The sequence below is a fragment of the Aeromonas sp. ASNIH4 genome, assembly GCF_002934425.1.
GTDB classification, from domain to species: domain Bacteria; phylum Pseudomonadota; class Gammaproteobacteria; order Enterobacterales; family Aeromonadaceae; genus Aeromonas; species Aeromonas hydrophila.
Map to the genome: position 1 here is coordinate 999,150 of NZ_CP026217.1, position 57,111 is coordinate 1,056,260.

At 62.5% G+C, this 57,111-nt stretch carries 49 protein-coding genes and 1 tRNA gene (2 of these 50 running past the window's edge); 19 read left to right on the forward strand and 31 right to left on the reverse strand.

Annotation, left to right across the window (positions count from 1 at the left end; all coding sequences use genetic code 11):
- The 7 genes from ychF to lolB all read right to left on the reverse strand — a co-directional run.
- A protein-coding gene (ychF, locus tag C2U40_RS04755; protein ID WP_016351608.1) for a redox-regulated ATPase YchF crosses the window boundary here: on the reverse strand, positions 1–309 show its beginning. 783 nt of this gene lie to the left of the window's left edge; 309 of the gene's 1,092 nt are visible here — the first part of the coding sequence; it begins with the start codon at positions 307–309; its stop codon lies beyond the left edge, outside the window.
- Positions 310–543: 234 nt separating this feature from the next.
- Complete coding sequence (gene pth, locus C2U40_RS04760) at positions 544–1,140, reverse strand: aminoacyl-tRNA hydrolase (protein WP_103826992.1); 597 nt, start codon at positions 1,138–1,140, stop codon at positions 544–546.
- A gap of 197 nt (positions 1,141–1,337) precedes the next feature.
- The gene (locus C2U40_RS04765; protein WP_103826993.1) at positions 1,338–3,335 is read right to left on the reverse strand and encodes a bifunctional metallophosphatase/5'-nucleotidase; all 1,998 of its coding nucleotides are present in this window, start codon (positions 3,333–3,335) and stop codon (positions 1,338–1,340) included.
- A gap of 102 nt (positions 3,336–3,437) precedes the next feature.
- Positions 3,438–4,385, reverse strand: coding sequence for a ribose-phosphate pyrophosphokinase (locus tag C2U40_RS04770; protein ID WP_005298464.1), 948 nt, complete (start codon positions 4,383–4,385; stop codon positions 3,438–3,440).
- A 309-nt stretch (positions 4,386–4,694) separates the two neighbouring features.
- Positions 4,695–4,769, reverse strand: a tRNA-Gln gene (locus tag C2U40_RS04775).
- Positions 4,749–5,618: a 4-(cytidine 5'-diphospho)-2-C-methyl-D-erythritol kinase gene (gene ispE / locus C2U40_RS04780; RefSeq protein ID WP_077096094.1), complete on the reverse strand. Its 870-nt coding sequence runs from the start codon at positions 5,616–5,618 to the stop codon at positions 4,749–4,751. The genes C2U40_RS04775 and ispE overlap by 21 nt, the downstream gene beginning before the upstream one ends.
- A gap of 26 nt (positions 5,619–5,644) precedes the next feature.
- Positions 5,645–6,229, reverse strand: a complete 585-nt coding sequence (lolB, locus tag C2U40_RS04785; RefSeq protein WP_103826994.1) for a lipoprotein insertase outer membrane protein LolB — start codon at positions 6,227–6,229, stop codon at positions 5,645–5,647.
- 121 nt (positions 6,230–6,350) lie between these two features.
- On the opposite strand from lolB, the gene hemA reads away from it, so the two are divergent.
- From hemA to C2U40_RS04820, 7 genes are all read left to right on the forward strand, one after another.
- Complete coding sequence (hemA, locus tag C2U40_RS04790; RefSeq protein ID WP_016351604.1) at positions 6,351–7,610, forward strand: glutamyl-tRNA reductase; 1,260 nt, start codon at positions 6,351–6,353, stop codon at positions 7,608–7,610.
- Positions 7,611–7,661: 51 nt separating this feature from the next.
- Positions 7,662–8,750 (forward strand): peptide chain release factor 1, encoded by a 1,089-nt coding sequence (prfA, locus tag C2U40_RS04795; RefSeq protein ID WP_103826995.1) that lies wholly within the window; start codon positions 7,662–7,664, stop codon positions 8,748–8,750.
- Complete coding sequence (prmC, locus tag C2U40_RS04800; RefSeq protein WP_103826996.1) at positions 8,750–9,598, forward strand: peptide chain release factor N(5)-glutamine methyltransferase; 849 nt, start codon at positions 8,750–8,752, stop codon at positions 9,596–9,598. Before prfA ends, prmC begins: the two co-directional genes overlap by 1 nt.
- A gap of 43 nt (positions 9,599–9,641) precedes the next feature.
- A complete protein-coding gene (locus C2U40_RS04805; protein WP_102988201.1) occupies positions 9,642–10,025 on the forward strand; it encodes a SirB2 family protein in 384 nt (127 codons plus the stop codon).
- Between the two features lie 11 nt (positions 10,026–10,036).
- Positions 10,037–10,837 carry a SirB1 family protein gene (locus tag C2U40_RS04810; RefSeq protein WP_010633228.1) on the forward strand — a complete coding sequence of 267 codons (801 nt, stop codon included), beginning with the start codon at positions 10,037–10,039 and terminating at the stop codon, positions 10,835–10,837.
- Positions 10,838–11,012: 175 nt separating this feature from the next.
- Positions 11,013–11,867 (forward strand): 3-deoxy-8-phosphooctulonate synthase, encoded by an 855-nt coding sequence (gene kdsA, locus C2U40_RS04815; RefSeq protein ID WP_011706931.1) that lies wholly within the window; start codon positions 11,013–11,015, stop codon positions 11,865–11,867.
- A 306-nt stretch (positions 11,868–12,173) separates the two neighbouring features.
- Complete coding sequence (locus tag C2U40_RS04820; RefSeq protein ID WP_076360330.1) at positions 12,174–13,454, forward strand: dicarboxylate/amino acid:cation symporter; 1,281 nt, start codon at positions 12,174–12,176, stop codon at positions 13,452–13,454.
- Positions 13,455–13,584: 130 nt separating this feature from the next.
- Here C2U40_RS04820 and grcA read toward each other — a convergent pair whose 3' ends face one another.
- Positions 13,585–13,965 carry an autonomous glycyl radical cofactor GrcA gene (gene grcA, locus C2U40_RS04825; RefSeq protein WP_011706929.1) on the reverse strand — a complete coding sequence of 127 codons (381 nt, stop codon included), beginning with the start codon at positions 13,963–13,965 and terminating at the stop codon, positions 13,585–13,587.
- 846 nt (positions 13,966–14,811) lie between these two features.
- Here grcA and ung point away from each other — a divergent pair.
- Both ung and C2U40_RS04835 read left to right on the forward strand, forming a co-directional pair.
- Positions 14,812–15,480 (forward strand): uracil-DNA glycosylase, encoded by a 669-nt coding sequence (ung, locus tag C2U40_RS04830; RefSeq protein WP_103826997.1) that lies wholly within the window; start codon positions 14,812–14,814, stop codon positions 15,478–15,480.
- A gap of 156 nt (positions 15,481–15,636) precedes the next feature.
- Positions 15,637–16,185 (forward strand): hemerythrin domain-containing protein, encoded by a 549-nt coding sequence (locus tag C2U40_RS04835; protein ID WP_103826998.1) that lies wholly within the window; start codon positions 15,637–15,639, stop codon positions 16,183–16,185.
- Positions 16,186–16,236: 51 nt separating this feature from the next.
- Here the strand turns inward: C2U40_RS04835 and C2U40_RS04840 are convergent, their stop codons facing one another.
- Positions 16,237–16,419, reverse strand: a complete 183-nt coding sequence (locus tag C2U40_RS04840) for a DUF3545 family protein (RefSeq protein ID WP_016351599.1) — start codon at positions 16,417–16,419, stop codon at positions 16,237–16,239.
- Positions 16,420–16,579: 160 nt separating this feature from the next.
- Positions 16,580–17,530 (reverse strand): transaldolase, encoded by a 951-nt coding sequence (tal, locus tag C2U40_RS04845; protein ID WP_016351598.1) that lies wholly within the window; start codon positions 17,528–17,530, stop codon positions 16,580–16,582.
- A gap of 743 nt (positions 17,531–18,273) precedes the next feature.
- On the opposite strand from tal, the gene C2U40_RS04850 reads away from it, so the two are divergent.
- The gene (locus tag C2U40_RS04850) at positions 18,274–19,716 is read left to right on the forward strand and encodes an alanine/glycine:cation symporter family protein (RefSeq protein ID WP_011706925.1); all 1,443 of its coding nucleotides are present in this window, start codon (positions 18,274–18,276) and stop codon (positions 19,714–19,716) included.
- Between the two features lie 241 nt (positions 19,717–19,957).
- On the opposite strand, the gene C2U40_RS04855 is transcribed toward C2U40_RS04850, so the two are convergent.
- The 3 genes from C2U40_RS04855 to C2U40_RS04865 are packed head-to-tail and all read right to left on the reverse strand — an operon-like array spanning position 19,958 to position 23,824.
- Positions 19,958–21,931: a transglutaminase TgpA family protein gene (locus C2U40_RS04855; RefSeq protein ID WP_103826999.1), complete on the reverse strand. Its 1,974-nt coding sequence runs from the start codon at positions 21,929–21,931 to the stop codon at positions 19,958–19,960.
- Positions 21,918–22,904 carry a DUF58 domain-containing protein gene (locus C2U40_RS04860; protein WP_103827000.1) on the reverse strand — a complete coding sequence of 329 codons (987 nt, stop codon included), beginning with the start codon at positions 22,902–22,904 and terminating at the stop codon, positions 21,918–21,920. Before C2U40_RS04860 ends, C2U40_RS04855 begins: the two co-directional genes overlap by 14 nt.
- On the reverse strand, positions 22,904–23,824 hold the full coding sequence (locus C2U40_RS04865; RefSeq protein WP_103827001.1) for an AAA family ATPase: 921 nt from the start codon (positions 23,822–23,824) through the stop codon (positions 22,904–22,906). The genes C2U40_RS04860 and C2U40_RS04865 overlap by 1 nt, the downstream gene beginning before the upstream one ends.
- A gap of 190 nt (positions 23,825–24,014) precedes the next feature.
- Between C2U40_RS04865 and ampC the strand changes: the two genes are divergently transcribed.
- Positions 24,015–25,163 carry an FOX/MOX family class C beta-lactamase gene (ampC, locus tag C2U40_RS04870; RefSeq protein ID WP_103827002.1) on the forward strand — a complete coding sequence of 383 codons (1,149 nt, stop codon included), beginning with the start codon at positions 24,015–24,017 and terminating at the stop codon, positions 25,161–25,163.
- Between the two features lie 514 nt (positions 25,164–25,677).
- Positions 25,678–27,183: a dipeptide/tripeptide permease DtpB gene (dtpB, locus tag C2U40_RS04875; RefSeq protein WP_016351593.1), complete on the forward strand. Its 1,506-nt coding sequence runs from the start codon at positions 25,678–25,680 to the stop codon at positions 27,181–27,183.
- A 47-nt stretch (positions 27,184–27,230) separates the two neighbouring features.
- On the opposite strand, the gene ruvX is transcribed toward dtpB, so the two are convergent.
- Together ruvX and C2U40_RS04885 are read right to left on the reverse strand one after the other, a co-directional pair.
- The gene (gene ruvX, locus C2U40_RS04880) at positions 27,231–27,653 is read right to left on the reverse strand and encodes a Holliday junction resolvase RuvX (RefSeq protein ID WP_011706917.1); all 423 of its coding nucleotides are present in this window, start codon (positions 27,651–27,653) and stop codon (positions 27,231–27,233) included.
- Between the two features lie 46 nt (positions 27,654–27,699).
- The gene (locus C2U40_RS04885) at positions 27,700–28,254 is read right to left on the reverse strand and encodes a YqgE/AlgH family protein (protein ID WP_016351591.1); all 555 of its coding nucleotides are present in this window, start codon (positions 28,252–28,254) and stop codon (positions 27,700–27,702) included.
- Between the two features lie 118 nt (positions 28,255–28,372).
- On the opposite strand from C2U40_RS04885, the gene C2U40_RS04890 reads away from it, so the two are divergent.
- Positions 28,373–29,998 (forward strand): methyl-accepting chemotaxis protein, encoded by a 1,626-nt coding sequence (locus tag C2U40_RS04890; protein ID WP_103827003.1) that lies wholly within the window; start codon positions 28,373–28,375, stop codon positions 29,996–29,998.
- Between the two features lie 94 nt (positions 29,999–30,092).
- On the opposite strand, the gene gshB is transcribed toward C2U40_RS04890, so the two are convergent.
- The 5 genes from gshB to metK form a co-directional block, all read right to left on the reverse strand.
- Complete coding sequence (gshB, locus tag C2U40_RS04895) at positions 30,093–31,046, reverse strand: glutathione synthase (protein ID WP_103827004.1); 954 nt, start codon at positions 31,044–31,046, stop codon at positions 30,093–30,095.
- 46 nt (positions 31,047–31,092) lie between these two features.
- Positions 31,093–31,824: a 16S rRNA (uracil(1498)-N(3))-methyltransferase gene (gene rsmE / locus C2U40_RS04900; protein WP_103827005.1), complete on the reverse strand. Its 732-nt coding sequence runs from the start codon at positions 31,822–31,824 to the stop codon at positions 31,093–31,095.
- A gap of 62 nt (positions 31,825–31,886) precedes the next feature.
- Positions 31,887–32,570 carry an endonuclease gene (locus tag C2U40_RS04905; RefSeq protein ID WP_181014708.1) on the reverse strand — a complete coding sequence of 228 codons (684 nt, stop codon included), beginning with the start codon at positions 32,568–32,570 and terminating at the stop codon, positions 31,887–31,889.
- A gap of 77 nt (positions 32,571–32,647) precedes the next feature.
- Entirely contained in the window at positions 32,648–33,181 is a 534-nt protein-coding gene (locus C2U40_RS04910) for a SprT family zinc-dependent metalloprotease (RefSeq protein WP_103827007.1), read from the reverse strand.
- Positions 33,182–33,250: 69 nt separating this feature from the next.
- Positions 33,251–34,402 carry a methionine adenosyltransferase gene (gene metK / locus C2U40_RS04915; protein ID WP_011706910.1) on the reverse strand — a complete coding sequence of 384 codons (1,152 nt, stop codon included), beginning with the start codon at positions 34,400–34,402 and terminating at the stop codon, positions 33,251–33,253.
- A gap of 342 nt (positions 34,403–34,744) precedes the next feature.
- Here metK and tkt point away from each other — a divergent pair, with 342 nt between their 5' ends.
- Positions 34,745–36,736 carry a transketolase gene (gene tkt / locus C2U40_RS04920; RefSeq protein WP_103827008.1) on the forward strand — a complete coding sequence of 664 codons (1,992 nt, stop codon included), beginning with the start codon at positions 34,745–34,747 and terminating at the stop codon, positions 36,734–36,736.
- Between the two features lie 205 nt (positions 36,737–36,941).
- Positions 36,942–37,526 (forward strand): hypothetical protein, encoded by a 585-nt coding sequence (locus tag C2U40_RS25995; protein ID WP_146054346.1) that lies wholly within the window; start codon positions 36,942–36,944, stop codon positions 37,524–37,526.
- A 116-nt stretch (positions 37,527–37,642) separates the two neighbouring features.
- Here C2U40_RS25995 and C2U40_RS04925 read toward each other — a convergent pair whose 3' ends face one another.
- Positions 37,643–38,908, reverse strand: a complete 1,266-nt coding sequence (locus tag C2U40_RS04925; RefSeq protein ID WP_103827009.1) for a RidA family protein — start codon at positions 38,906–38,908, stop codon at positions 37,643–37,645.
- 826 nt (positions 38,909–39,734) lie between these two features.
- Here C2U40_RS04925 and hchA point away from each other — a divergent pair.
- Positions 39,735–40,598, forward strand: a complete 864-nt coding sequence (gene hchA, locus C2U40_RS04935) for a glyoxalase III HchA (protein WP_103827011.1) — start codon at positions 39,735–39,737, stop codon at positions 40,596–40,598.
- Positions 40,599–40,717: 119 nt separating this feature from the next.
- On the opposite strand, the gene C2U40_RS04940 is transcribed toward hchA, so the two are convergent.
- Together C2U40_RS04940 and C2U40_RS04945 are read right to left on the reverse strand one after the other, a co-directional pair.
- Complete coding sequence (locus C2U40_RS04940; RefSeq protein WP_103827012.1) at positions 40,718–41,827, reverse strand: anhydro-N-acetylmuramic acid kinase; 1,110 nt, start codon at positions 41,825–41,827, stop codon at positions 40,718–40,720.
- Positions 41,828–41,859: 32 nt separating this feature from the next.
- On the reverse strand, positions 41,860–43,170 hold the full coding sequence (locus C2U40_RS04945; protein WP_043119306.1) for a peptidoglycan DD-metalloendopeptidase family protein: 1,311 nt from the start codon (positions 43,168–43,170) through the stop codon (positions 41,860–41,862).
- Between the two features lie 114 nt (positions 43,171–43,284).
- On the opposite strand from C2U40_RS04945, the gene tyrS reads away from it, so the two are divergent.
- Entirely contained in the window at positions 43,285–44,484 is a 1,200-nt protein-coding gene (tyrS, locus tag C2U40_RS04950) for a tyrosine--tRNA ligase (RefSeq protein WP_103827013.1), read from the forward strand.
- 78 nt (positions 44,485–44,562) lie between these two features.
- Here tyrS and ygjK read toward each other — a convergent pair whose 3' ends face one another.
- From ygjK to C2U40_RS04970, 4 genes are all read right to left on the reverse strand, one after another.
- Positions 44,563–47,043, reverse strand: a complete 2,481-nt coding sequence (gene ygjK / locus C2U40_RS04955; protein ID WP_103827014.1) for an alpha-glucosidase — start codon at positions 47,041–47,043, stop codon at positions 44,563–44,565.
- Between the two features lie 199 nt (positions 47,044–47,242).
- On the reverse strand, positions 47,243–48,040 hold the full coding sequence (locus C2U40_RS04960) for a helix-turn-helix transcriptional regulator (RefSeq protein WP_103827015.1): 798 nt from the start codon (positions 48,038–48,040) through the stop codon (positions 47,243–47,245).
- Between the two features lie 11 nt (positions 48,041–48,051).
- Positions 48,052–48,588 (reverse strand): YbhB/YbcL family Raf kinase inhibitor-like protein, encoded by a 537-nt coding sequence (locus C2U40_RS04965; protein WP_103827016.1) that lies wholly within the window; start codon positions 48,586–48,588, stop codon positions 48,052–48,054.
- A 214-nt stretch (positions 48,589–48,802) separates the two neighbouring features.
- Positions 48,803–50,059, reverse strand: a complete 1,257-nt coding sequence (locus C2U40_RS04970) for an adenylosuccinate synthetase (protein WP_029304166.1) — start codon at positions 50,057–50,059, stop codon at positions 48,803–48,805.
- Positions 50,060–50,246: 187 nt separating this feature from the next.
- Here C2U40_RS04970 and C2U40_RS04975 point away from each other — a divergent pair, with 187 nt between their 5' ends.
- Positions 50,247–51,155 (forward strand): LysR family transcriptional regulator, encoded by a 909-nt coding sequence (locus C2U40_RS04975; protein ID WP_011706900.1) that lies wholly within the window; start codon positions 50,247–50,249, stop codon positions 51,153–51,155.
- A 70-nt stretch (positions 51,156–51,225) separates the two neighbouring features.
- On the opposite strand, the gene C2U40_RS04980 is transcribed toward C2U40_RS04975, so the two are convergent.
- Together C2U40_RS04980 and C2U40_RS04985 are read right to left on the reverse strand one after the other, a co-directional pair.
- Positions 51,226–52,614: a TAXI family TRAP transporter solute-binding subunit gene (locus C2U40_RS04980; RefSeq protein WP_181014709.1), complete on the reverse strand. Its 1,389-nt coding sequence runs from the start codon at positions 52,612–52,614 to the stop codon at positions 51,226–51,228.
- A 262-nt stretch (positions 52,615–52,876) separates the two neighbouring features.
- Entirely contained in the window at positions 52,877–54,013 is a 1,137-nt protein-coding gene (locus C2U40_RS04985) for a MalY/PatB family protein (RefSeq protein WP_049047436.1), read from the reverse strand.
- A gap of 161 nt (positions 54,014–54,174) precedes the next feature.
- Between C2U40_RS04985 and C2U40_RS04990 the strand changes: the two genes are divergently transcribed.
- Entirely contained in the window at positions 54,175–55,347 is a 1,173-nt protein-coding gene (locus C2U40_RS04990) for an MFS transporter (protein WP_005303290.1), read from the forward strand.
- Between the two features lie 63 nt (positions 55,348–55,410).
- Here C2U40_RS04990 and C2U40_RS04995 read toward each other — a convergent pair whose 3' ends face one another.
- Together C2U40_RS04995 and C2U40_RS05000 are read right to left on the reverse strand one after the other, a co-directional pair.
- Complete coding sequence (locus C2U40_RS04995) at positions 55,411–56,295, reverse strand: LysR family transcriptional regulator (RefSeq protein ID WP_103827018.1); 885 nt, start codon at positions 56,293–56,295, stop codon at positions 55,411–55,413.
- 99 nt (positions 56,296–56,394) lie between these two features.
- On the reverse strand, positions 56,395–57,111 hold the 3' portion of the coding sequence (locus C2U40_RS05000; RefSeq protein WP_016351568.1) for a YciK family oxidoreductase. It continues 39 nt past the right edge of the window; only the last 717 of its 756 coding nucleotides appear in the window; the start codon falls outside the window, past its right edge; the stop codon is at positions 56,395–56,397.

Genomic DNA, 57,111 nt, shown 5'->3' on the forward strand with positions numbered 1-57,111 from the left:
CACGTGACCGATGGCTTCGGTTTCACGGATGTTGGCCAGGAACTGGTTGCCCAGGCCTTCGCCCTTGGAGGCACCGGCCACCAGGCCGGCGATGTCCACGAATTCCATGGTGGTCGGCACAACGCGCTGCGGATTGATGATGGCCGCCAGCTGATCGAGGCGGGGATCCGGCATCGGTACCACGCCGGTGTTCGGCTCGATGGTGCAGAACGGGAAGTTGGCGGCTTCGATGCCGGCCTTGGTCAGCGCGTTGAACAGGGTGGATTTGCCTACATTGGGCAGGCCCACGATACCGCATTTAAAACCCATGGATTGTTACCTTACGTGATGGATGCTGTGTGAGGGCCGCAGAACCTGTCCACGCTCTTGCTGCGAGGCTGTGATCAAGGCTCATGTGCTGCTCGGAATCCTCACGTATGACTATACGCTCCGGTTCCTGCGCTGCGCTTTACCTTGCTGACAACCTCTCGTTACAGAGCATGAACAGGTTCTTGGGCGACCCCGTCATATTGTTCGACCCTGACGCGTGTCAGGCATCTGTATTCAGACTTTCTCGGCCTTGAAGCTGTGCAGCCGATTCATGGCCTTGGTCATATCCTGCTTGAACAGAATGTCGGTGGCGCGCAGGGACTCGTCCAGTGCGGCGTCGATCAGGTTCTGTTCGCTGCTGGGGGCCTTGGTCAGCACGAAACCGGCGACCAGCTCCTTGGCGCCCGGGTGACCTATCCCCAGCCGCAGCCGGAAGAAATTATTGTTGTTGCCCATCCTGGCAATGATGTCCTTGAGGCCGTTGTGGCCACCGTGGCCGCCGCCCTGCTTGAATTTGGCGATGCCGGGGGGCAGGTCCAGCTCATCGTGGGCCACCAGCATGGCTTCCGGCTCGATCTGGTAGAAGCGGGCCAGCGCGGCCACCGCCTTGCCGGAGAGGTTCATGTAGGTGTTCGGGATGAGCAGGCGCACATCCTGGCCATCCACCTGGATGCGGGCGGTGTGGCCGAAGAACTTGGGCTCTTCGCGCAGGCTGACGTTGTGCCAGCGTGCCAGTTGCTCCACATACCAGGCCCCGGCGTTGTGGCGGGTCTTGGCATATTCCGGGCCGGGATTGCCCAGACCCACGATCAGTTTGATTTGGCTTGTCACGCTTGATTTCTTCACTCGCTGCTTGCAATGGGTCGACTGCCCAGGGCAATGGGACGCAATATTCTAGCCGCCGACTGGCGATCACTCAACCAAAGCTCGGCCAGTGCCGGGGAAAAGCGGGAGAACCGGTGGCCAACGGCAGCAAAACGGGCCCCTGCGTGGGGCCCGTGGTGTGGCTTGCCGGTAGCAGAGCCGACTTACTGGGCGGCCCGCACCAGGGTGACCGTCTCTTCCGTCAGCGCTGTCAGGGTCGGGCGCTGCTCGCGCACATACTGCACGAAGGAGGCGGCGTCGGTGCCGCAATCCATGCCACTCGCCTTGCAGTCAAGCTGATGACCGGCGGCATAGCGGGCGCTCAGCTGATCGCCGCTCTGCTCCACCCGCTCGACCGGGAACGCCGTCAATTTGCCATCCTGCCAGGCGAGATCCTGACGCTCGGCGTGCTGGGCCTGGGCCTGGGCGCGGGCCAGCGCCTGCCAGCCGTCGTTGCCGTTGGCGCTGTAGGCGTTCATCACCACCCGGTAGCGCGTCGCATCCACCAGATCCTGCCACTGTCCGTCAGCGTCCTGCCACTGCAGCTGGGTCAGAGTGCCGCGCTTGCCCGGCGTGGTCTCGGTGAAGGTGTAGCGCAGGTGACCACCGTAGGGGAACTTGCCGGCGTGGGCGCTGGCGGGCAGGGTGGCGGTGATGGTCTCGGTCAAGAGGGCGCGCACATCGGCGCCGGTCAGGGTGAGCACCGAGAGCTGGTTCTTGAACGGCAGCAGGGTGAGCGCCGCATCCCCTTCACGCAGCTCGCCGGCCGGCAGATCGGCGCGCACGCCGCCCACCGCCAGCAGGGCGAAGTGGACCGGGCCGCCGGTCAGCGCCTGCACCGCCGGGGTATTGGCCCAGTAGTACTGACCCTCGGCCACCAGCGGGGCGACGTCGGAGCCATGGCTGTCACTGTCGTTGTCGCCGGGGCGACGGGCATTTTGCAGGGCGGCCGGCAGGGTGGCGATGACGGGGCCGAAGGCCTGCTCGAGGGCGGGCTTGTAGTGGCTGTCGATGATGCCGCGCAGGCGGGGATCCTCATCCACGGTCACCAGATTGGGCTGGGCGTCGATGAACTTGGCTGCCTGCTTGCTGCGGGCCTCGTCCAGTGCCTGCTTGCGGGCGGGATCGGCGAAGAAGTCGCGGCTGGCCAGCAGCTGGTTCTGGCCCTTGCAGGCGATGACCCGGCCCTGGGCATCGAAGCTCACCTGAGCCAGTCCGATGGCCTGGGCATAGGAGCCGGCCTGCACCACGCAGGTCATGCCGACCCCGTCCGGGTTGGTGACCAGCTGGGCGTACTCGCCGGTGTTGCCCCAGCCGATGTTGCGAAAATCGCCGAGCAGGCTGTGGGAGTGGCCGCCGACGATGGCGTCAATGCCGTTCACCTTGGCCGCCAGCGCCAGATCCCGCTGGTTGCCGATGTGGGTGAGCGCCACGATCTGGTTGATGCCGTGCTGGCGCAGCAGGTCCACCGTCGCCTGGGCCGAGGTGATTTCGTTGCCAAAGCGTAGCTTGCCGACGTTGGGGGAGATGTTGGCCATGTCCTCCAGCACCAGCCCCATCACGGCGACCAGCTGTTTGCCCTGGGGCAGGTTGTTGAGATCGCTGACCGGGCTCTTCTGGTTGCCGTCGAAGGCGTAGATGACGAACGGCTTGAGATTGGCGGCATGGCGCAGATCCGGATCGTCGCGGGTATCCAGGTTGGCGGCCAGCACCGGGAAGTTGACCCCCTGGATGAAGCGGGCGAGCTTCTGGTTGTCGAGATCGAATTCGTGGTTGCCGAGAGCCATGGCGTCGAGGCCGAACTGGCTCAGCAGCTCGGCGTTGGCCATCCCCTCGTTGAGCTTGAAGTAGCCGCTGCCCTGCCAGGCATCGCCGCCGTGCAGCAGCAGGATCGGCTGGTTCTTGGCCAGCGCATCGGCCTGGAAGGATTTCGCCATGGTGAGCAGACGCGGATAGCCGCCAAAGCGAGTGTAGAGGGTGTCGGTCTCCCCCTGCTTGCCAAAGATGGGCCCCTTCAGCTCGGCGTTGACCGGGTCAAACTGGGAGTGAGTGTCGTTCATGTGAGCCAGGGTCAGCACGAAGGGCTGGCCTTCATTGCCGGGCTGACAGGCGAACAGGAAGCTGCAGAAGGCAAGGAGCAGCAGCGGGCGCAAGCGATTCATGGAACAATCCTTAACCTGCGACGGGGCAGGGCAGTACCGGGTGTAACTGGGACTAAAAAGACAAAAACCGCCAGCTGGCGGTTTTTGTCACAACAGGGTCTATCAATGCTCAAACATGGCAGAGATGGACTCTTCGTTGCTGATGCGGCGAATGGCTTCGGCTAGCACGGAAGAGAGCGTCAGCTGCTTGACCTTGTCGACTGCCTTCATCTCCGCGGTGAGCGGGATGGAGTCGGTGATGATCAGTTCGTCGATCACGGAGTTCTTGATGTTCTCCACGGCGGAACCGGAGAAGACCGGGTGAGTGGCGTAGGCGAATACACGCTTGGCGCCGCGCTCCTTGAGGGCTTCTGCGGCTTTGCACAGGGTGCCGCCGGTGTCGATCATGTCGTCGACGATGATGCAGTCGCGGCCGGCCACGTCACCGATCAGGTGCATGACCTGGGAGACGTTCGGGCGGGGACGACGCTTGTCGATGATGGCGATGTCGGTATCGTCCAGCAGCTTGGCGATGGCACGGGCACGTACCACGCCGCCGATGTCCGGCGACACGACCACGGGGGATTCGAGGTTCTTGGACTTCATGTCTTCCAGCAGCACCGGGCTGCCGAACACGTTGTCGACCGGGACGTCGAAGAAGCCCTGGATTTGTTCGGCATGCAGGTCAACGGTCAGCACGCGATCCACACCGACGCTGGAGAGGAAGTCGGCGACGACCTTGGCGGTGATGGGAACACGGGCGGAGCGGACGCGGCGGTCCTGACGGGCATAACCAAAGTAGGGAATAACGGCAGTAATACGGCCAGCTGAAGCACGACGCAGAGCATCCACCATCACGATCAATTCCATCAAATTGTCGTTGGTCGGGGCACAGGTGGATTGAATGATGAAGATATCGCCACCACGTACATTCTCGTTGATCTGTACGCTGATCTCGCCGTCGCTAAAGCGACCTACGGCAGCATTGCCGAGTTTGATAAACAGGCGATCTGCGATCTTCTGGGCTAGTTCCGGCGTTGCGTTACCAGCAAACAGCTTCATGTCAGGCACGGTTTGAAACCTCGGGGTTGCATCCAGTATGTGGGGAGTCTTATTCAGACCCTTATCGTTTTGGGGCAAACGATTTATCAAGTTGACGGGTCAGACCACTATAGGCTGCTTTCAGGCCAAGTGCCCACGTTGCATGCGGCAAGTCGGTTGAGCGTCGTGCTGGTCGACGCCCCGTCATCCATGATGACCTGTGACCTCCCGACAACGAGCGGGTAACGATGGATGCTGCAACTGGCGAGGGGGAGTGTGCACTCCCGGCAAGACTGCTGCGGCAGATGAATCGATATACCCTGTTCGATGTTCAGGAGATGGCTGGGGTACTAGGATTCGAACCTAGGAATGGCGAGATCAAAACCCGCTGCCTTACCGCTTGGCGATACCCCAATCACTGACTTGTTGCAATGCAGCGAAGAGTGGTGATATGTTCTCGCCCTTGGCGACAAACCCATCCCATCCTTTCGGCACTTTTGCCAACACTTCCCGAGCAGCCACTTCGTCTTCAAACTGAGCAAAGACGCAGGCTCCTGTGCCCGTCATTCTTGACGGCGCGTATTCTAGCAACCAGCCGAGCGCATTGGCAACCTCGGGGTGGCGCTTTTTCACCAGCAATTCGCAATCGTTTTTCCACTCCCCTTCCAGCAGATTGTGCAATGCCATTTTCGGGGTATCTCTGGGCAGGTCCGGATCCTGAAACACGGCGGCGGTCGCCACATGGCAATCGGGCTTGAGCACCAGATACCAGGCACTCGGCAGCTCGACCGGCTGCAACCGCTCACCGACCCCCTCGGCAAAGGCCGCCTTGCCGCGCACGAACACCGGCACGTCGGCGCCCAGCTGCACGCCGAGTTCGGCCAGCTCGTCTTCGCTCAAACCGGCCTGCCACAGGTGGTTGAGGGCGACCAGGGTAGTGGCGGCGTCCGACGAGCCGCCGCCGATGCCGCCGCCCATGGGCAGCACCTTCTCCAGCCGGATATGGGCTCCCTGCGGGCTTGGCAGCTTGGCCTGCAACAGGCGGGCGGCACGGATGATCAGGTTCTGCTCGTCGGGCACGCCGGGAATGGCCGGGCTCAACGTGAGCTTGTCGCTTCCTAGGATCACATCGAACTCGAGCCAGTCGCCGTGGTTGAGGAAGATGAACAGGGTTTGCAGCTCGTGGTAGCCGTCCGGGCGACGGCCGTTGACGTGCAAAAAGAGATTCAGTTTGGCCGGAGCCGGCCAGCGCATGGCGCTCATGGGGGAGTCCTTGTCGATGGCCGCCATCAGCGGGCTATGGTCCACTGGTTGATCTGCAGCTTGAGGCGACTGCCCTGGCCGGTCATGGTGAGCAGGTGCGGCAGGCGGTAGCCGTCCTGATCCCGGTAGTCGCCATAGACGATTTGCCACTGACCGTCCCGCACGCTGGCCAGACTGCGGTCGGGGTTGAGCTCGAATTCGGCCTGGCCCGGCAAGCCCTTGATCCACTCCGGCAGCCCGGCCACCGGAATGTTCCAGCCAGTGAGCTGATAGATGAGCGCCTCGGCATCCTGGCTCTGGTGCGGGTTGCCCTCGTTGTCGATCAGGGTAATCTCGCCCTTGTTGCGGGAGAGCTCGAGGATGTGAGTGCCGATCAGGCTGGTGAGGTTGAGGCGGTAGTCGTCGCCATCCTGCTGCCAGTTGACCCGGGCACTGCCCTTCTGCTGGGCGGTGATGATGGCCATCTTGCCCGACAGCTGCCAGTGGCTGAGCTGCTCGAGGCGGGTACGTTCCTGCTGCCAGTTGACCTGATCACGCTGGGGTTGGGTAGTGGCGCAACCGGCCAGCAACAGCAGGCAGCCAAGGGTGAAAAGACGCAACAACAAGGTCATGCTCCGGAAAAGGTGATTTGCCACAGTATACGGGGCGGCCGTATCGCTTTTAAAGACTTACCCTTTCTCGTACAATTGGCAGCCTTTACTCCCAGCGCACAGATACGATCCACGCCCACTCATGAGTTTGCTTGCCCTCGGAATCAACCACAACACCGCCAGTGTCGCCTTGCGGGAGCGGGTCGCCTTCGGCCCGGACTGCATCGATCGCGCCTTGCGTGAGCTGGTCGCCCAACCCGGTGTAAGCGAGGCGGTGATCGTCTCGACCTGCAACCGCACCGAGCTTTACTGCAGCCTGGCGCAGGGGCAGGGCGAGCAGGTGTTGCAGTGGCTGCAGCGTTTCCACGGTCTGGATGCGGCCGAGGTGGTCTCCGCCATCTACCAGCATCAGGACGAGGAGGCGGTCCGCCACCTGATGCGGGTGGCCTGCGGGCTCGACTCCCTGGTGCTGGGGGAGCCGCAGATCCTGGGGCAGATCAAGCAATCCTATGCCCATGCCCAGCAGTCCGAGGCGGTGAAGGGATCGCTGGAGCGGCTGTTCCAGAAATCCTTCTCGGTGGCCAAGCGGGTGCGTACCGATACCGAGATCGGCGCCAGCGCCGTGTCGGTGGCCTTTGCCGCGGTGAGCCTGGGGCGGCGGATCTTTTCCGATCTCTCCCAGACCAAGGTGCTGCTGGTCGGCGCCGGCGAGACCATCGAACTGGTGGCCCGCCACCTGCGCGAGCAGAACGTCACCCAGATGATGGTGGCCAACCGCACCCTGCAGCGGGCCCAGTTGCTGGCCGAGGAGTTCGGCGCCCAGGTGATGACGCTCGAAGAGATCCCGGACTATCTGCACGAGGCGGACATCGTCATCAGCTCTACCGCGAGCCCGCTGCCCATCATCGGCAAGGGCATGGTGGAGCGCGCACTCAAGGCCCGCCGCTTCAAGCCCATGTTCCTGGTGGATATCGCCGTGCCCCGCGACATCGAGGCGGAGGTGGACGAGCTCTCGGACGCCTATCTCTACACGGTGGACGACCTGCAGGGCATCATCGAGCAGAATCTCGAGACCCGCAAACGGGCCGCCGCCGAGGCCGAGCTCATCGTGCAGGAAGAGCGCGATGACTTCATGGGCTGGTATCGCAGCCAGCACTCGGTGGATCTCATCCGCGATTACCGTCACCAGTCCCAACAGGTGGCCGACGAAGAGCTGCAGCGCGCCCTGCTGGCCCTGCAGCAGGGCGAGAATGCCGAGCAGGCGCTCAAGGCGCTGGCCCACCGCCTCACCAACAAGTTGATCCACGCACCGACCCAGGCCCTGCGCCATGCCGCGGCCCAGGGGGATCACCACCAGCTGGCCCAGTTGCGCCAGGTGCTGGGGTTGTCACAAGAGTCATAGTTTTGGGGCGACCAGCCGGTCGTCCCGTCCTCCATCGAGAACACAAGATTTATGAACCCGTCACTGATCAGAAAGCTGGAAGGCCTCATCGAGCGCCACGAAGAAGTACAGGCCATGCTCGGCGAGCCGGACGTGGCCGCGGATCAGGATCGCTACCGCGCCCTGACCCGGGAATATGCCCAGCTGGAAGATATCGTTCACGCTTTCCAGCAATTCCGCCAGGCCGAAGAGAACCTGGACGCCACCCGCCAGATGCTGGAAGAGGATGATGCCGACCTGCGCGAGATGGCGCAGGAGGAGCTGCCGCTGGCCAAGGCCGCCTTCGAGGAGGAGGAGCAGGCGCTGCAGGTGATGCTGCTGCCGCGCGACCCCAAGGATGACAACAACTGCTATCTGGAGATCCGCGCCGGTGCCGGTGGTGACGAGGCGGCGATCTTTGCGGGCGATCTGTTTCGCATGTATTCGCGCTACGCCGAGCGCCAGGGCTGGCGGGTTTCCATCGTCAGCTGCAACGACGGCGAGCACGGCGGCTACAAGGAGGTGATCGCCAAGGTCGAGGGCGAGCACGTCTACGGCCGCCTCAAGTTTGAATCCGGTGGTCACCGGGTGCAGCGGGTGCCGGAAACCGAATCCCAGGGCCGGGTGCACACCTCCGCCTGTACCGTCGCCGTGTTGCCGGAAGTGCCGGAAGCCGAGCAGATCGAGATCAACCCCTCGGAGCTGAAGATCGACACCTTCCGCGCCTCCGGGGCAGGCGGTCAGCACGTCAACAAGACCGACTCCGCCATCCGCATCACCCACCTGCCCACCGGGCTGGTGGTGGAGTGCCAGGATGAGCGCTCCCAGCACAAGAACCGCGCCAAGGCGATGTCGGTGCTTTCCGCCCGCCTGCAGGCGGCCGAGGATGAGCGCCACCGCGCCGCCGAGCAGAGCACCCGCCGCAACCTGGTGGGATCGGGGGATCGCTCCGAGCGCATCCGTACCTACAACTACCCGCAGGGGCGCCTCTCCGAGCACCGCATCAACCTCACCCTCTATCGCCTCGGCGAGATCATGGAAGGGGACCTGGACTGCGTCATCAGCCCGATGATCCAGGAGTACCAGGCCGACCAGCTCGCCTCCCTGGCCGAGAGCAACTGATGCAGATCCAGCAGGCTCGCGCCCACATCATGGCGACTCTGGCAGGGGGGGAATCCCCCCGCGCCGATGCCGATGCGCTGCTCTGCCATCTGCTGGAGTGCCGGCGCAGCTACCTGATGACCTGGCCGGAGCGCGAGCTCGATGCCGCCCAGCAGGCGACTCTGCAGGGCTGGCTTGAACGCCGTCTCAATGGCGAACCCATCGCCCACCTGATCGGCGAGCGGGAGTTCTGGTCGCTGCCGCTCAAGGTGAGCCCGGCCACCCTGATCCCGCGCCCCGATACCGAGGTGCTGGTCGAGCAGGCGCTGGCGCGGCTGCCAGCAGGCCCCTGCGCCGTGCTGGATCTGGGCACCGGCACCGGCGCCATTGCACTGGCGCTCAAGTCGGAGCGACCGGATGCCGATGTATGGGCGGTGGACAGGATGCCGGCGGCGGCAGCCCTGGCCCGTGCCAACAGCGCCGCCCTTGGTCTGCCCATCGAGGTGCGCGATGGCAGCTGGTTTGAGCCGCTGGTCGACTCCTCGTCAAGCAAGGCGCCGCGCTTTGCGATGATCGTCTCCAACCCGCCCTACATCGACGGGGCGGATCCGCACCTCGATGAGGGGGACGTGCGCTTCGAACCCCGCTCCGCCCTGGTGGCGGACGAGCAGGGGCTGGCGGATATCCGGCTGATCGTGGCGGGCGCACCGGCCCATCTGTTGCCGGGTGGCTGGCTGTTGCTGGAGCATGGCTGGCAGCAGGGGGAGGCGGTGCGTCAACTCCTGCTGCAACAGGGCTACCTTCAGGTGGAAAGCGTGCGCGATTACGGCGATAACGAGCGGGTGACCCTGGGGCGGCTGGCTCAGTGATGATGACGGGCAGGCCGGGCCTGCCTTTGTTCAAGGACACGTTATGTATTTTGCTATCAAACATCTGCACCTGCTGCTGATAGGCTTGGCCGTGCTGATGTTCATGTTGCGCTTCTATTGGCTGCAGACCGGCTCGAGCCGCGCCGCCAGCGCCCGTACCCTCAGCTTGAGCGGCTGGCTCAACGGCTTGGTGGTGCTCTCCGGCGTGCTGCTGTGCATGGTGCTGGATCTCAACCCGCTCAACAACGCCACCCCCTGGCTCAGCGAAAAGCTGACCGCCATCCTGGTGGTGGCCTTTCTGGCCATGATGGCACTGCGCCTGGCCCGCAGTAACGGCATCCGCTGGTTTGCGTTTCTGGGAGCCCTCGGCTGGGTCTTCTTCATCGCCAAGCTGGCCGTCTACAAGCAGGCCAGCCTGTTCGGTTAAGGATGATGACGATGATACGCGTAGACGAATGGACCGATTTCGAAGCCCATGACATCGCCGAGCTGGCGCTGTCGGTGAGCGACGAGATCCATGGCATCAGCGGCCGCGGGACGGCTGAGCTGGCCCGGCTCGACGCCTGGCTGGACGAGGCCATCGAGGAAGGGGATTGCGACCAGGTGCGCCGCCAGCTGCTGCAGGGCTTCTACCAGACCTTAGGGTTTCACGGCGACTGGCAGGACTACTTCTCGGTGGCCAACTGCGATCTGGCCCAGGTTCTGGCCCGCAAGCAGGGTATTCCGGTCAGCCTTGGCATCCTCATCATTCAGCTGGGGCGCAAGCTCGGGCTGGACGTGGAGGGGATCTGCTTCCCCGGCCACTTCCTGGTGAGCTTTGCGGGCAGCGAGGGGGAGGTTTATGTGGACCCCTTCACCGGCGACGAGCTGAGCCTGCATCACATCGAGCTGCTGCTGCGCGGGGCCCTCGGCAACCTGGCCACCCTCAGCTCGGATCACCTGCAGCCTGCCGGCCAGTGGGAGATCATCGAGCGGCTGCTCAACGTGAGCAAGGGCGCCCTGCTGCGGGAAGACCGGATGACCGAAGCGCTGCGCTGCAGCGAACTGCTGCTGCGGATGAAGCCCGGCGACCCGCTGGAGACGCGGGATCGCGGCTTCATCTACGAGCAGCTCGATTGCCCGCGTTTTGCCGCCGACGATTTTGAATACTTTATTGAACAGTGCCCGGACGATCCGGTGGCCGACGTGCTCAAGGCCCAGCTGGCCGCGCTGGATCTGAGCCCCAAGCCCCTCCACTGAGGGGCCGGTAACGGCCCCGCTGCATGGCGAGGCCCTGGCCGAATGAAGAGTCCCATGCCGTTGCATGCAAGGCCTGGGAGATGCAACTGACGAGTATCGAGGTCGCGCTGCCCTGGGCAGCGCGGCCGGATGTGGATTCAAGCCCTGCAAGCCCTTTTACCTAAGGAAGCCTGAGATGGAACAGAAGAATATCAAGGTCAATGGCATCGACGTCGCCAACGACAAACCGTTCGTGTTGTTCGGCGGCATGAACGTGCTGGAATCGCGCGACATGGCGATGGCGGTGTGCGAGAAGTACGTGGAAGTGACCTCCAAGCTGGGTATCCCGTTCGTGTTCAAGGCGAGCTGGGACAAGGCCAACCGCTCCTCCATCCACTCCTACCGCGGTCCGGGTCTGGAAGAGGGGATGAAGATCTTCCAGGAGCTGAAAGCGACCTTCGGCATGCCGGTCATCTCCGATCTGCACGAGCCCCATCAGGCCAAGCCGGTGGCCGAGGTGGTCGACGTCATCCAGCTGCCCGCCTTCCTGGCGCGCCAGACCGATCTGGTGGAGGCCATGGCCCGCACCGGCAACGTCATCAACATCAAGAAGCCGCAGTTCCTGAGCCCAAGCCAGATGAAGAACATCACCGACAAGTTCGAGGAGTGCGGCAACGACCGTCTGATCCTGTGCGAACGCGGTGCCAACTTCGGGTATGACAACCTGGTGGTGGACATGCTGGGGCTGGGCGTGATGAAGAAGAGCACCGGCGGCTACCCGGTCATCTTCGACGTGACCCACTCCCTGCAGTGCCGTGATCCCATGGGTGCTGCCTCCGGCGGTCGCCGCGAGCAGGTGACCGAGCTGGCCCGTGCCGGCATGGCGGTCGGTCTGGCCGGTCTGTTCATTGAGTCCCACCCGGACCCCAAGATTGCCCGCTGCGACGGCCCGAGCGCGCTGCCGCTGGAGAAGCTGGAAGGCTTCCTCAAGCAGATGAAGGCCATCGATGATCTCATCAAGGGCTTCGAGCCGCTCGATACTTCCATCTAAGTCTGGCTTTGCTTGCCCAATAAAAATGCCCCGCACTGCGGGGCATTTTTGTTTGCGGCCTGTTTTTATTTCTTTGGCCAGCATAAATCAATCACAGAATAAATACAGCCAGGTTTCCGTGGTGTTAATGTTGTTAAATCTGTTGTGTGATTGATGTCTATTAATTGCTTTTTTTAACATGGGAAAGTAGCCCCTGTTGTGATGAGGGAACGGCACGAACCGGGCGAAATAACACTATTTCGTCACGGATTGCTGCATGCGTATTTCTGCCATGACACATCTCATTAAATTGACAGGACGTTAAGAATGCAGAAAAAAATAGTCAGCAGCCTGTACTTTCAGGTGTTGTTAGCGATCACCCTCGGGGTCATTCTGGGACATATATATCCCGACCTCGGTGCGGACATGAAACCGCTGGGGGATGGTTTCGTTAAATTAATCAAAATGATCATCGCCCCGGTTATATTCTGCACCGTGGTGACCGGTATTGCCGGCATGGAGAGCATGAAAGCGGTGGGCAAAACCGGCGCCATCGCGCTGCTCTATTTTGAAGTGGTCAGCACCATCGCCCTCATCATCGGGCTGTGCGTGGTCAACCTGCTGCAACCGGGGGCGGGCATGAACGTCGACCCCGCCACGCTGGACGCCAGCGCCATCTCCGCCTACGCCGAGCAGGCCAAGGCACAGGGCATCATCCCCTTCCTGCTGGACGTGATCCCGGGCAGCGTGATCGGCGCCTTCGCCAGCGGCAATATTCTGCAAGTGCTGTTATTTGCGGTGCTGTTTGGCTTCTCCCTGCACCATATCGGCGAGAAGGGAAAAGTGATATTCAATGTCATTGACAGCTTCTCCCAGGTTATTTTCGGGATCATCAACATGATCATGCGGCTGGCACCGGTTGGAGCATTTGGTGCGATGGCCTTTACCATCGGAAAATATGGTATCGGCTCGCTGGTTCAGCTCGGACAATTAATTGCCTGCTTCTACATGACCTGCCTGCTGTTTATTTTCCTGGTGCTGGGCAGTATTGCCAGAGCGAATGGCTTCAGTATCCTGCGCTTTATTTCCTATATCCGGGAAGAGCTGCTGATCGTGCTGGGAACTTCCTCTTCTGAATCCGTATTGCCGCGCATGCTGGTGAAGATGGAGGCGCTCGGCTGCAAGAAGTCGGTGGTGGGGCTGGTGATCCCGACCGGTTACTCCTTCAATCTGGACGGCACCTCCATCTATCTGACCATGGCGGCCATCTTCATCGCCCAGGCCACCAACACCCCGCTCGATCTGTTCCAGCAGATCACCCTGCTGGTGGTGCTGCTCATCTCCTCGAAGGGCGCCGCCGGGGTGACCGGCAGTGGCTTCATCGTGCTGGCGGCCACCATCTCGGCGGTGGGCCACCTGCCGTTGGCCGGGCTGGCGTTGATCCTCGGCATCGATCGCTTCATGTCGGAGGCCCGCGCCCTGACCAATCTCATCGGCAACGGGGTGGCAACCCTGGTGGTGGCCCGTTACTGCGATCAGCTCGATGAGCAGCAGATGCATGAGGCGCTGAGCAACCCGCCGCAAGCCATCAAGCTGGATCAGCATTGAGCCGCCGATGCCAGCACCGTGCGCTGACAGCCTGTCGAGCAAGGGCTGCGAGCGCGGGTGGGTGAATTCAAGCCATAAAAAAACGGCCAGTTTGGGCCGTTTTTCATGATACCGGTTGGTGCAGAGCGATTTACAGGCTCTGGGTGAAGGTACGGGTCACCACGTCACGCTGCTGTTCAGGGGTCAGTGCGTTGAAGCGCACGGCGTAGCCGGAGACACGGATGGTCAGCTGGGGGTACTTTTCCGGGTTGGCGATGGCGTCTTCCAGGGTCTCGCGACGCAGGACGTTGACGTTCAGGTGCTGGCCACCTTCGACGGCCGGCTCGGCTTGTACCGGCAGTTCACGGTATTCGAACTGGCCCAGGTCAGAGACGCTGACTTCCTGATCGGCGGCGAAGGTGTCGCCTTTGGCGCAGATGCAACGAGCCTGTTGCTTCTCTTCGTCCAGCAGCCAGAACGAGTTCAGCAGAGCGGCGTTGGCAGACTGGGTGATTTGGATGCCCTTGATCATGGTATGACTCCTCATAGGAAAGCGGATTCAACTGTAAGGAAATTACCCTGATGTATTTAAACCACCGGGATGATTTAAAGGGCCCTTGCCTTACACCTTTACTTTGTTGGGTCATATATACCACGATGGTAATATTACGAAAATTGATCTAAATCAAAAAATGCGCGGTTTGCGCGAGGTTGAAGGGATTAAATTATTGAGATTAATCAAAAAGAGGTCATTTTTCCGATTATGTAAGATATCTGAATTATGCATCTTCCATTAATTAAATCTAGTAATTTAACTACATGTTTTAAGGTTTGTGTCATGCATGAGCCGACCTCATCTTCTCAGTGGGGGCATCGGGGCCAAGCCTGTGGTGAAGGTAACGGGGCCAGGTTTGCCCTCCCTCTGCTGCTCAGACATCTATATAAGGTTGCCTTGGCATAAGGCTGTCTTAGCCGAGCCGCCGATTGCCACGGTCAAGGTGACCCCGCAGCCCACAGTGGCAGGGAGAGCTGGGTGAGCGGGAGGTTGTCATACCGTTGCCATGCAGTTGCCATTCGGGGGCGAGGGGACTCGGAAGAGGGTGCCAAGGTTGCGTCCCGGGGGCTGGCCCCCTATCCTGAGCCCCTTGCCGCATTAATGAGGGCATGGTGACGCCAGCACTGGGCCCAGCACCATGTCCTGCCGCATTTAGCGAGGATGGCGGCGTGCTGGCTCGCATGGCCCGGCATGGGCCAAGCCGCATGCCGCAAAACTCGCCGTATTCATCGAGGATGGTGGCGCGCCGACCCGCATCAGGCGGTGTGACCCTGCACGGGGTAACAGGGCGTCCATCCGGACAGATTCAATGAGGAGATTGGGGTGCAGACCTGGACTGATGTGATTGGCTCCGAGAAGGAGCAGGACTATTTCAAGGCGACCCTGGCGACCGTCAGGTGTGAGCGGGAGGCGGGCAAGGTGATCTATCCGCCGGCGACCGACGTGTTCAATGCCTTCAAGCTGACCGAGCTGGATCAGGTCAAGGTGGTGATCCTGGGTCAGGATCCCTATCACGGCCCCAATCAGGCACACGGCCTCTGCTTCTCGGTATTGCCCGGGGTGCGCACGCCGCCCTCGCTGGTCAACATCTACAAGGAGATGCAGCGGGATCTACCGGGTTTTGTCACACCCAATCACGGCTTTCTGGAGTCCTGGGCCAAACAGGGGGTGCTGCTGCTCAATACCGTGCTGACGGTCCAGGCGGGTCAGGCCCACTCCCATGCACATCTGGGCTGGGAGACCTTCACCGACCGGGTCATCGAGCAGATCAATGCCAGCTGTCAGGGAGTGGTCTTCCTGCTGTGGGGGGCCCATGCCCAGAAAAAGGGTCGCTTCATCGACAGGCAGCGGCATCACGTGCTGAGCGCGCCGCATCCCAGCCCGCTCTCTGCTCATCGCGGTTTCATCGGCTGCGGCCACTTCTCCGAAACCAACCGGCTGCTGAGCCAGCAGGGGATGAGCCCCATCAACTGGCACTCGGTCTGCGAGTGAGGGGCCGGTGGCTGACGAGCGGGGGCATGAACAGGGGGCGGCATTATGTGTTACCCGCTGTTTTGTCTGCAGATGACTTGATTGAGTGCAAAGTTGGCGCGATAAATGACCGTATACTCGAAACAGGATCGTCTCATTTCAGCGCAAGGAGTGCCCATGCTAGCCAGTCTGCACAAGGACCATCTCAACATCGCCAGGTTGCTGGATCTGCTCAAACACAAGCTCGCCGCCATTCGCGACGAACAGCGGGTCAGCTATTTCCTGATCCGCGATGTGGTGGATTACCTGAGGGAGGTGTCGGACAAGTATCACCATCCGAAGGAAGACATCATTTATGACTACTACCTCAAGTACCGGGTAGTGGAGGGGGACGTCGCCAACCGGCTGCAGGCGGAGCATGCCAAGTTGCTGGAAGCCGGTGCCGAACTCAAGGAGATGGTGGAGATGATCCTGATGGATGCGGTGATCCCGCTCGATCAGTTTACCGTCAAGCTGGAGCAGTTCGTGGCACTGCAGGAGGCGCACATGAACTACGAGGAGGGGGTCATCTTCCCCCATCTGCGCGATTCGCTGACCGAGGATGACTGGCGTCACCTCGAACAGATCTGGCAGAACCGCGCCATCGGGGATCCGCTGTTCGGGCCCGAGATCAGCCAGCACTTTCAGGCTCTGGCCAAGCGCCTGTCGCTCCCGCTCTCTTCCTGAGGGGGACACTCTCTTAAAAAAACAAGGCCCCGGTTAACCGGGGCCTTGTTTTTACAGTTCGATCTCGTCTGAGAGACCTTCGTAGGCGATGTCGATGGATTGCAGCTCCTTCTGCAGGCGGTGCTTGTCTTTCAACGCCTCAATCTCACGCCATTTACGTTTCTTTCCCGTTGTCCCGCGGCTACGTGAACCGAGCTCAACTACATCGTCATATTCGAAGTTGAACATTTCCATGGCTCCCTCCTTGGTTATTCTCGTTTTCACCATCCGTATAACATAACGGCATTGAAAATAAAACGTTTTCGTGACGAACACATGACAAGGGTCCGGCGCCCATAAAAAAACCGGGTTCCCTTGCGGGAACCCGGTTTTCATCGGCTCATGACGGCTCTCATCAGAGGCGGCTGGCCAGCATGGTTTCCAGCTTGCCCTGGTCGATGGCAAACATGCGGATGCCTTCGCCCAGCTTCTCGTGGGCCATGGCGTCCTGGTTCAGTTCCCAGCGGAATTCGGCTTCGGTCATCGGAGCCGGTTTGGCTTTGCGCTCGCCGGTGTAGTTCAGCTTGCGAACCACGGCGCCTTCGGTCTTGCTCAGCTCTTCCAGCAGGGCCGGGCCAATGGTCAGACGGTCGCAGCCGGCCAGTTCCAGGATCTCGCCGGTGTTGCGGAAGCTGGCGCCCATGACCACGGTCGGGTAGTCGTGCTGCTTGTAGTAGTCGTAGATGGAGGTGACGGAAACCACGCCCGGATCTTCGCTGGCGGTGTAGTCACGGTTGTGCTTGGCCTTGTACCAGTCGAGGATGCGACCGACGAACGGGGAGATCAGGAAGGCGCCGGCTTCGGCACAGGCACGGGCCTGGGCGAAGGAGAACAGCAGGGTCAGGTTGCACTGGATACCCTCTTTCTCCAGCACCTCGGCGGCACGGATGCCTTCCCAGGTGGAAGCCAGCTTGATCAGGATGCGATCGTTGCTGATACCGGCTTCGTTGTAGAGACGGATCAGTTTGCGGGCCTTGGCGATGCTGGCCTGGGTATCGAAGGAGAGACGGGCATCCACTTCGGTGGAGATGCGGCCCGGGACGATTTTCAGCACTTCCAGGCCGATGTTGACCGCCAGCTTGTCGCCCGCGTCGATGATTTGCTGTGCCTTGTCCTGGCTCTGGGCTTTGGCCCAGTTGATGGCGTCTTCGATCAGCGCCGCGTATTCGGGGATCTCGGATGCCTTCAACACCAGAGAGGGGTTGGTGGTGGCATCGATGGGCTGGTAGCGCTTGATGGCTTCGATATCACCGGTGTCGGCGACAACTGTGGTCAGGGCTTTCAGCTGGGTTAATTTATCGGCCATGGCAAATATCATCTCTTTATGAGGGCGCACTCTCTTGCAAAGGGTGCTGGCTCGGGGGTGGCGGGCGTGAGACGACAGTTCTGAAATAAAATTACAAAATCCCGGCGACTCAGGCTCAGAAAAGCGCGATGGGTGTGCCCCATCGTCATTGCCTGCCTAATTAATACGGATGTGGCCCATCCTGCAATAGGGGGGGCTGTATGCTTATCAGCCACTCCCTGGCCGCAGTGGGAAAGAGTGGCTAAAAGTGTTTGATAAAAAACGATTTTTATCCTTTTTGCCGGAGTGGATTTAGCGGCTGCCAAAAACAACTTTTTTGGTTGATTATCGGTTTTGTGGCATCGATCACACAAATTGTCCGATCAGCCTCTTGAAATTTTATTACGTGTAAAACGTTTGGCGAAACAAGAGGGTTTTGACAGCCCGGATGGGTAAACGCTTGCGTAATGGTTTGCCCCCTTCTCTGCTTGCTCTACCTCTATGTAGATAATTGCCAAAAAGTGCTCTTTTGGGTCTAATTTGTCGGCTGATTGATTGGATTCTCAGTTTTGTTGAAATTTTGCGAGTTAAATGAAGCTTTAATGCACTGGATCGCTCGTTTTTTGTTTCCGCAGTGATCCCGATCACTATTCTGAACTCCCTCGCTATGCTAGATTCCGCCCCTTTAGTGAACCGCAAATTCAGAAACAGACAGCAAGGGGTCAGCGCAGACTGACCATGGATGTGATAACAACGAGAGAAATATGGACACCTTGATCGCAATGATTAACGACCTGATGTGGGGAGCCGTGCTCATCTACCTGCTCATCGGCGTCGGCATCTTCTTCACCTTCCGCCTGGGTTTTATCCAGATCCGCCACTTCGGCCACATGTTCTCCGTCTTGCGCAACAGCCGCAAATCAGACAACGCCGGCATCTCCTCCTTCCAGGCCCTCTGTACCAGCCTTGCCGCCCGCGTGGGTACCGGCAATCTGGCCGGGGTGGCGGTGGCCATCTATCTGGGTGGCCCGGGTGCCATCTTCTGGATGTGGCTGATCGCTTTCATCGGCATGGCGACCGCCTTCGTCGAGAGCACCCTGGCCCAGCTCTACAAGGTCAAGGATGAGGACGGCAACTACCGTGGCGGCCCCGCCTACTACATGGAGAAGGGGCTCGGCATGCGCTGGATGGGGGTGTTGTTCTCGCTCTGCCTGATCCTGGCGTTCGGTCTGGTGTTCAACGCGGTACAAGCCAACTCCATCAGCCTGGCGATGAACGTGGCCTTCGGCATCCCCGACTGGGTCAGCGGTTTGGCGCTGGTGGTGCTCTCCGGTCTCATCATCTTCGGCGGCATTCGCGGCATTGCCCGTTTCGCCGAGCTGGTCGTGCCCTTCATGGCGCTGGCCTATATCCTGATGGCGCTGTTCGTGGTGGCCATGAACATCAGCGAGCTGCCGGGGGTGTTCAGCCTCATCATCAAGTCCGCCTTCGGTCTTGAGCAGGCCGGCTCCGGTGCGCTGGGCTACGCCATCTCCCAGGCGATGATCAACGGCATCAAGCGCGGTCTCTTCTCCAACGAAGCCGGTATGGGCTCCGCTCCCAACGCCGCCGCAACCGCGACGCCCTATCCGCCGCACCCGGCCTCCCAGGGCTATGTGCAGATGCTGGGGGTGTTCCTCGATACCATCGTCATCTGTACCTGTACTGCCGCCATCATCCTGATGTCCGGCCAGTTTGAACCGGGCTCCGGCATCACCGGGGTGGAGCTGACCCAAAGGGCGCTCTCCTCCCAGATCGGTGGCGGTGGCAACATCTTCATCGCGGCGGCCATCTTCTTCTTCGCCTTCACCTCCATCGTGGCGAACTACTCCTACGCCGAGACCAACCTGGTGTTCCTCGAGCACAACCACAAGGGCGGTCTGATGCTGTTTCGGATGTTCGTGCTGGGCATGGTGATGTTCGGCTCGGTGGGCGAGCTGCCGACCGTGTGGGCCATGGCGGATGTCTCCATGGGGCTGATGGCCATCGTCAACCTGGTGGCGATTCTGCTGCTCTCCGGGGTGGCCATCAAGCTGGCGCGGGACTACAACGACCAGCTCAAGCTGGGCAAGGTGCCCACCTTCGACGCCAACAAGTACCCCGAGATCCGCAGCCAGCTGGAAGAGGGGATCTGGGACAATCCGGCGCAAAACAGCAAGCAGGCATAAGCCTCGCAGTCGCCGTTGTCTGACAACAAGGGGAGCCACTGGCTCCCCTTTCGTTTGGGTGTTGTTTCACCACCGTCAGTGGTTGGCATCCCAGCGCCGGCAGATTTGGCGTAGTCGTCGCCGCACCTTGTGCAAGGTGGGTTGACACTGCACCGCCGTCAGTGACGGGCATCCCAGCGCTGGCAGATCTGGCGCAACCGTCGCCGTACCTTGTGCAAGGTGTGTTGACGCTGCATTGCCGTCAGCTGTGGGCATCCCAGCGCCGGCAGATCTGGCGTAACCGCTGTCGCAGCTGGCGAAAGGTACGGTGGCGCTGCGCCGCCGACAAGGGGGCATAACGCCAGCGCCGGTAGAGCCAGGCGCCCTGTTGCAGCGGCCGCGCGAGAGAGGGTCTGAGGTCGGCGAGGCGCTCGCACCAGCTGGCCAGGCTCTCCCCCGCCAAGGGCTGCCAGCCATGGCGGGCGGCGCGCCGGCGCAGGGGTTGCCATAGCCGCAGGGGCAGTGGAGTCGGGCCGCGCCAGATCAGCAGGCCACCCACCAGGCTGGCCACCCCCAGCACGGTGGCCAGGATCAGCCAGTGGGTATGGCCGGCCAGCACCGGCCAGCGTTGTCCCAGCTGCTGCCACAGGCTGGCGGCATCATAGTTGAGCACCCAGCGGGTCCATTGGTAGTCGAGATTGGCCCCCCACCAGCGCAACTGGTTGAGCAGGGCCCAATTACGATAGCGCTGCAAAGAGAGCAGGTCAGCGGCGGCGAACTCGCCGCCAAGGGCTGCCGGCATGCCCCCCTCGATGCGCTGGGGGGCCACTGCGGCGGTGGGATCGAGCCGCTGCCAGCGGTTCTGCTCATCCAGATACTCTACCCAGGCGTGGGCATCGAACTGATGCACCTCCAGATAGTTGCCCCTCGGATTCCACTCGCCGCCGAGGTAGCCGGTCACCAGCCGGGCCGGGATGCCGGCCGCCCGCAGCACGAAGGCGGTGGCCGTGGCGTAGTGACCGCAAAAGCCGCGCCGGCTCTCGAACAGAAAGTCATCCACCCCGTCTTGTCCCAGCCGCGGCGGCTGCAGGGTGTAGTAGAAGTCGCCCTGGCGAAACTCGCCCAGCAGGGCGGCGGCCAGCGCCTCCGGCGTCGGATGGCGAGCCTTGAGCGCCAGGGCGTGGGCCCTGGCCTTGGGGTTGCCACCGGCGGGCAACTGCAGGTTGAGGTGACGGGCAGCGTCATCGGCAGGTGGCGCCATGGTGGCCGTGCTGACCCGGTAGCTGACGCGGCCATCCCCCCGATCCTGGCGATAGAGGGTGGCGAGGGGGCTCAAGGTGACCGGGCCGCTCAACACCTCGGGGTTGGCCAGGGCCAGGGTCCAGCGCAGGCGCTGGGGCTCGGCGATCACCTGATAGCTGCCGGCCGGCAGCGGGGTCGCCGGGGTGGCCGCCGGCAGCATCTGCACGGATTGGGATTGTTGCCAGCGGCGCACCTGCTCGCTGAGCAACCAGCGCCGGCCATCGAACAGCTCCTGGCGCATCAGCGGGAAGTAGCGCTCCCCTGGCGGGGGCGGCGCGGCGGCGAAGGTGATGCGAAAGGCCAGCTCGGAGGAGTTGACCAGCTCGCTGATGTCGCCGGGGGCCACCTCCTCCGAGAGGCCGGAGAGGGCGCGGCTGCTGCTCGGCATCTGCCACAGTGGCGCCAGCCTTGGCAGCAGCAGAAACAGGGTGAGCAGCAGGGGGATGGCCAGCAGCAGGATGAGCCCGGCCCGGCGCCACAGGCGCTGGCCGAGGGGCTGTACCGCCGCCAGCAAGGTGGTGACCGCGAGCCAGAGTGCCCCCGTCATCGCCAGGGCCCACCCCATGCTTTGCCGTTGCACCAGCGCCAGCGCGACGAGAAAGAAGGCGAGCAGCAGCACCTGCTCCACATCCCGCTCTCGCCGGACCTCGATGAGCTTGAGGCCGTAGCCGAGCCAGAGCAGGTTGATGAGGGCCGGCAGGGTGCCGAGCTGGCGCCACTGCCAGCCAAGCAGCGCCACGCCCAGCATGGCCAGCAGTGCCAGCGCGGCGGCGGGCGGCGGGCGCCAGCCCCGCCACAGCATCATGGCCCGCACACCCAGGGTGAGCAGTGAAACGGCCATCACCCAGAGTTGCAGCTGGGGCCAGAGAGCCGGGATCAGCAGCAGTTGCAGCAGGGCGAGCAGCGGCAGCAGGCGCCGGTTATCGAGCAGCATCGAGGTCGGTCTCCTGCGGCGACGCCACGGCATCGACGCGGGCCAGCGCCAGCCGGCAGCGCGGCAAAAAGGCGGCCCCGCTTTCCGGCCCGAGCGTCTGGCCCGCCAGCGTCAGGCTGAAGGGAATGCCCCGCTTGGCGTAGTCATCACACCACCAGGCGAGTACCGCCAGCCGCTGCTCCAGATCCCGGCCGCCGACCCGCTGCAGGCTGAGGTGGGTATCATCCTGCCCCGGCTCGCAGAACTGCTTTACCAGCAGGCCGCGTCCCTGGGCGAGCTGCTTCCAGGCGACCCGGCTCAACGGCTCCCCGCTCTGGTGGGCCCGCAGCATGTCGAAGTCCCCCATCGAGGCCGGAGTGGGCTGTTCCCGGTTGCCCGCCGCATCGGTCGCGGCCTCCCCGCGCAGGGGACCATACTCGGGGGCCGGCGCGAGCCAGCCCTCCAACTGCAGGTCAAGCAGCGTCCAGCAGCGAAACAGGCCGAGGGGGTAGCGGCTCTCCACCCGCAGCCTCTCCAGCGGCAGGCGTCCGCGCCGGGGGCCCAGCACCGGCAGGAGCAGGGGTTGCGGCACCACATCCACCTGCGCCAGCCAGAGCCGCCCTTCATTGAGGGAGAATTGCAGTGCCTGCAGCGGCCGTTCGCTGCGCACCGTGATGGGCATGGGCAGGGGGCTGCCCGCCTCTCCCAGCACGGCGGGCCCCCCCAGCAGAGACAGCCCCAGCAGGTTGCGGTGGGTGAGCCACATGGTGACCATGAACAGGCTGCCGAGGCCGTAGGCCACCAGCAACACCAGGTTGTTCTGGTAGTTGGTGCCGAGCAGATAGATGGCCAGCATCACCAGCAGATACCAGAGGCCGAGCCGGGTGGGCAGGATGAACAGGCAGCGCCCCTGCAGGGTGATCTGGCGGGCTGGCGGGATGCGCCGGGCCAACCAGCCTTGTTGCCACCTGGCCCTGCGCTGGCGCCAGTTCATCAAGGGCGATCCGGATCGACCCGGGCCAGCAGGCGCTGGCTCAGCGGGCAGGCTTCGCCGCGCTGTACCCCGAAGCTGCCCCTGAGCCTGTGCTCGGCCACGTAGGGGAAGACCGCCTGCACATCCTCCACGCTGACGAAGCGGCGGCCCGCCACCAGCGCCCAGGCCCGGCTCACCGCCAGCAGGGTCTGGGCGGCGCGGGGCGAGAGCGGTTGCGGCAGGTCGGCGTCGAAGCGGCTCTGCTGCACCAGCGCCAGCAGGTAGTCGAGGCTGGCATCGGAGAGGTGGATCTGCGCCGCCTCGGCCTGCAGGGCGGCCAGCTCGGTGGCGCTCAGCTGGCGCTTGAGGGGGGCGCTCTGGCTGGCCCCGCGCAGCAGTCGACGCTCTGCTTCTTGCGTGGGAAAACCGAGGGAGAGGCGCACCGCGAAGCGATCGAGCTGGGATTCCGGCAGGGGATAGGTGCCCGCCTGATCCGCCGGGTTCTGGGTGGCGATGACGAAGAAGGGGGAGGGCAGTGGGTGGCTCTCTCCCTCTATGCTGACCTTGCCCTCTGCCATGGCCTCCAGCAGGGCGCTCTGCACCTTGGGGCTGGCGCGGTTGATCTCGTCCGCCAGCAGCATCTGGGCGAAGACGGGGCCAGGATGAAAGCGAAACTGCTGCTGGTGGGGGTCAAAGATCTGCAGCCCCAGCAGGTCGGCCGGCAGCAGATCGGCGGTGAACTGCACCCGCCGGCAGTCGAGCCCCAGCACTTGCGCCAGGGCATGGGCCAGGGTGGTCTTGCCCATGCCAGGCAGATCCTCGATCAGCAGGTGGCCGCGGGCCAGCAGGGTCACCAGCGCTATCTTGAGTTGCAACGGCTTGCCGAGGATCACCAGCTCCAGTGCCGTCAGCAGCCGGGTTATCTGTGGTTGTGTCTGCACGTGCGCCTCCTTGTGTGATGCCGCTTCTACAGCTTATACGCCCGTTGCCGGGCAAGAGGGGCAAGTCATGGATAACTCATTGAATCTGGATGATTTGGCTGGCGACTTCACACAGACTTCACCCTGGCTCATACTTGGCACACGCAGGCCGGGTAGGCTGACAGCTCCTGAACATACTGAGATTCTTGCCATGAAACAGACCAGATCCCTGCCACTGCTGGCCCTCGGCACCCTGCTGCTTGCCCCGCTTTCCCTGGCGGCCCCCGTCGATCCGCTGAACGCTGTGGTGGATGATGCCATCCGCCCCATGCTCAAGCAGCACAGGATCCCGGGCATGGCGGTCGCCGTGCTGAAGGGGGGGCAGGCCCACTACTTCAACTATGGGCTGGCCGATATGGCGGCCGGGAAGAAGGTCAACGAGCAGACCCTGTTCGAGATTGGTTCGGTCAGCAAGACCTATACCGCCACCCTCGGCGCCTACGCCGTGGTCAAGGGGGGCATTGGGCTGGATGACAAGGTGAGCCGGCACGCACCCTGGCTCAAGGGCTCTGCCTTCGATGGCATCACCATGGCCGAGCTCGCCACCTACAGTGCCGGCGGGCTGCCGCTGCAATTCCCCGACGAGGTGGAATCGGTCGAGCAGATGCAGGCTTATTATCGCCAGTGGACGCCGGCCTATCAGCCGGGCAGCCATCGTCAGTACTCCAACCCCAGCATCGGCTTGTTCGGCTATCTGGCGGCGAGCAGCCTGCAGCAGCCGTTTGCCCAGTTGATGGCGCAGACCCTGCTGCCCGGGCTCGGCTTGCATCACACCTATCTCGAGGTGCCGAAGCAGGCCATGGCGAGTTATGCCTATGGCTATTCGAAAGAGGACAAGCCCATCAGGGTCAATCCCGGCATGCTGGCCGACGAGGCCTACGGCATCAAGACCAGCTCGGCGGATCTGCTCGCGTTCGTGAAGGCCAGTATCAGCGGGGTTGATGACAAGGCGTTGCAGCAGGCCATCTCCCTGACCCACCAAGGGCGCTACTCGGTCGGCGAGATGACCCAGGGACTGGGCTGGGAGAGTTACGCCTATCCCGTCAGCGAGCAGACGCTGCTGGCGGGCAACTCCTCGGCGGTGATTTACAATGCCAACCCGGTCAAACCTGTTGCCGCGTCCCAAGAGACGGGGGGGGCGCGACTCTACAACAAGACCGGCTCGACCAACGGCTTTGGTGCCTATGTGGCCTTCGTGCCCGCCAAAGGGATCGGTGTCGTCATGCTGGCCAACCGCAATTACCCCAACGAAGCCAGGATCAGCGCGGCCCATGCCATTTTGAGCCAGCTGGCCCCCTGATCCGCCACACTTGGCGGACGGCCCACGGGTCGCCAACACCATATTGAAAAACGCCGGCCAGTCCGGCGTTTTTTTATGCATAGAGGGTTGGCAGCGGGAAAAACAGATCCGTTTGCACCAATAAAACTAATGTGGTTTCATTAGAAAACTTCACATATTGCAACAAGTGAAGTGTGATCGGCTATTGGTTTGCGTTAATAGTAGTGTCTTATCATGCCATCTGTCGATTTTTCGGCTTTTACAATTGTCGCGAGAGTGTCCGGTGTACGATGACGGGTGCAAACGGCTGCCAGCCCGTTGCCAAACGCCTGCGGAATATTGTGCCGGGCATGAAGCCGCCCGATCCCCACCTTATCGTGTCAGGAGCCATCCGGCTTATTCCCAGCCCTGCCAGCTGACCATCCGCCGCTGCGAGCACAGTGGTGATCACCACAGACAGAGGTGCCCGCGCACACTTATCCGTGCGGCGGCCCCATATCACACCAATAAAAAACACCAAGACAGGTAGGTTAGCATGCGTCCATCGGCCCCGACCGGGTTGTTGCAACAACCCAAACCCTTTTTCATGATCTTCTTCGTCGAACTCTGGGAGCGCTTCGGTTATTACGGCGTCCAGGGGATCCTGGCGGTGTTCTTCGTCCAGCAACTGGGATTTTCACAGGAGCAGTCGTTCATCACCTTCGGTGCCTTCTCGGCGCTGGTATATGGCCTCATCTCGGTGGGCGGCTATGTGGGCGACCATGTGCTGGGCACCAAGCGCACCATGGTGCTGGGGGCCATCGTGCTGGTCATCGGCTATTTCATGACCGGCATGTCCATCTACAATCCCGACCTCATCTTCTATGCACTGGGCACCATCGCCGTCGGCAACTGCCTGTTCAAGGCCAACCCCGCCAGCCTGCTCGCCAAGTGCTATGAGCGTGGCGATCCCCGGCTGGATGGGGCCTTCACCCTGTTCTACATGTCGATCAACATCGGCTCGCTCATCTCGCTGTCGCTGGCGCCGGTCATCGCCGATCACTATGGCTATACGGTGACCTACAACCTGTGCGGGGTGGGCCTGGTCATCGCGCTGCTGACCTTCTTCGCCTGTCGTCACATGGTCAGGGACATCGGCTCCGAGCCCGACCATCTGCCGCTCGATTACGGCAAGCTGCTGCTGGTCTTGCTGGGATCGGTGGCGCTGGTCTTCTTCTGCGCTTGGCTGATGCACCACGTGGTGATCGCCAACATGGTGCTGATGACGGTGACCCTGGCCGTGGTGATCTTCTTCTTTCGCGAGGCCTTCAAGCTCGATGCGGTGGCCCGCAACAAGATGTACGTGGCCTTCGTGCTGATGCTGGAAGCCGTGGTGTTCTACGTGCTCTACGCCCAGATGCCGACCTCGCTCAACTTCTTTGCCATCAACAACATGCATCACGAAATGCTGGGGATGAGCGTCAACCCCATCAGCTTCCAGGCGCTCAACCCCTTCTGGGTGGTGGTAGGCAGCCCGGTGCTGGCAATGATCTATACCCGGCTGGGCAGCAAGGGGCGGGATCTCACCATGCCCCTCAAGTTCACTCTAGGCATGCTGTTCTGCTCTCTCGGCTTTCTCACCGCGGCGGCTTCCGGCATCTGGTTTGCCGATGCTCAGGGGCTCACCTCGCCCTGGTTCATGGTGCTCATTTATCTGTTCCAGAGTCTGGGAGAGCTGATGATCAGCGCCCTGGGGCTGGCCATGGTGGCGGCATTGGTGCCGCAGCGGCTGATGGGCTTCATCCTCGGAATGTGGTTCCTGACCCAGGCGATGGCCTCTTTGCTGGGAGGTTATGTGGCGACCTTTACCGCCGTGCCGCAAGGGGTGACCGATCCGCTGCAGACCCTGCCCATCTACACGGACGTGTTTGGCAAGATTGGGCTGGTGACCCTGCTGGTGGCGGTGGTGATGGCACTGATGGTGCCCTGGCTCAACCGCATGATGCATGCCGGTCAGGGTGAAGAAGGGGAGGATCTGCTCTCGCAACGGGCCAAGGCCTGATGCAGGCATGGGGGAGGGGCGGGATTAACCTGCCTCTCCCCCGGCTGTCAACCGTACTGCTCTTCCATCCAGGCTTCCAGGATCAGCTGGGCGGAGACTCCGTCCACGCTGCCTTTCTCCAGCGCTCGATAGCCCCCCCGCTCGAACAGACGCGCCCGCGCATCCGTGGTGGTGAGCCGCTCGTCCTTGAACTCCACCTGCTTGCCGAAGCGGCCGTGCAGCCGGTTGCCGAATTTGCGGGCCCGCACCGTGATCTCCTGCTCGGTGCCGTCCATGTTGAGCGGCAGGCCGACCACCAGCAGATCCGGTTGCCACTCCTTGAGCAGCTTGTCGATGTCGTCCCAGTTGGGGATGCCGTCGTTGGCCTTGATGGCGCGCAGGGGCTGGGCCGTGCCGGTAAGCTCCTGACCGATGGCCACCCCTATGCTTTTGGTGCCGTAGTCAAAGCCCATGATACTGCGTGATGACATTGCATTGATTCCTCAAAATGCCTCGCAAAATGCGTGGCAAACGGCATCAGCTGTGGCCGATGTCGCTGGATAGATGGATGGGGTTGACCCCTATGCTGGCGGCGGCCTGCTGCCAGCGCTGATGGATCGGGGTCTTGAACACCAGATCCGGATTGGGCGGTATCACCAGCCAGGCACCGTCGACCAGCTCCTGTTCCAGCTGGCCGGCGCTCCAGCCGGCATACCCGAGCGCCACCAGCCAGTGGGCGGGGGCCTCCTCGGTGCCCAGGGTTTCCAATATATCCTTGGAAGTGGTGACCATGAGCTCGTCTCCCACCTGCAGGGTGGAGTTGAAGCCCGGTCGGAAGCTGTGCAGCACGAAGCCACGGTCGGCGTGCACCGGCCCTCCCTGCAACACCGGCTGTTTGAGCTCGGGGCTGGGAGGGGGCGCCAGTTTGAGCTGGGTCAACATGGCATCCAGCGACATGTCCACCGGGATGTTGACCACCAGCCCCATGGCACCCTCTTCGCTGTGTTCGCACAGGTAGACCAGCGAACGCTCGAAATAGGGATCGGAGAGGCTCGGCATGGCGAGCAGGAAGTGATTTTGCAGTGTTTGCATATGGGCCAAATATTGCAAAGGTATTTGGGTCAATTATGGCAGTTAGCCGGGGCGGGAAAAACCGCTTTTTACCGCTTGCGGGCCGGTTCCCCGCCGCAGTCAGGATGGAGATAACACCATGGAAGGGATTTCGATCAGACAGAAGTTGATCCTGGGTTGTGTGGTACCCCTGCTGGCACTGGTGCTGCTGGTGATCGGGGCTGTCCAGGCGATGTCACAGCTGATGGCTGGCATGAACAGCATGTATCAGGGGGAGGTGGTGCAGCTCAAGGAGCTCAAGCAGATCGCCGATCTCTATGCGGTCAAGGTGATCGATGCGGCCAACAAGGCCAATGTGGGGGGCTTTGACCCCGCCAGATCGCGCGCGGACATGAGCGCCGCCCAGCAGGATATCAAGCGCATCTGGCAGGGCTACCGCAGTCAGCCGATGAGCCAGGCGGAGCAGCGGGAAGCCGACCAGATGCAGGGGCTGTTTGCGGCGGCAGACCAGGAGATTGAGGCGGTGATGCAGATCCTGGCCGACATGCAGGGGAGCAATCAGGGCCAGCTGGCCGCCCATATCATGCCGCTCTATCGAGTGATCGACCCGGTCAGCGACGGGAGCAGCGCCCTGGTGGAGTATCAGCTGAAGGAGGCCGAGAAGAACATGACCGAGCTCAACGGGCTCAGGGTGCAGCTCAACCGGCTGTTTATCTTGCTGCTGGTGGTCGGCGGCGCCTGCATCCTGTTCTTCGGGGTATGGGCCGGGCGCAGCGTCAGCCAGCCCCTGGCTGCCATGGGCGGGATCTTGCGCGGCATGCAGACGGATCTCGATCTGAGCAAGCTGGCACCGGTGCTGCGCAAGGACGAGATGGGCGGGTTGGCCCACTCCCTCAACGACGTGATCTGCCATTTTCGCGAGCTCATCACCCAGATCAACGGCATGGCGGAGCAGCTCGCCAGAGAGTCGGCCCAGCTGGCCCATATCGGCGTCGAGAGCCGCCAGCGCTTCGCCCAGCAGCAGGCCGAGACCGATCAGACCGCGACGGCCATGAACCAGATGAGCGCGACCGTGGCGGAAGTGGCCAACAGCTCCAACAACGCTGCCGATGCGGCGCACCATGCCGACGGGAGTGCCCGTCACGGTCACCAGATAGTGGCGGACGCCATCCAGTGCATGTCCGGGTTGTCGTCCCAGATCCAGAACACCGCCGCCATGATCACCCAGCTGGCCGATGACAGCCGCAATATCAGCAGCGTGATGGATGCCATTCGCGGCATCGCCGAGCAGACCAACCTGCTGGCGCTCAACGCCGCCATCGAGGCGGCACGGGCCGGTGATCAGGGCCGGGGGTTTGCGGTGGTGGCCGACGAGGTGCGCACCCTGGCCCAGCGTACTCAGCGCTCCACCGAGGAGATCGGCAAGACCATCGTCAAGTTGCAGCAGGGGGCCACCCAGGCGGCGTCCAGCATGGAGCTGGGACTGGATCAGGTGGAGCAGTCCAACCGCACCGTGCTGGCCTGCGGTCAGGCGCTCGGCGAGATTGTCAGCTCGGTCAACGTGATCAACGAAATGAATACCCACATCGCCACGGCGGCGGAGGAGCAGAGCAAGGTGGCCGAGGATATCAGCCGCAACGTGGTCAATATCGCCCACATCGCCAGCGAGTCGACGGAGGCTGCCTCCCAGTTGAACCAGAGCTGCCACGAGCTGGAACAGCTCTCCAGCGAACTCAAGGTGAAGGTGGGGCAGTTCCGCTGCTGACGGGGCAGAGGCTGGATAGAAAAAACAGGATAGAAAAGAGGCGGCCCCGGGGCCGCCTCTGTTGTTTATCGCTTGTAGTCGTGGTTGGGGCCGCTCAAGCCTTGGCCAGACGACGCTCGATGGCATCCATCAGCATGCCGGTGATGTGCACGTCGAAGGCCGCTTCAATCTCGCGGATGCAGGTCGGGCTGGTGACGTTAATCTCGGTCAGCCGATCGCCGATGATGTCGAGGCCGACGAAGATGAGCCCCTTCTCTTTCAGCGTCGGGCCCACCGCGCGGGCGATGGCCCAGTCCGCCTCGCTCAAGGGGCGCGCCTCGCCACGGCCGCCGGCCGCCAGGTTGCCACGGGTCTCCCCTTGCGCCGGGATGCGGGCCAGACAGTAGGGCACCGGCTCACCGTCCACCACCAGCACCCGCTTGTCGCCATCCTTGATGGCGGGCAGATAGGTCTGCGCCATGCAGTACTGGCTGCCGTGGTCGGTGAGGGTCTCGATGATGACGCCGACGTTGGCGTCATCCTCCTTCATGCGGAAGATGGAGGCGCCGCCCATGCCGTCCAGCGGCTTGAGGATGACGTCTTTGTGCTTCGCGTGGAAGGCGCGCAGCTTGTCGGCACGGCGGGTCACCAGCGTGGTCGGGGTGTGCTCGGCAAACCAGGCGGTGTAGAGCTTCTCGTTGGCGTCGCGCAGGCTCTGGGGCTTGTTGACGATGAGGCAACCCTCATCTTCGGCCCGCTCCAGCATGTAGGTGGCGTAGATGAACTCGGTGTCGAACGGGGGATCCTTGCGCATCAGGATCACGTCCAGGCTGGAGAGCGGCTGATCCACCACCTCGCCCAGGCTGTACCAGTCGGCATAGTCATACTTGACGGTAAGCGGACGCATGGTACCGAAGGCGCGACCGGCCTCCATGTAGAGGTCTTTCATCTCCAGATAGAACAGCTCGTAGCCGCGCTTTTGCGCCTCTTCGAGCATGGCGAAGCTGGAGTCCTTCTTGATGTTGATGGCCGAGATGGGGTCCATCACGATGCCGAGTTTAATGGTCATCCGCTGTTCCTTCTGTAGAGGAGCCCGCCTTGGCAGGCTCCGGGAGTTAGGCCAGATCGCCGAATCGACACTGCAGCGCAGTAATCGCCGTCAGGGCGGCGGTTTCGGTGCGCAGCACCCGCGGCCCCAGCAGCATCTCTTTGAAATCTTCCTGCACGGTACGGTCGATCTCGTCGCTCGACAAGCCCCCTTCCGGGCCGATCAGCAGGCGCACGCCGTGCTCAGGGATGGGCAGGGTGTTGATGCTGTAAGGGGCGCGCGGGTGCAGGTTGAGCTTGAGTTCCTGAGTCTCTTCCGCCAGCCAGGCGTCGAGCTCCATCGGCATGCGCACCTCGGGCACGGTATTGCGGCCGCACTGCTCGCAGGCGCTGATCACCACCTTCTGCCACTGCTCGCGTTTTTTCTCCAGCCGATCGGCCGGCAGCTTGACGCCGCAGCGCTCGGAGAAGAGCGGGGTAATGCAGGTGACGCCCAGCTCCACCGATTTCTGGATGGTGAAGTCCATCTTGTCGCCACGGCTGATCACCTGACCGAGGTGGATGGCCAGCGGGGATTCCACCGAGCGGGTGTCGCAGCTGTCGATGGTCACTTCCACCGACTTCTTGCCCACATTGGCGATGGTGGCGGGGTACTGGTTGCCGTCGCCGTTGAACAGCTCGAGCTGCTGACCCGGCTGCATGCGCAGCACCCGGCCGATGTGGTTGGCACCGTCTTCCGACAGGGCGAGGGTCTGGCCCACCTGCAGGGCGGCCGGTTCATAGATACGTGGAATGCGCATGGCTCAGTGTCAGTCTCTGGTTCAAGAAGAGGGGTTTAAATCCCTTGTGCTCATAGATGGGGTTATCGGCACTGCTTTTCAATAAAGGGGTTGGTATTGCCCTGCAGCTTGCCGATGCGGCGGTTGCGCTCGCACTCCCAGCCGTCGGCCGGGTACTGCCTGTCCCAGGCTTCGAACAGTTTACGCTGTTGCGCCGCCAGACGCAGCCCATACTGCTGGCTCATGTAGAGGTAGGCGCGGGCAATTTGGCCGCGTACCGGCCCCTTGGGCGGCTGCACCTGGCGATTTTTGAAGTCCACCAGCATCCGGCACTGGCCGTACTGATCCGGGGTGCCGTTCCAGTCGGAGAAGCGGAAGTTGGCCCGATCACCGTTCACCTCGCCGATGGCGGGGAAGAGGTTGTGCATGTCCCCCTCCATCTGGTTGAACTCGTCGCTCTTGCCGCAATTCTTGCGACCACCCTGCTGCCAGCACTTGAGCTGGTGGCCGAACTCCCAGGCCGGCACCACGTGCTCCCACTCGATGCGGGCGGCGCGCTTGGGCTGCTTGCGCGGCTCATAGCCGCAGCTGGTCAGATCCGGGCTCATTTTCTTGCCCTGATAGTCAATCTTGCAGCCGCAATAGAAGGTGACCGGGTGATCCTGATAGAGGCGGTTCAGATCCTGTTTGGCGGCGCGAAAAGTCTGGGCATGCAGGGGCAGACTGACCAGCAGGGTCAGGGCGAGAGAGAGCAGGGGACGAAACATGGTGATCCTTGGCAATGAGATGGTTGGCGGAAAAAAGCAGAGAGGCACCCTAGCACAGGGACGCGACACCGGCTGGCTTACTGCGACGAGCCAACCCGCTCCAGCGGCTGCTTGCAGCGACGGCAGTGGTAGCGGGCCTCGCCGCGCACCACCTTGTTGTGGCGGCGCACCGACAGCTGATGCTGCTGGCAGAGGCAGCGATAGGGGATGGTGCGCTGGGCCAGTACCGCCAGATCGAAGCTGTGGGTGGTGCTGGGCTCAAGGCCGAACACCTCCCGCATCACCGATTGCCACTGGCGGCCGTGGGGCAGCACCCGCGATCTGCCGCGCCCTTCGCCCCACAGGGCATAGACCAGCAGGTGGGCCACCTCGTGGGGCACCACCTCGGCCAGAAACGCCTGCTGGTTGGCCTGGTAGAGGGCCGGGTTGAAGCGCAGCTCCCAGGTTTGCAGCCGCGCCGATCCCGCCGCCCGACCGCGCATATTGCAATGAACTTGCGGGCGGGGAAAGGGGCGGCCAAGGCGTGCTTCGGCCTGCACAAAACAGGCGTCGACACGGGCGAGCAACTGCTGGTGCAGGGCGGGATCGAGGCGGGTGGCGGTGACGGACATCGGGTTCTCGGCAAATGGCGGACAAGCAAAAGGGGAGCCAGGCTCCCCTTTATACCACAAGCGTGACGCTTACAGACCGGCGGCGGAACGCAGCAGTTCGGCCTTGTCGGTCTGCTCCCACGGGAACTCGTTGCGACCGAAGTGACCGTAGGCGGCAGTGGCCTGGTAGATCGGGCGCTTCAGATCCAGCATCTGGATCAGGCCGTACGGACGCAGTTCGAAGTGCTCGCGTACCAGCTTGACCAGCAGATCCTCGGCAACCTTGGCAGTGCCGAAGGTTTCGACGCTGATGGAGGTCGGCTCGGCCACGCCGATGGCGTAGGAGATCTGGATTTCACAGCGATCGGCCAGACCGGCGGCGACGATGTTCTTGGCCACGTAGCGGGCGGCGTAGGCAGCGGAGCGGTCAACCTTGGACGGATCCTTGCCGGAGAAGGCGCCACCACCGTGACGGGCCATACCGCCGTAGGTGTCGACGATGATCTTGCGACCGGTCAGACCGCAGTCACCCATCGGGCCGCCGATGACGAAACGGCCGGTCGGGTTGATGAAGTATTTGGTGTCCTTGTTGACCCACTCGGCCGGCAGTACCGGCTTGATGATCTCTTCGCGCACCGCTTCCACCAGATCCTTGTGGCTGATGGATTCGGCGTGCTGGGTAGACAGCACCACGGCATCCACACCGATGATCTTGCCGGCGTCGTCGTAGGCGAAGGTCAGCTGGCTCTTGGCATCCGGACGCAGCCACGGCAGGGTGCCGTTCTTGCGCACTTCAGCCTGACGCTTCACCAGCAGGTGAGAGTAGGTGATGGGGGCCGGCATCAGCACGTCGGTTTCGTTGGTGGCGTAGCCGAACATCAGGCCCTGGTCGCCCGCGCCCTGTTCCAGCGGATCGCTGCGGTCAACGCCCTGGTTGATGTCCGGGGACTGCTTGCCGATGGCGTTCAGCACGGCGCAGGAGTCGGCGTCGAAGCCCATGTCGGAGTGGGTGTAGCCGATGTCGCGCACGGTGTCGCGCACGATCTGCTCGATGTCTACCCAGGCGGTGGTGGTTACTTCACCGGCCACCATGACCATGCCGGTCTTGACCAGGGTCTCGCAGGCGACACGGGCCTTGGTGTCTTGCTTGAGGATGGCGTCCAGGACCGCATCGGAGATCTGGTCCGCAATCTTGTCGGGATGGCCTTCGGAGACCGACTCGGAAGTAAACAGCTTTGCCATGATGGGATTCTCAGCTTGTCTGGGGTTATCGCCGCAGCAATAACCGGGTGATGATAGGATGATTGTAGAGGTATCTACATCTGGACGTCCATTTTAGTTAGCGCCCCCCTCGATTGCCAGCACTATTTTGGTTTTACCGCCCCCTGGCCGAACAAGATCCGCGCTTTACCCCATTTGGGGTGTAAAGCGGTTACGGCTCAATCGTTTGCCCTGTCAAGAAAAGCGATTGAGCTCCCAAAGCCACTTTATTCGCCCAGATAATATTTGCACGCCGCGCCCCCTGCTGGGACAATAACGCGCCTTAATCTTGGCCATCAAATGAAGCAATCGCAGGAGATACAGATGCCTTCTCGTAAAGAGCTTGCCAATGCCATTCGCGCATTGAGTATGGATGCCGTTCAAAAAGCCAACTCCGGTCACCCGGGCGCCCCCATGGGAATGGCGGATATCGCCGAAGTGTTGTGGCGCAGCCACCTCAAACATAACCCGAACAACCCCAAGTGGGCCGACCGCGACCGTTTCATTCTCTCCAACGGCCACGGCTCCATGCTGCTGTACTCCCTGCTGCACCTCTCCGGTTATGACCTCTCCATCGACGATCTGAAAAACTTCCGCCAGCTGCACTCTCGCACCCCGGGTCACCCGGAGTACGGTTACGCGCCGGGCGTTGAAACCACTACCGGTCCGCTGGGTCAGGGCATCACCAATGCCGTCGGCATGGCGATCGCCGAGAAGGCCATGGCCGAGCAGTTCAATCAGCCGGGTCACGACATCGTTGACCACTACACCTACGCCTTCATGGGCGACGGCTGCCTGATGGAAGGTATCTCCCACGAAGCCTGCTCCCTGGCCGGTACCCTGCAACTGGGCAAACTGATCGCGTTCTGGGATGACAACGGCATCTCCATCGACGGTCACGTGGAAGGCTGGTTCACCGACGACACCGTCAAGCGCTTCGAAGCCTACGGCTGGCACGTGATTGCCGCCGTTGACGGCCACAGCCCGGAAGCGATCAACGCTGCCATCGAAGCCGCCAAGGCCGAGACCGGCAAGCCGACCCTGATTTGCTGCCGCACCATCATCGGTTACGGTTCCCCGAACAAGTCCGGTTCCCACGATTGCCACGGTTCACCGCTCGGCAACGACGAGATCGCCGCTGCCCGTGCCTTCCTGAAGTGGGACCACGCGCCGTTCGTTATCCCGTCAGACATCGCTGCCGAGTGGAACGGTCAGGAGAAGGGCGCCAAGCTGGAAGCCGACTGGGCTGCCAAGTTTGCCGCCTATGAAGCCGCTCACCCGACCCTGGCTGCCGAATTCAAGCGCCGTACCGCTGGCGAACTGCCGGCCAACTGGGCTGCTGAATCCGCCAAGATCATCGAAACCCTGCAAGCCAACCCGGCCAAGATTGCGACCCGCAAAGCCTCCCAGAACTCACTGGAAGCCTTCGGCAAGCTGCTGCCGGAGTTCATGGGTGGTTCTGCCGACCTGGCGCCGTCCAATCTGACCATGTGGTCCGGTTCCAAGTCCCTGACTAACGACGATGCCTCCGGCAACTACATCCACTATGGTGTACGCGAGTTCGGCATGTCCGCCATCATGAACGGTATCGCCCTGCACGGTGGTTTCATCCCCTACGGCGCCACCTTCCTGATGTTCATGGAATACGCCCGCAACGCCCTGCGCATGGCCGCCCTGATGAAGCAGCGCGCCATCTTCGTTTACACCCACGACTCCATCGGTCTGGGTGAAGATGGCCCGACTCACCAGCCGGTCGAGCAGATCGCTTCCCTGCGTCTGACCCCGAACATGAGCACCTGGCGTCCGTGTGACCAGGTTGAATCCGCCATCGCCTGGAAGCACGCCATCGAGCGTACCGACGGCCCGACTGCGCTGATCTTCTCTCGTCAGAACCTGGCCCAGATGGACCGCAGCGCCCAGCAACTGGCCGATACCGCCAAGGGTGGTTACGTGCTGAAGGATTGTGCCGGCAAGCCTGAGCTGATCCTGATCGCCACCGGTTCCGAAGTGGAACTGGCCGTTGCCGCCTATGAGCAGCTGACTGCCAAGGGCCGTGCCGTGCGCGTGGTCTCCATGCCGGCCACCGACGTGTTCGACGCCCAGTCTGCCGAGTACAAAGAGTCCGTCCTGCCGGCCTCCGTCACCAAGCGTGTGGCCATCGAAGCCGGCATCGCCGACTACTGGTACAAGTACGTGGGCTTTGGCGGCAAGATCATCGGTATGACCACCTTCGGTGAGTCCGCACCGGCCGAGCTGCTGTTCAAGGAATTCGGCTTTACCGTGGAAAATGTGGTTGTGACCGCTGAATCCCTGTAATAGCTGACCATTGGGCCACTTTGGCCCAATAGCCGGAAAATAAACGCCCCTCCATCGCATGATGGAGGGGCGTTTTAAATCTATCTATCAAGCCTATTGTAGTTTTCACACCCAAAGCTCAGTTTAAAGTTTTTATGAATTTCATTATGATTCAATACTATCTTTGATATATTTTTCTCTTTTTACCTATAATAGAGATTTTTCTATGGAAAAAGTTACTGTTGATAATGAAAAGGTTGTTAGAATAATTGAAAGTGCAATAGAAGCACGTAATCAGTCAGCTAGCTCTCAAATTGAGGATATTAAAGATACGATATCTCACTCAACTTGGCTTTCAATGGTAGCGATTGGTGTTATTGCAGCTTCGGTAACAATGTCTTCAAACCAGTCCTTTATTTATACATATATTGCAAGTGCCATTTCTATATTGTCATCTGGTGTTTCAATTTTGTTTTCAGCATTTCAGACTGTGCTTTCAAATAATCTTCTAAATCAATATAGACAACTATTACTTGGGCATTCAGCAGTCAAAACAGAACTGTTGGCCGGTAATCATAACCCAAGTGACTACGATAAGTTTGCCCAAGATATATATAATGATGAACTTACTTCATATGAATATAAGTCAAGCATTAGTAATGTAAATGGAAAAATAAAACGCTATGGTAATTCTGAACGTTACACAAACCATCAAATGAAATTTCTATTATTCTCTGTTTTTGCATTTGTTGTTCAGGGCGTATTGTTTGTAGCATATCAAGCAGCTACCCACCCAGTTAATAGTTTTTAAGCTAGATGAGCGAAATGTAATTATAGCTTCGTGAAGCAATAAAATAATATCCTTGCTCGTTAAATAAAAAAGAGACCGGCCATCAGCCGGTCTCTTTTTATTATTCAGGGCATGTCTTATGCCTGCGGCGGGGTACTTTCCGCATTGGACATCACCGCATCAATCTGCACCAGGGCGCCGGCGGGCAGCTCGCTCACGCCAATAACGGTGCGGGCGGGCAGATAGGCCGGGAAGTATTTGGTGTAGATGGCATCCACGTCCGCCAGATCCGCGATGTTCTTCACCTGGATATTGATCTTGACGATATCGTCCATCACGTGGCCGATGCTCTCGACGATGGTCTTGATATGGCCGAGACACTGGGCGGTCTGCTCCTTGACACAACCGGTCAGGATCTTGCCGGTGGCCAGATCAACCGGCAGTTGCCCGGCGATATGGTTGTAGTGGGAGAAGGCGACAGTCTGGCTGTGCAGCGGGCTGCGCGGCGCCTTGTCGGTGTTGCGGGCGCGGATCACCAGATTGTGTCTGTCTTCCACCAGCTGTGGCGGAGTGCCGTCACCGTGGGAGATGACCGCATCCATCTGCACCCGGGCGCCCAGCGGCAGGGCGGAGGCGACGATCACGCTGCGCGCCGGCAGATAGGCGACGGCACGGGCAATGGCGGAGTCCGGGAAGAAGGTGGTGTAGACCTCGTTGACGGCGTCCAGATCGGCCAGGCTGGTCAGATAGACGGTGACCTTGACGATATCGTCAAACGGTACATCGATGCTCTCCAGCACGTACTTGATGTTGCGCAGGCACTGGCCAGCCTGTTGCTGGATGCCGCCGGCGACCAGCTGGCCCGACGCGGCATCGACCGGCAGCTGGGCACCGATATTGTTGTAGTGGGAGAAGGCGACGGTATGGGTCGAGAGCGGATCCTGCGGCGCCTTGTCGCTGTTGCGGGAGAGCTTCAGCAAGGGACAGGGGGCCTGCGGGAAGGTGCCTTCACCGTTGGAGATAAGCGCGTCCATCTGCACGGCGGCGCCGAGCGGCAGACCGGCCACCGCCAGCACGGTACGGGTCGGCAGCAGGCGGGGGAAGAACTCGCCATAGACGGCGTTGACCGCGTCGAGATCGGCAATCTCTTTGAGAAATACCGTGATTTTGACCACGTCATCCATCACATGATCGATGCTCTCGACGATGGCCTTGATATTGGTGAGGCACTGTCTGGCCTGCGCCTTGATATCCCCTGCGACCAGTGCGCCCGTTTTCGGGTCGACCGGCAGCTGGGCGGAGATATTGTTGTAGTGGGAGAACGCCACGCTCTGGGTGCTGGGGCTCAGATCCTGCGGTGCATTGGCGGTATTTCTGGCTGACTTGATGATGGTACCACTCATGGCGATACTCCTTTTTCGTTTTTGATGTAGGGTCAGGCCGCGTTGCTCTTCCCTGGCCGAATGCGTCACGCAGGGCGATACCCATGATGGCGGCAACAGTTGCCCGTTCCCGCCGCAGGGCGACGGGGGCAGGGGACCATGGTCATCACTGTGTAAAGCCTTGTGCCGGTGCCGCCGGCGCGTGCAAACAGATAAGGGAGAAATAAATCGGCTTGATGATTCAGACGGGAGGATTCTAGGGGGCGTTTGCCAGCGGATGCAAACCGGGATCCGGTTTCTATGAGGTGGCTCAACAGAGTGAAATATATTCACTTTGCTATTCAATGCATGACCAGAATGACCAATAAAGGTGATGGCGCTCCCACTTTTTACCATACAGACGGCTGATGGCGCCTTTATTGGCGTCGATTCAGGTTACCAGCTGTAAATCCTAGGTTAATGATTCTGACCAACTTGCAGGATATTATCCCGGTTTTGCATAGCTATTTATTTTTCAGCCTGGTGAAGGGCTTTTCATAAGGCCAAAAATATGCCTGAAGTGAGCCGCAAGCGAGTCATTGAAATAACATTCAGCCCATCTGCATGGCAATAAGCTGGGGTGGCAAGAGCGGATGAAAATGAGGTGCGCCGTTCACTGCCGGATGCGGCAACCAGGCGGGCAGGACGCCACCCTGCATATGCCATATATTTTCAGCGCTGTGAACAGGACTTGGCTGCGTGGGCGCCGTGCGTCAGTGCCCTGTCAGAGGGAAGGGCGCTGCGCATTTACCCGGCCCCTGGCAGCCAATACTGTGAGAGCGAGTCAACCCATGATGGAGAGAGTCCCATGACCGAGAAGCTGACTGACGACAAGCAACCGACCCCGGATCCGGCGGAGCAGAATGCCTTTTTCCCTTCCCCCTATTCTTTGAGCCAGTTCACTTCGCGCAAGTCGGATCTGGCGGGGGCCGATTATCCCGCCCCCTATCTGGGCGGCCGCTGGAAGATCCTGCTGATCGGGGCCGATGAGCGCTATCTGCCCACCGACAACGGCACCCTGTTCTCTACCGGCAACCACCCGGTGGAAACCCTGCTGCCCATGTATCACCTCGACAAGGCGGGCTTTGCCTTTGAGGTGGCCACCCTGTCGGGCAATCCGGTCAAGTTCGAGTGGTGGGCCATGCCGACGGAGGATGAGGCGGTGGTGGGGCTCTATGGCAAATACCAGGGGCAGTTTCGCCAGCCAGCCAAACTGGCGGAGCTGCTGGCGCGGGTGCAGGCCCCCGATTCGGACTACCTCGGCGTGTTCATTCCCGGTGGGCACGGCGCCCTGATGGGGCTGCCCGAGAGCGCCGAGGTCAAGGTGTTGCTGGAGTGGGCGATGGCCCACGAGCGTTTCATCATCACCCTCTGCCACGGGCCGGCGGCCTTGCTGGCGGTGGCCAATCCGCACACCTTCGCCGGCTACCGGATCTGCGCCTTCCCCGATGCGCTGGATGAACAGACGCCGGCGATCGGCTACATGCCGGGCCGGCTCACTTGGAAGTTTGGTGAGCGGCTCAAGGGGATGGGGTTTGAGATCGTCAACAGCGGCATCTCGGGGGAGGTGTGTCGGGATCGCAATCTGCTGACCGGTGACAGCCCGCTGGCCGGCAATCCGCTCGGCAAGCTGGCCGCCACTACCCTGCTGGAGGCGGTGAGCCGCCAATAGCGTATCCCCCTCGCAAGAAGGGCTGGCAGCGCTGAACAGGCAGTAAATGAAACCGCAGGGCCGTCGAGTGACGGCCCTGCTTGATTGGGTCAGACGGCGCCTTGGAGACCGGGTATGGCTCAGGCGGGATAGAGGGCACCCAGCACGGCTGGGCGGCTGGCACCGGTGACGGCCGGCAGATTGCCGGGTTGGCGGTGGATAAAGCGCTGTGCCAGCCAGGCAAAGGCCGCGCCTTCCATCCAGTCGGGGGCGATCCCCAGCTCGGCCGTGTTGGCGATGCGCCAGCCGGGCAGCAGGCTGGCCAGCTCCGCCAGCAGCGGGGCGTTATGGGCGCCGCCGCCGCAGACAAACAGCTCGGGCCGGGTTGGCGCGTCACTGTGGGCGGGCAGCTGGCGGGCTATGCTGTGGCAGGTGAGGGATTGCAGGGTGCGCTGCACATCCGCCGGGGCATGGGCGTGGCCGGCCAGCTCGTCATCGAGCCACGCCAGGGTGAACATCTCCCGCCCGGTGCTCTTGGGGTGGGGGGTGGCAAAGTAGGGGTGAGCCAGCAGCTGCTCCAGCAGTGCAGGGATAAGCCTGCCGCTGGCCGCCCACTGGCCGCCGGCATCGTAACCGGCCCCCTGGGGGTGATGGCGGCGATACCAGCCGTCGAGCAGAGTATTGGCCGGGCCGGTATCAAAGCCATAGACGCCGTCTGCCTGACCCGGCAGCACCGAGATATTGGCGATGCCGCCGAGGTTCAGCACCACCCGCAGGGCGCCGGGGTGGGCAAAGAAGGCCTGATGGAAGGCGGGCACCAGCGGCGCCCCCTGACCGTCGAGGGCCATGTCCATGGTGCGAAAATCGGCCACCACATCGATGCCGGTCAGCGCCGCCAGCAGGGCCGCGTTGCCGATCTGCAGGGTAAAGCCGAGCTGGGGGCGGTGGCGGATGGTCTGGCCGTGGCTGCCGAGGGCGCGAATATCCTTGGGAGTCAGCCCCGCCTTGGCCAGCAGGGCGTGGGTGGCGGCGGCAAACTCGCGGGCGACCAGGTTATCGGCCACCCCCATGCGGTCGATCTCGTTGTCGCCCGGGGTGCAGAGGGCGTGCAGCTCGTGGGCGGTCTCCGCTGGCCAGGGGTGGCACAGCGCCGCCTCTACTCGAAGTGCTTCCCTATCCATCGTCACCAGCACGGCGTCGATACCATCCATGCTGGTACCGGACATCAAGCCTATATAACGCTCGCTCATGACTGCTCCTTGTGGCTCTCTGACATGGTGGCTCAGCTGCCACCGTTGGCCCGCTTGTTCTGGGCCAGCTGCAGCTCCGGGCTGTCCAGCTTGGCCAGCTGGGGCATGGCCTGCGCCTTGAAGTTGGCCAGCGCCCGCCCGCTCAGTGTCTCCGCCTGCGGCAGGTTGAGGGTGCGCGGGTTCTTGTGTACGCCGCCCACCACGAATTCATAGTGCAGGTGCGGTCCGGTGACCCGTCCGGTCCCCCCCAGATTGCCGATGGTCTGGCCCTGCTTCACCCGCTGCCCCTTGTTGACGGTGCGCTTGGAGAGGTGCAGGTACTTGGTCACGTAGTTGCCGGCGTGCTTGATGAAGACGTAGTTGCCGTTGAACTGGTTGTAGCCGGCGGCCACCACGCTGCCTGAGCCCGCCGCCATGATGGGGGTGCCCACCGGCGCCACGTAGTCGATGCCGTTGTGGGGACGCACCTTGCCGGTGACCGGGTGCAGCCGGCGCGGATTGAAATTGGAGCTGATGTATTTGAAGTTGACCGGTGCGCGCAGGAAGCTCTTGCGCATCGCCTTGCCATCCGGGGTGTAGTAGTTGCCGTCCTCGTTCAGCACGGCGCGATAGGTGGCGCCCTGGTTGACGAACTCGGCGGCCAGGATGTCGCCGGAGGCAACCCGCTCGTCATCCTGATACTTCTCTTCGTAGACCACCCGGAAGCTGTCGCCCGGCTGCAAGTCCTGGGCGAAGTCGATGTCCCAGCCGAAGATGGCGGCGAGATCCATGATCTGATCCTCGGTCATGCCGGCGTCGACGGCGGCGCCCCAGAAGCTGGAGCGGATCTCGCCCTTGGCCACCTGTTCGCGGGTGTCGAGTTCGAGCTTGACCGGTCTGGCCACAAAACTGTCGGCCTTGCGGCTCACCTTGAGCGCCTGCTCCAGGCTGTGGGGGTAGTAGAGGCTGTGCAGCTCGCCGCCCTTGGTGAGCTTGAAGGTGAGCTCCTGACCTGGTTTGAGCAGGCGCAGGGTATCCGTGCCCTCGAGCTGGTCGATGAGGTGCAGATCCGTGGTGCTGAGGCCGAGGCGCTGGAAGATGACCCCCATGTTGTCGCCGCTGCGTACCTTCACCTGCTTGGTGATGTAGCTCGGCTTGGGGGGGGCAACGGGCTTGGCTTCGGCCAGCAGCGCCTCCTCGTCGACCTGCTGCTCCATGGCCAGCTCGTTGCCGTTGTCATCGACCCGGGTGGCGACCGCCTGTTCGCTGGGCCAGGCCGCCAGCATCATCACCATGATGCTCAGGATCAGCACCATCTTGCGGTGCCAGTGAGGGAGAGAGTTGAAGGCGTGCCAAATGACCATGAGAAGCAGACGAAGTTGAGCCGGGAAGAATGTCGGAGTTTACCGCCTTTCCAATTGGCCCGCCATTCCAGTAATATGTCTGGCCCTGTGGAATCGTGATTGGAGAGTCAAAAAATGTCCCAGCTCGAGGTGGCGCTAGCCGAGATCAAGCGCGGAGCGGAAGAAATTCTGGTGGAAGAAGAACTGGTCGCTAAGTTGAAGGAAGGGCGCCCGCTGCGCATCAAGTTGGGGATGGACCCGACGGCTCCCGACATTCATCTGGGTCATACCGTGATCCTCAACAAGCTGAAGACCTTCCAGGATCTGGGCCATGAAGTGATCCTGCTGATCGGTGACTTCACCGCCATGGTGGGTGATCCCTCCGGCAAGAACGCCACCCGTCCGCCGCTCTCCGAAGAGGCCATCAAGCACAACGCCCTCACCTATGCCGAGCAGGCGTTCAAGATCCTCGATCCCGCCAAGACCCGCATCGAGTACAACTCGACCTGGCTGAGCGAGCTGGGCGCGACCGGCATGATCAAGCTGGCGGCCAAGCAGACCGTGGCCCGCATGATGGAGCGCGACGACTTCAAGAAGCGCTACAGCAACGGCCAGTCCATCGCCATTCACGAATTCCTCTATCCGCTGCTGCAAGGCTATGACTCGGTCGCGCTGAAGGCGGACGTCGAGCTCGGCGGTACCGATCAGAAGTTCAACCTGCTGATGGGCCGCGAGCTGCAAAAAGATGCCGGCATGGCGACCCAGTGCGTGCTGATGATGCCGCTCTTGGTGGGCCTGGACGGCGTCAAGAAGATGTCCAAGTCCGCGGCCAACTACATCGGCGTACACGATGCCCCGGGCGAGATGTTCGGCAAGATCATGTCCATCACCGACGATCTGATGTGGAACTACTACGAGCTGCTCTCCTTCCGTCCGCTGGCTGAAATCGAAGAGTTCAAGGCAGGCATCGCTGCCGGTACCCTCAACCCGCGCGACGTGAAGATCTGGCTGGCCAAGGAGATCATCGCCCGTTATCACGACGAGGCGGCGGCCGAAGCGGCCCACGAAGACTTCACCCAGCGCTTCTCCAAAAACGCCATTCCGGACGAAATGCCGGAAGTCGAGCTGGCGCTGGAAGGGGAAGGGCTGGCGATTGCCAACCTGCTGAAAGATGCCGATCTGGTGGCCACCACCTCCGAAGCGCTGCGGATGATCAAGCAGGGCGCGGTGAAGCGCGATGGCGAGAAGCTGGAAGATGGCAAGGCACTCATCGGTGCCGGTACCGCCGTCTACCAGGTCGGCAAGCGCAAGTTTGCCCGGGTGACCGTCAAGTAAGTCACCACCACCGGCGCCGCCATAAGAAAGGCCTCCCTTGCGGAGGCCTTTTTGTTGGCTCATGCCTGCGCAGAGGGATCAGCCCTCTGTTTTCAGGAAGTTGCGATAGAGCATGTAGAGATGGGCTGAGCTCCAGCTGAAGTTGCTGGCCCCCTGCATGGCGCCGGTCTCCGGGTTGTAGTTCTCGCGGATTGGGCCGCTGCCCGCCAGCCCCTCGGCGTTGGCAAACAGCTTGTTGACCAGCGTCTGGGCATCGCTGCGATAGCCGTAGTTCTCCAGCCCCTTCACCCCGAAGTAGAACTGATCCAGCCAGACCCGGCCGCGCCAGTAGATGTCGGGGTCGTAGGCCGGGTTGGTCAGCGCCGCCGTGCCGAGCGGCACCCTGGTGTTGAACTCCTGGGCATTGAGCATCACCTCGCGCACCCGCGCCGCTTTCTCCTTGTCCGCCACCTCGGCCCAGAGCGGGCTCCACCCTTCCGGGCCCCGGCCGCGGGCGGTCAACAGCTTGCCAACGCAGCCGTTGGCGTCCGGCAGATCCCCCTGGGCTATCTGGCGGTCGTAATAGAAGCCGGAGGCCTCATCGAACAGGCAGCTGTTGATATAGCCGGCCAGCTGGGTCGCCCCTTCGCGATAGCGGCTCGCCTCGTACGGCTTGCCGAGCAGTTCGGCCATGTCGGCCAGGATGCGCTTCTCCTTGGCGAGGAAGGCGTTGAGCTCCACCGACTCCTGATCGATGGAGAAGCCGATGAGGCTGCCGTCGTCCTGATGGTTTTCGAAGAAGAAGACGTTCCAGTCCTGGCGCGCCCTGGCCATGTCGCCGCCATAGGTCTTGTCGGCATAGCGCTTGAGCTGATCCGGCTCGATAAAGCCGAAGCGGGCGGCGTTGTCCATGCCGGACTCCCAGCCGGCGCCGTGCTGGGCGCCGATATCCATGTCGGCGTAGCCGCCAACGCTCAATACCTGCTGATAGAGCGCCATGCCGGCGCAGCCATACCAGCCATCTCCCTCATCGGTACAGCTCGACAGATCCAGCCCGGCCGGTGCCCCCGTCGGGTACTGCACTTTGAAGGTGATGTTGCCGAACTCGTCGTTGTGCTCGGCGTGGCGGGTGGCGCCATATTCGATGATGCCGTTGCGGTTGTTGTCTCGCGCCCGATACCACCAGTCGTGATAGGCCTGGATCTTCGGATACATCTCGGCGATGAAGGCCTTGTCCTGGGTGGCGCTGTAGATCTCCCAGATGGCCCAGGCGGAGAGGGGCGGCTTGGTGTCGCGCTCGTTCCAGTTGCCGCCGTCGCCACCGCGATCGGCGAGCTTGTTGTAGAAGACGGCGTCGATCACCATGCCGGCATCCTGCGGCCGGACTGGGTCATCGGCCTGGATCTGGTAGTCATACATGGCGCGCACGTTGTTCTTGGCTACCTCGGGGTTGAAGTGGGCCATGGCATAGGCGTGCTTCCAGCTGTCCCAGGCCCAGACCCCGTCGAACCAGCGGGCGGTGTTGGAGGGGGTCACCCCGTCGTGCAGGATGGCGCCGGCCGGTGAGCGCCAGTTGCCGTTGAGGGTCTCCATCGCCTTGACCGCGATACGCCGCTCCGATTTCGGGATCCCCTGATTGGAGAGGCCGCGCGCCAGGTAATCCTCCCAGCGGCGGATGGAGTCGTCGAAATGGCTGGCGGGGTCGGCCAGCAGCGCCTGGCGGCTCTGCTCGAAACGACTCGCTTCAGCACGGCTGTGGACATAGCTCTGCAGGGTGTAGATATCCTGCTGGCCCTTGGCGGCCAGGGTGAGGCTGGCCTCGCTCACGTAGCCGAGCCCCTGCTCGTCGAGGGTGGTACGGCTAGGCAGGGTGCGATCGATGCGGTAGCTGGCGCTGCCGCTTTGCATGATGTTCCAGGTGCTGCGCAGTTTGCCGAACTGGAATGCCACGCCGCGCTCGGTCTGGCTGATGGAGCGGGTCCAGGCGGGGTACTGCTCGGCGACCGTCTTGTTGGCATCCCACTGGTTGAGCAGCTCCCCCTGCCAGTTGAGCTTGAGGGTGAGGGGGGCGTCAGTGTGGTTGATGAGGCGGGTGCGAACCAGCGCAGTGCGGGCATCGCCGTAGCGCAGCTCCAGCTCCAGGGTGAAGGGGTCGAATTCGAAGCGCTGCACCAGCGCCCCCGGGATGGCGTACAGCGCCTGCTTGCTGGCGCTGGTGAGCGGGAAGGCGCGGCCGCTCTCGTCGCTCAGGGTCAGCTTGTCCAATTCGCTGGCGAAGAACAGGCTGTACTCCTCGGCGATGACCATGGGGCCGGTAAAGCCACCCCATTCGCTGTCGCTGGCGGGCAGCAGGAAGCCGTGCCAGGCGCCGAGATCGAGCAGCGGGTTGTATTTGAGGTTGGAGTAGCTGTCAAAGTCACGGAACTGGAGCGGGGTACCGCTGCGGTCGATCACATTCTGATACTGGTTCGCCAGGGTGGCGCTGGGGGCGGCCGGGCTGCTGGAGTCATTGCCGTTGCAGGCAGTGAGGCCGAACAGGGCGACGCTCAGGGTAACGGATAGTAAACTTTTACGAAACATCTCTCGCTCCAATGACAGTTTTTGTAGGTTAAGGAAGGTGTTTTTTAGTACTTGTTTTAGTGAAAGCGTTTGCGAGAGCCATTATAGGGCGATTTTGACGGGATTATTGGCGCTGCGTCACAGTGCCGGAGGGGCTGGTGTGAGCCGGATCACCCGGTTACACGAGGTTACATAGCTTAGTGTTTTAGTAACTATTTACTTATCTGGCGGCAGCCAGCGAGAGAGAGGAGGGGCAGGTACGCAGGTATTGATAGGGGGTCAGGCCGAACTCCTGCTTGAAGCGGGCGGCAAAGCGGCTGGGGGAGTCGTAGCCACAGGCGAGGGCCGTCTCCAGCGGCGCCAGCCCCTGCTGCAGCAGGGTGAGGGCGTGGCTCATGCGCACCTGGGTCAGCAGTTGGCGAAAGCTGCGCCCCTCGGTGGCCAGCTTGCGCGCCATGGAGGCGCGGCTCATGGCGAAGTGCGGTGCGACCCCCTCCAGGGTGTGATCGGCGCCCGGCTCCACCCCAAGGTAGCGGGCCAGCCGCTCGCCGAGGGTCATGGTGTGGGCGGGAAACAGCAGGTCGAGCCCGCCGGCGGCCTGCAGCTCGGCATAGAAGCCCTGCAGCAGCTGGGCCTGGGTGGCCTCATGGAGTCGCCGATCCGCCATGGAGCAGACCAGCTCGAAACAGAAAGCCAGCGCCGGGCTGACCGTCAGGCGCGGCTCCCTGAGCGGGCCGGCCTGGGCGGCGCCGAGCCATGCGACGGGGGGCGGGGTCAGCAGGGTCAGCGCACGGGAGCGAAACTTGCCCTGCTCCGGCTGGTTGACGAAGGTGAGCTGGTGACCGGCCGGGATCAGCAGCCAGCTCGCCTGATCGAACGCCAGGCGCTTCTCCTGCCACCATAACTGCTTGTGACCCTGCTCCACCCAGATGATGGTGGGGGCGTAGATGAGCACCCGGTGCAGCGGCTGCTGGCGGATCCCGAGATAGTGGTGCAGTTGCAGCAGCGGCGTGCTCATCCGGCTGGCTCCTAGGGGGTGACGAAGGTGGCGGTCAGGGTGGCCTTGCCAAGGGCCATGCTGTTGAGCATGTAGCCTACCATGGCGGGCGGGGTGTCTGCCTTCACCTCCAGGGGCTGGGGCAGGGCCCAGGCGGTGAACTGGTAGCGGTGCATGCCGTGGCCGGCGGGCGGGCAGGGGCCGCCGTAACCCTGGCTGCCGAAGTCGGTCTTAAGCTCCAGCCCCTGCTTGAGCTTGCCGGAGGCATTGCTCGGCAGCTCGCTCTGACTGGCCGGCAGGTTCACCACCAGCCAGTGCCACCAGCCGCTGCCGGTGGGGGCGTCGGGGTCATAGGCGGTGATGGCGACGCTCTTGGTGCCGGCAGGCAGATCCTGCCAGCTCAGCTGGGGTGAGCGGTTGCCACCGCTGCAGCCAAAGCCGTTGAAGCTGAAGGCCTTGTCCATCAGCTGGCCTTCGTGGATGTCGCTGCTCTTTAGGGTCATGGCACTGGCGGGCAGGGCTGCCACGCACAGCAGGGAGAGCAGGGTGGTACGCTTGGCAATCTTCATGGTGAGGCTCCTCGGTGGATGATGGGATCAGTCTAGCGAAGAGGGGGAGAAGGTGAGTGACCCAACCGCTCAAAGTGGCCGTCTTGCTGCCAGGATATGAGTCGTTGTGTTGATTGCTGGTGAGCGCTGCGAAAGAGTGGTGGCACGTCCGGGCATAAAAAAACCGGCATCCTGGATGCCGGTTTTTTACTGTGCTGACAGCTGATCGCGCGACTTAGCGCAGGATCATCTCGTCACGGCCCGGGCCGACGGAGACCATCGGCACCGGTACGCCCAGCAGCTCTTCGATGCGCAGTACGTACTGCTGAGCCGCTTTGGGCAGCTCGGCGAAGGTACGGCAGCCGGTGATGTCTTCGCTCCAGCTTTCCATCACTTCGTAAACCGGCTTCAGACCGGCAGTTTGCGGCCAGATCGGGTTCTCGGTGTGGGCACCTTCGTAGGCGACGCAGATCTTCAGATCCGGCAGACCGGTCAGGCAGTCCAGCTTGGTCAGCGCCACTTCGTTGGCAGCCTGCAGCTCGACACCGTTCTTGGTGGCGACGGCGTCGAAGTAGCCAACGTCACGGGGACGGCCGGTGGTGGCACCGAACTCGTTGGCGATCTTGCGGAACTCGTCCTGGTTCTCCATGGCGGTCAGCAGGGTGCCGGTACCGACGGAGGTGCTGAACGCCTTGGCGACGGCGATGATGCGCTCGGGACGCAGACCCGGCAGGCCGCCACCGATGCCGGCATAGGCGCCGGACACGTGGGAGGAGGTCACCCAGGGGTATTCGCCGTAGATGAGGTCACGGCCGGCGCCCAGCTGGGCTTCGAACAGCAGGGTCTTGCCTTCGGCCTGCAGCGCTTTGAGCGGCATGCTGACGTTGCAGACGGAGTCGATCCAGGGTGCGGACACTTCCAGCAGCCAGTCGGCCATCTCCTGGGCGGTCTGGTTGAATTCGAAGGTCGGGTAGAGCGCTTTGAGCTGCGGCAGTTTCCAGTCGAGGAAGAATTGAATACGCTCGACCAGTACTTCCGGCTGCTTCAGCCAGCCCACCAGGATCGCTTTCTTCATGACGCGATCGCCATAGGCGGGAGCGATGCCCTGACGGGTGGAACCGTAGGCGCCGTCGCCCAGACGCTGCTCTTCCAGGGTATCTTCCATGGCGTGCAGCGGCAGGCAGAGAGTGGCGCGATCAGAGATGGCCAGCTTGGGAGTGACGCCGGAGGCTTTCACTTCGTCCAGCTCGACGGTCAGTTTCTCGGGGCTGATCACCATGCCGGGGCCGAGCACGACCAGGCAATCCGGGTTGAACACACCGCTCGGAACCTGGTGCAGCTTGAAGGTGCCAAGGTCGTTGACGACGGTATGGCCGGCGTTGTTGCCGCCCTGGAAGCGAATGCTGGCGCCTGCTTGGCCTGCCAGATAATCCACGATGCGGCCTTTGCCTTCATCACCCCAGTTGGCACCTACGACTACGATAGACGACATGACTCTTTCTCCTAAGACGTTAGGCGATCATCCTAGGAGGCTCAGGAGGATTAGAAAAATTAATTATCTTTATAATTCCGATAAGAGAGTCATATAATTGCGGTGAATTTATCGGCAAACCGCCCCGCTGCCGTGCCGGCATCCCTGTCAGGGGCCTGTGCGGCCGTGGCGGCACAAGAGGATCCCCATGCTGGATATTCACTGGCTGCACACCTTCGTCACCCTGGCCCGGCTGCAGCACTTTGGCCAGACCGCCACCGAACTGCACATGACCCAGCCCAATGTGAGCCTGCACCTCAAGAATCTGGAGCAGGCCACCCGGGTCAAACTCATCGAGCGCAGCCCGTTTCGCCTGACCCAGGCCGGCGAGCGGCTGCTGCAAAGCGCCGAGCGCGCCATCGCCGAGCTGCAGCTCTGCCAGTCCGATCTCAACGCCCTCAACCAGCTGAGTCAGGGGACGCTGGCCATCGCCGCCAGCGACATCATCTCGCGCCTGCTGCTCATTCAGCCCTTTCAGCGCTTCAAGCAGGAGTTCCCCGGCATCGACCTCACCCTGTTCAACACCACTTCGGATCAGGCGGCGGAGCTGGTCAAGGCGGGCAAGGCAGATCTGGGCTTCGTGATGGCGCAAAAGCGCAGCGAGCCGCTGTTCTACACCGAGTTGCAGCAGGTGACCTGGTGCGCGCTGGGGCACGGTCTCGCCCGCTGGCAGGCGCGGGCGAAGGCGGGGGAGAGCGATCCCCTCGACGAGCCGACCCTGATCCTGCTGGGCCACGACACCCGTACCCGGGCGCTCATCGACCCCTCTTTGCCGCTGCTCGGCCTGCCCAGCTGCCGCATCATGGAAGTGGGCAGCGTGGACGCCCAGCTCGATTGGGCCGAGGCGGGTTTCGGGGTGGCCATAGTGCCGGACTTTTCCATTCACCCGCGGCTCAAGCTGACCGCCCCGGTGACCCGGCTCACCGACTTTCCCGGCACCAGCTTAGGGTACGTGGTGCGCCAGAACCAGGTGCTGTCGCGGGCCATCAAGCAACTGCTGCACTGGGTGGAGCAGGAGATCCAGCGCCCGCAGCCGTTGCCGGACGCCAGGGCTTGAGTCCACCCAATATCGAAATAAAAAGAGGCCACCCTTGGGTGGCCTCTTTCGTTGTGGCTGTTTGGCGGTCTTACTTGGCTGGCACGCCGTCCCCGGTCGGTGAGGCGGCGCTCGGTGCGGCCGGTGCTGTCGATGCCGGTTCGGCGGGGGCCGGCGAGGCGGGTTGTTCTCCGCTCATCACGGCAGAGGGGCTTGGCGCGGCCGTGCCCGTCAGCTTGCCGCCCTGCTCCACGGCGGCCCCTTCGAGCACGCTACTCGCACCCGGCTCGGTAGTTGTGGCTGCCGAGGGGGTCGGCAGCAGGGCGCCAGGGGTCTGTCCGGACGAGGTGGCGGGCGCGCCTTCTGGGGAGGGGGCGCCCGTCTCGCCGGCAGGTTGCTTCGCGTCCTCACCGGCGGGGCGTTCCACTTCGGTGGGCTGCGCCGCTGAGGTTGCCAAAGCCTCCGAGGTGGCCGGAGCCGGGCTTAGGGCTTCGGGCAGCAGGGCAGGGGCGGGCGGGGCATCCGCCATGCCGGGGTGGCGCGGTACTTCCGCCTCGCCCTGCATTCCCTCCAGGGTGAGGGCGGTGAGGGCCGGATGGAGGCGGGTGAACTGCTTGAGTCGCCCGCTCAGCACGTCGCGCACGGTGCGCACCTCGCCCTCGGGCAAGCTGGCCAGCGCCACCAGCTCGGCGGTGACGGCGAAGGTGTTGACGCCGCTCGGCTGGCCCGGGTAGAGGTTGGCGCCGATGCGGCTGCGCTGATAGTAGGGATGCTGTTTGAGCAGCGCGTCGACCTGCTCCCCTTCGATGGGGATGAGGCGCGCCTTGCAGCGGCCGGTGAGATCGCCGATGGCCTGATTGGGGTGGCCCGCCACCACGAAGGCGGCGTCCAGGGTGCCGTCACAGAGCCCCTCCAGCCGGTTGTTGGCCGCGGCTGGGATGACGGGGGCAAAGCTCTTGGCCTGCCAGCCCATGGCATCGAGCAGGGCCTGGCTGGTGATATGCTCGCCGGAGCCCGGGTTGCCCAGATCGACCCGTTTGCCCTCGATGTCGGCCAGGGTGTTGATGTTGCTGTTGGCGCTGGCGAGCAGGGTCAGCGATTCCTGATGAAGCCGATAGAGGCTGCGCAGCTTGTCGTCCGGTGCCTGACCCATGAAGGGGCCGGTGCTGTGGGCGGCGTGGTGCACCACATCGGACTGCACCAGCGCCAGCTGCACTTTCCCTTGATGCAGGGCCTTCAGGTTGGCAAGGGAGCCGGAGGTGCTCTGCACCGAGCAGTGCAGGCCATGGCTGGCCGTCTCTTCATTGAGCAGCCGGCAAATGGCGCCACCGGTCGGGTAGTAGACGCCGTTGAGCGGCCCAGTACCGATGGTGAGATAGGCAGGCGTGGCTGCCTGCAGGGGCAGCGCCAGGGCGGCTGCCAGCCAGGGCAGGGTGCGGCGAAGCAGAGTCGGCAGAGGGTGCAAGGCTGGTTGGGGCATAGTGAACCGGATCAATGGCTGATAAAAGGGATGGGGCTGGCCCATCCCGGTTGGCATTCGGCCGCGCCAGCTGCTGGCGGCGGCACTGTACCGTACTTGGCGCCATCGACATCCCGGGTTGCGGGGACGTGGCGGCATGTTGCGAAAATATACCCTATTGCGATCGGATACGGATCTGGCTGACTTCAATATATTGCGGGGCCGGCTGCTGCCGGCCCCGCCACTGCCCATATGGTGAGGCCATGGGGGAGAACGCGCGTGATCAGCGCGCCAGAATGGCCTTTTCCATGCGGGCCAGCGCCTCGACGAGGCGAGCCCGGGTGCAGCCGAAGTTGAGCCGCACGAACTGGCCGTCACCAAACTGGGCACCGGGGGAGAGCCCCACCCCGGCCTGCTCGAAGAAGGCGATGGGGTCGTCCAGCCCGAGTGCGCTCATGTCGATCCAGGCGAGGTAGGTGGCCTGGTGGCGCGCCAGCTTGATGCCGGGCCAGCGGGCGACCGCCTGCTCGATCAGGGCCAGGTTGGCGGCCAGGTAGTCGAGCTGTTCGCTGAGCCACTGTTCACCGCCTTCGTAGGCCGCCTCTGCCGCCACGAAGCCCAGCAGGTTGACGTCGGCACTGATGCCGCGCATCGCCTGCTGCAGCTTGAGGCGCAGACGGGCATTGGGCACCACCGCAAAGGAGCAGCAGAGCCCGGCGATGTTGAAGGTCTTGCTCGGGGCCATCATCACCGCCGAGCGCTCGGCCGCTGCCGGGCTGATGGCGCCGTAGGGGATGTGGCGGGCGTCCTTGTCCAGCAGCAGATCGCAGTGAATTTCATCGGAGCAGATCACCAGGTTGTGGCGCTCGGCGATGGCGTCGATGGCCAGCAGCTCCTCGCGGGTGAACACGGTGCCTCCCGGGTTGTGCGGGTTGCACAGCAGCAGCAGATCCGCCGCTGGTGCCTGGCGCTCCAGCTCCTCGATATCCAGCACCCAGCGACCGGCCTCTTCCACCATGGGCACGGTGAGCAGTGGCCGGTCGTTGAAGCCCGGCGCCTGCAGGAAGGGGTAGTAGACCGGCTTGGGGGTGATGATGCCGCGGCCGTGCTGGCTCCAGGCCTTGCAGGCGAGGTTGAGACCGGGCACCACCCCGGGCAGGAAGACGATCCACTCGGGCTGGATGGTCCAGCCATAGCGGCTGGCCAGCCGCGCGATGATGAGTTCGATCAGCCGGGGAGAGGGGCGCGAGTAGCCGAAGATGCCGTGGGCGACCCGTGTCGTGAGGGCCTCGATGACGGCAGGGGGGGAGACGAAGTCGGTGTCGGCAACCCACATGGGCAGCACGTCCTGTCCCTTGTACTTGTCCCATTTCAGGCTCATGGTGCCGCTGCGATCTATTTCCCGGTCAAAATCAAACATGTGAAATCCTTATGCTGGCCAGTGGGCTTTCACTGTACGGGGTCGGGGACGGGGTCGCAAGCCTTGAGGTGGCTCTTGATAATGACATAAAATAAGCGACGCCATTTCATGCACTTGCCGAATTTTGGCCAGTTTTCTTCCCTCCAATCAGTGGTAATTCTATGCGCTTGCTGACCGCCGCCCGCAACAGGACGGATCCCGTCTCTCTCTCTTTTCTGGCCGTGACCTTTATGACCGGGGTGGCGGTGGCACTGCAGGTGCCCACTTTGAGCCTGTTTCTGGCCGAGGAGGTGCAGGTGCGCCCCTTCCTGGTGGGGCTCTTCTATACCGTCAACGCGGTGATCGGCATCCTCATCAGCCAGTGGCTGGGCCATCGCTCCGACAACAAGGGGGATCGCAAGCGGCTGATCCTGCGCTGCTGCTTCGCCGGCGTGGTGCTCTCCCTGCTGTTTGCCTGGAACCGGCAATACTGGCTGCTGGTGAGCCTGGGGGTGCTGCTGGCGAGCCTGGCCGCCACCGCCAGTCCCCAGCTGTTCGCGCTGGCGCGTGAATACGCCGACAGCCGCAACAAGCGGGCCGACATGTTCAGCTCGGTGCTGCGGGCCCAGTTCTCGCTGGCCTGGGTGATAGGGCCGCCCATCGCCTTCGCGCTGGCCATCGGCTACGGCTTCGAGGTGATGTACCTCGCTTCCGCAGTGGCCTATCTGCTCTGCGCCTTCGTGGTGTGGCGTTGGTTGCCCTCGCTGCCGCTGCCGGTGATGGACAGCGAGGTGGAGCGGGTCAGCAGCTGGCGGGATCCGTCGGTGCGGGCGCTCTTCATCGCCTCCACCCTGATGTGGACCTGCAACAGCATGTATCTCATCAACATGCCGCTCTACATCACCCGCGAACTGGGGCTGGAGGAGAAGCTGGCCGGGGTGCTGATGGGCACGGCGGCGGCCCTCGAGATCCCCTTCATGCTGCTGGCGGGCCACTACACCCAGCGTTTTGGCAAGCGCCCCATGATGCTGCTGGCGGTGCTGGCCGGGGTCGGCTTCTACGTGGGGCTGGTGACCCTGTCGAGCCAGCATGCGCTCATAGCACTGCAACTGCTCAACGCCATCTTCATCGGCATCGTCGCCGGCATCGGCATGTCCTACTTCCAGGATCTGATGCCGGGTCGCGCCGGGGTGGCGACCACCCTGTTCGCCAACAGCATCCGCACCGGTTCCATCATGGCGGGGGCGATAGCGGGGACTGTGGCGGAGATCTGGAGCTTCCACGGGGTCTTCATGGTGGCCATGGGGCTGGCGCTGCTGGCGCTGGCCGCCTGCTGGCGGGTGCCGAACGTCTGAAGCTGAAAGGTGAGGGGCGAGCGGGTCGGCCCGCCTCAATGTCTGTGGCGGCGGGGAGGCGCTCTAGCGGTCGTTGTCGTTCTGGTATTCGTTGCGCAGGCAGCGCAGCAGCAGCTCGGTGGCCGGGCCCAGCGCATCGGCCGACGGAGTCAGCAGATAGGTATAGAGGTGGCGCTCGTTGCCGCTCGCCAGATCCAGCGGTACCAGGGCGCCGCTTGTCAGCTCTTCCTGCACCAGGTGGCGCGGCAGCCAGGCGTAGCCCAGGCCGAGCTTGAGCATGGCGATCACCTCGTGGTAGTGGGTCGCCTTCCAGCCGGTGTCATCCGCGTCGTTCCAGTCCACCGAGCGGTGAATGGGGGGATGCAGGCTGATCTGGTTGTGGCTGGCCAGCTCCTCGGCGGCTATGGCGCCGCCCTGGGTGGCGAGCGGATGCTCGGCCGAGCAGAGCGGCAGCAGGCACACCTCGTCCAGCGGCAGGCCGGTGCGATCGTGGGGCAGGTGTTCGGAGAGCATCAGATCCCCCACCTGCAGGGCGTTGAAGTGGCAGTGGATGCGCTCGTGCAGATTGACCCGGCAACCCCGGCTGCGGGGATAGAAGTTGGCCAGCGCTCGATAGAGTCGCTCGCGCGGCTGCAGCACCGACACATAGAGGTTGATCTGCGGCTCCCACTGCCGCTCCAGGTTGTTGGCCAGATTTTCCAGCTCTTCCACCTGTTGGCTGAGCTGACGGGCCCGCTTGAGGAAGATCTCCCCCGCAGGCGTCAATACCGCCTTGCGCCCTCTCACCTCCAGCAGAGCCACACCCAGACTCTGCTGCAGCTTGGCTACCGCATGATTGAGAGAGGATTGGCTCTTGTTCAGCGCCTCGGCGGCTTGGGCGTAGCCGCCACAGTCCACCACGGCCTGAAAGGTCCGCCATTGCTCAAACGTGCTCTTGGGACGAAACATATCTCAACCTGATAAGGGAGCGGATGTTGCAACAGGGTGCCGACGGCACCCTATTGAATGTAACCCCATGCGGCGCAGGGTTGCGGTTATTTTGTTGATTTATTTGGGCTGGGCCACAAAGGTCTGGCCGGTTTTGCCCCGGCTGTCCGCGCCCATCAAATAGAGATAGAGCGGCATCAGGTCGGCGGGGGTCTTGAGGTTCATCGGATCTTCGGCCGGGAAGGCGCTGGCCCGCATCTTGGTGCGGGTGCCGCCCGGGTTGAGGGTGTTGACCCGCACACCGGTATTTTCCAGCTCGTCCGCCAGCACTTCCATCATGCCTTCGATGGCGAACTTGGAGATGGCATAGGTGCCCCAGTAGGCGCGGCCCTTGCGGCCCACACTGGAGGAGGTGTAGACGATGGAGGCATCGCCCTGCTCCTTGGCGGTCTGGCGGATGAGCGGCAGCAGCGCCTGGGTCAGCAGGAATTCGGATTTGACGTTGACCTGCATCACCTCGTCCCACTCCTGCTCCTGGATGTGTTCGAACGGTGACAGGGTGCCGAGCAGGCCGGCGTTGAACAGCACGCCGTCGAGGCGGCCAAACTGCTGGGCGAAGGTCTCGGCCATGCCAAGGTAGTGGCTCTTGGTCGCCCCTTTCAGATCCACCGGCACGATGGCGGGCAGCGGGTGGCCGGCGGCCTCGATCTGGTCGTAGACCGCCTCCAGCTTGGCGCTGGTGCGGCCTAGCAAGATCACGGTGGCGCCGTGGGCCGCATAGGTGAGCGCCGCTTCGCGGCCGATGCCGTCACCGGCACCCGTGACCAGAATGACCTT

Bases quoted from the DNA above. Each gene is read 5' to 3' on its own strand.
- tkt (WP_103827008.1), top strand. From the start codon at position 34,745: ATGCCTTCTCGTAAAGAGCTTGCCAATGCCATTCGCGCATTGAGTATG.
- C2U40_RS04975 (WP_011706900.1), top strand. From the start codon at position 50,247: ATGCTGGATATTCACTGGCTGCACACCTTCGTCACCCTGGCCCGGCTG.
- C2U40_RS04995 (WP_103827018.1), bottom strand. From the start codon at position 56,295: ATGTTTCGTCCCAAGAGCACGTTTGAGCAATGGCGGACCTTTCAGGCC.
- C2U40_RS04890 (WP_103827003.1), top strand. From the start codon at position 28,373: ATGGAAGGGATTTCGATCAGACAGAAGTTGATCCTGGGTTGTGTGGTA.
- dtpB (WP_016351593.1), top strand. From the start codon at position 25,678: ATGCGTCCATCGGCCCCGACCGGGTTGTTGCAACAACCCAAACCCTTT.
- C2U40_RS04835 (WP_103826998.1), top strand. From the start codon at position 15,637: ATGCTAGCCAGTCTGCACAAGGACCATCTCAACATCGCCAGGTTGCTG.
- ygjK (WP_103827014.1), bottom strand. From the start codon at position 47,043: ATGTTTCGTAAAAGTTTACTATCCGTTACCCTGAGCGTCGCCCTGTTC.
- C2U40_RS04840 (WP_016351599.1), bottom strand. From the start codon at position 16,419: ATGGAAATGTTCAACTTCGAATATGACGATGTAGTTGAGCTCGGTTCA.
- ampC (WP_103827002.1), top strand. From the start codon at position 24,015: ATGAAACAGACCAGATCCCTGCCACTGCTGGCCCTCGGCACCCTGCTG.
- C2U40_RS04965 (WP_103827016.1), bottom strand. From the start codon at position 48,588: ATGAAGATTGCCAAGCGTACCACCCTGCTCTCCCTGCTGTGCGTGGCA.
- grcA (WP_011706929.1), bottom strand. From the start codon at position 13,965: ATGATCAAGGGCATCCAAATCACCCAGTCTGCCAACGCCGCTCTGCTG.
- C2U40_RS04990 (WP_005303290.1), top strand. From the start codon at position 54,175: ATGCGCTTGCTGACCGCCGCCCGCAACAGGACGGATCCCGTCTCTCTC.
- hemA (WP_016351604.1), top strand. From the start codon at position 6,351: ATGAGTTTGCTTGCCCTCGGAATCAACCACAACACCGCCAGTGTCGCC.
- C2U40_RS04885 (WP_016351591.1), bottom strand. From the start codon at position 28,254: ATGCAAACACTGCAAAATCACTTCCTGCTCGCCATGCCGAGCCTCTCC.
- C2U40_RS04810 (WP_010633228.1), top strand. From the start codon at position 10,037: ATGATACGCGTAGACGAATGGACCGATTTCGAAGCCCATGACATCGCC.
- C2U40_RS04850 (WP_011706925.1), top strand. From the start codon at position 18,274: ATGGACACCTTGATCGCAATGATTAACGACCTGATGTGGGGAGCCGTG.
- tyrS (WP_103827013.1), top strand. From the start codon at position 43,285: ATGTCCCAGCTCGAGGTGGCGCTAGCCGAGATCAAGCGCGGAGCGGAA.
- C2U40_RS04805 (WP_102988201.1), top strand. From the start codon at position 9,642: ATGTATTTTGCTATCAAACATCTGCACCTGCTGCTGATAGGCTTGGCC.
- tal (WP_016351598.1), bottom strand. From the start codon at position 17,530: ATGGCCGATAAATTAACCCAGCTGAAAGCCCTGACCACAGTTGTCGCC.
- ispE (WP_077096094.1), bottom strand. From the start codon at position 5,618: ATGAGCGCCATGCGCTGGCCGGCTCCGGCCAAACTGAATCTCTTTTTG.
- C2U40_RS04860 (WP_103827000.1), bottom strand. From the start codon at position 22,904: ATGAACTGGCGCCAGCGCAGGGCCAGGTGGCAACAAGGCTGGTTGGCC.
- gshB (WP_103827004.1), bottom strand. From the start codon at position 31,046: ATGACCATTAAACTCGGCATCGTGATGGACCCCATCTCGGCCATCAAC.
- C2U40_RS04940 (WP_103827012.1), bottom strand. From the start codon at position 41,827: ATGAGCGAGCGTTATATAGGCTTGATGTCCGGTACCAGCATGGATGGT.
- C2U40_RS04985 (WP_049047436.1), bottom strand. From the start codon at position 54,013: ATGTTTGATTTTGACCGGGAAATAGATCGCAGCGGCACCATGAGCCTG.
- C2U40_RS04970 (WP_029304166.1), bottom strand. From the start codon at position 50,059: ATGTCGTCTATCGTAGTCGTAGGTGCCAACTGGGGTGATGAAGGCAAA.
- C2U40_RS04905 (WP_181014708.1), bottom strand. From the start codon at position 32,570: ATGTTTCGTCCCCTGCTCTCTCTCGCCCTGACCCTGCTGGTCAGTCTG.
- prfA (WP_103826995.1), top strand. From the start codon at position 7,662: ATGAACCCGTCACTGATCAGAAAGCTGGAAGGCCTCATCGAGCGCCAC.
- C2U40_RS04820 (WP_076360330.1), top strand. From the start codon at position 12,174: ATGCAGAAAAAAATAGTCAGCAGCCTGTACTTTCAGGTGTTGTTAGCG.
- C2U40_RS04960 (WP_103827015.1), bottom strand. From the start codon at position 48,040: ATGAGCACGCCGCTGCTGCAACTGCACCACTATCTCGGGATCCGCCAG.
- prmC (WP_103826996.1), top strand. From the start codon at position 8,750: ATGCAGATCCAGCAGGCTCGCGCCCACATCATGGCGACTCTGGCAGGG.
- C2U40_RS04910 (WP_103827007.1), bottom strand. From the start codon at position 33,181: ATGTCCGTCACCGCCACCCGCCTCGATCCCGCCCTGCACCAGCAGTTG.
- C2U40_RS04925 (WP_103827009.1), bottom strand. From the start codon at position 38,908: ATGAGTGGTACCATCATCAAGTCAGCCAGAAATACCGCCAATGCACCG.
- C2U40_RS25995 (WP_146054346.1), top strand. From the start codon at position 36,942: ATGGAAAAAGTTACTGTTGATAATGAAAAGGTTGTTAGAATAATTGAA.
- metK (WP_011706910.1), bottom strand. From the start codon at position 34,402: ATGGCAAAGCTGTTTACTTCCGAGTCGGTCTCCGAAGGCCATCCCGAC.
- ruvX (WP_011706917.1), bottom strand. From the start codon at position 27,653: ATGTCATCACGCAGTATCATGGGCTTTGACTACGGCACCAAAAGCATA.
- C2U40_RS04945 (WP_043119306.1), bottom strand. From the start codon at position 43,170: ATGGTCATTTGGCACGCCTTCAACTCTCTCCCTCACTGGCACCGCAAG.
- C2U40_RS04765 (WP_103826993.1), bottom strand. From the start codon at position 3,335: ATGAATCGCTTGCGCCCGCTGCTGCTCCTTGCCTTCTGCAGCTTCCTG.
- kdsA (WP_011706931.1), top strand. From the start codon at position 11,013: ATGGAACAGAAGAATATCAAGGTCAATGGCATCGACGTCGCCAACGAC.
- lolB (WP_103826994.1), bottom strand. From the start codon at position 6,229: ATGACCTTGTTGTTGCGTCTTTTCACCCTTGGCTGCCTGCTGTTGCTG.
- hchA (WP_103827011.1), top strand. From the start codon at position 39,735: ATGACCGAGAAGCTGACTGACGACAAGCAACCGACCCCGGATCCGGCG.
- C2U40_RS04980 (WP_181014709.1), bottom strand. From the start codon at position 52,614: ATGCCCCAACCAGCCTTGCACCCTCTGCCGACTCTGCTTCGCCGCACC.
- C2U40_RS04855 (WP_103826999.1), bottom strand. From the start codon at position 21,931: ATGCTGCTCGATAACCGGCGCCTGCTGCCGCTGCTCGCCCTGCTGCAA.
- rsmE (WP_103827005.1), bottom strand. From the start codon at position 31,824: ATGCGCATTCCACGTATCTATGAACCGGCCGCCCTGCAGGTGGGCCAG.